Source organism: Marinobacter alkalisoli (assembly GCF_045449855.1).
Lineage (GTDB): Bacteria > Pseudomonadota > Gammaproteobacteria > Pseudomonadales > Oleiphilaceae > Marinobacter.
In genome coordinates, this window is record NZ_JBJJLC010000012.1 from 114,742 (window position 1) to 171,670 (window position 56,929).

Consider the following 56,929-nt stretch of genomic DNA (forward strand, 5'->3'; position numbering starts at 1 on the left):
ATAGACCGCCTGAATTGCCTCTTCCAGGGGCGTTTCCGGCGACAGCACCAGGGCCGCACGCAAGGTATCGACCGCCTCCGAGTAGAAAATCGTGCCTGAATCTACCCCGGCGATGGCGCGGCTGACGGCTTTTTCAAAGGGGTCTGTGTGCCTGGGCGCCGCTTCCCCAGAGAGCAGTGGCGGGAATTGTGGTGATTCATTCATCGGATGGCCTCGGCGTATGCCTCTGAGGCGATAATCTCATCCGCGATACGCTGGAACGCCCTGGACTGGGGGCTGTCCGGCTTTGACACCACAATCGGTACCCCGCCGTCCGACCCGACCCGGATATCCAGATCCAGCGGGATCTCGCCCAGGAAGGGAGCGCCCAGCTTTTCCGCCTCCGCCCGGGCGCCGCCGGAACCAAATGGATGATGTTCCTTGCCACAGCCATCGCAGACAAAGGAAGCCATGTTTTCGATCAGGCCGAATAGCGGTACGCCCATCCGGTTGAACATATCAATGCCCTTGCGCGCATCCATCAGCGCGATGTCCTGGGGGGTCGAGACCACAACCGCGCCGGCCACAAAGAATTTCTGACTCAGGGTCATCTGAACGTCACCGGTGCCCGGGGGCAGGTCCACCAGCATGACGTCGAGCCTGCCCCAGTCCACCTGGTTCATCATCTGTTGCAGGGCGCCCATCAACATGGGGCCACGCCAGACGATGGCCTCGTCATCCGAAGCCATCAGGCCCAGTGACATCAGGGTCACGCCGTGGTTGCGCAGGGGCAGGATGGTGTGCCCATCGGGGCTGGACGGTCGGCCGGACACCCCCAGCATGCGGGGCTGGCTGGGGCCGTAGACGTCGGCATCCAAAAGGCCAACCTTCAGACCTTTCGAGGCCAGCGCCACCGCCAGGTTGGAGGCCACAGTCGATTTGCCAACACCGCCTTTGCCCGAGGCGATGGCGATGATGCGATCAACTCCCTTCGGGTTCTTGTCCTGCGGGCGGGGCGCGTCGGTCCCGATCAGCTTGCTTTTGTCGGCGTCTACGTATTGAACCATGTTGTGTCCTGGTCAGATTTCAGCTTTTCCGGTAGTCGTCAGTGGTACGGACCCGGGGTCGCTCACCCCCGGCCAGGGGCGCATTATCCCCGTGGTACTGGGCCTTGACCCGGCAGTCGTCACACATCTTGATAAGCTGAACATTATCGGAATTGGTGTACATCCAGTGCTGGTTTTCCAGCTTTTCAACAATCCGGTTGATGGTGCTGGCCACGCCAAAGGGTTTGCCGCACTGGATGCATTCAAAAGGCTCTTCGCCGTGCAACGCCCGGGCACTCAGCGCGCCTTTGGACAGATCCAGTTGCGGCTTGAGAACGATAGCCGTCTCGGGGCAGGTGCTTTCACAGATGCCGCACTGAACGCAGGCGTTTTCCGTGAACTGAACCTCCGGCCGGTCGGGATGGTCTCCCAGGGCGCCGGTGGGGCACAGTGACACGCAGGCCAGGCAGAGCGTGCATTTATCGGAATCAATCTCGATAGCGCCATAGGGCGCGCCCTTTGGCAGGGAAATCGGCGCATCAACACGGTCCGCCATCGCCGTGGCGGTGACCCGGGTGATGTCACGGCGACCGCCGACCAGTAACACCGGCTCACTCACCCGCGCGGCGTTTTCGCCGGCGGCGCAGAGTTCGATGGCTTCGATAATCCGAACCCGGTTGGGGGCATTGTGGGTTCCTTTGAGCATGGCCTGGGCCAGTTCAACTTCCGCAGCCACCGCGCGGCGATCGGTCTCGTTGTCCGCCAGGATCAGAACCTCGGCGTAGCCTGCCCCGAATGCCGCCATGATCTCGGCATGGCCGATCCGGTCGACATGCTCCAACCCCAGCGGGATCAGGTCATCCGCCAGGCCATCGTCATAGCGAGCCAGGTAGGCAATGGCTTCGGTACCGGCGCTCAGCGTGTGAAAAACCAGGCGCGGGGATTCGCTGGTCTGTTCGCGATAGATTCTGGCCATAACGTCCATAGCTTTGACCAGTGGTTCGAACGGAGTTTCGTTCATCGTCACCGCTGAGGTGGGACAGACAGCCGCACAAGAGCCGCAGCCGGCGCAGATATCGGAATCGATCTGGATGTGGTCCCCTGCGGAAAAAATGGCCTCGGTGGGGCAGACATCCAGGCAGCGGGTACACCCGGGCTTATTCGCCCGGGAGTGCGCGCACAGGGATTCTTCCAACCTGAAATACACGGTCTTCTCGAACTCACCGACCCGCTCCCGGGCGGTCAGGGCAATGCGCTCTAACTCCCCGGTCTTCTCCGGGTCGGCCCAGAAATAGCCATTCCGTTTCTGGTGGCTGGGAAACGCCGGGGCGCCGCCACGCAGGTCGATGAACACATCGCACTCGCTGCTGGCGGTGGCTTGCACCTCGCCGTAACCCGGCTCGCCGCGACCGGCCGGATTCAACGCCTGCAGCTGGGCAAACTCCATCCTGAAATTGCCCAGCGCGCCATGGGCTGCCGTTAATTGACCTTTGGCCATGTCGTAACCCGCCGAAGGCAGTTGTACAGGGCCCGCATCATTCACGATACAGGTAACGCCGAGCTCGTCCTGGACCAGCTCCGCCATCCTGATGGCCTGCTCGGTGGGGCCGACAATGCAGCACACCCCGTTAGAGCGGATGGTTTTCGCCGGAGCCATCGGAGCCGGTAGCTGGGCTGCGGCGATCAGGGCCGCCTGCTTGGCGTGCAGGCGCCTGGGGTTTGCGCCGGGTGAACTCCAACCGGCGCGATCCCGGATATCGATGGTATGCAGCGGCGCGACATGCCCGGCCTCAGCCTGAACCTCCTCACCCAATCGCTCGAACAGGGCCGCCTGCTGGCCACAGGCAATGAGTACTTCCGCGCCACCCCCCAGATGCTCGGCGGCCGTCTTCAGTTCATGGCCACACAATTGATCCACCGCAATCACCTGCTCGGCTCCCGCGGCCTTCCGCAGCGCCTCCGGATCAAAGGACTGTGTTTTATCGCAGCTGCATAGCAGTAGGGTCTTCGGTGCCTTCATCAGGATTTGACTCTTTTCGTTGTTGTTATGCGTATACGTATACCTATCACTATAGTTCTTCGAGCATGCCACAGTGGTTTGTTTTTGAACAACTGGATCACTGGCTATTTTTATGGGCACTGCTAGCTTGAATAGATAACAAAAGAGAACAGCCGTGAGCGGCAGAGAAAAGCCATGAGCAGTCGCACAGATCATTGGAAACGCGTATTACAAGTTGGCGCCGTCGTTCGCCAGTCACCTGGCGCAACCCGGTGGGCACGTCATATCTGGAAGCCGGTGGCGGTAATACCCGGCGCACCGGAGGCGTTCTGGAAAGAGCTGGTCCGCAAGGGCGAGGTGGTCGATTACCACGCCGGCACAGTAGCGATGGAGCTATTCCGCTCCGATGTGGAGGGCTACCTGGTATCCCTGAATATGAGTACTCCCTCCGTCTGGGTCGTGATGGACAGGGATCAGACCCGACAGTCTCCGTCCGGATGGGCTGTCAGCGCCGTCACTGCCAGTGCCCACGAGGCGCTGGACGCCCTGGACAGTGGCGAGAGTATCGTCGAACCCGTGCCGATCCCCGAGTCCCTGGCGGCCTGGATCAAGGAGTTCGTCGATATGCACTACATCGAAGAGCCCTTCAAGAAGCGGCGGCGTGACGAGATCGAAGTGGATGGTATCGAAGACGCCAAAGGCGATCCGCGTATCCGTCAGGAGAGCGACGTTTTCCGCGCCCCCGCCAACATTAAAAAGCCGAGAATTCAGTGATGACCGAGTCACGATTACAGCGCTGGTCGCGCAAGAAATCGGAAGCCGGCAAACAGGCAGAGCCGGCTCCACCGCCGTCGGTCGAGTCCGGGGGTTCTCCCGAAGAACAGGAACTCGCCATCAATCAGGCCTTGCCGGAACAGGAGGTGCTGGAGAAGTACGGTTTGCCCGATCCTGATGCCATCGAACTGGGTACCGACATTACAGGATTCATGCGCAAAGAGATTCCTGACCTGTTGCGACGCAGGGCCCTGCGCGCGCTCTGGAAATCCAACCCCGTGCTGGCCGTGCTGGACGGGCTTAATGACTACGACGAAGATTTCTCGGACGCCGCGACTGCAACCAGGGCCGTTGAGACCCTGTACAAGGTAGGACAGGGCCTGATCGACAGGAGCGCAAACGTTGGTAAGCAGGTTGATGAGGAAGCCGCGGAACCGGTCACCGAGCAGGCCGAAGTTCCAGGAACGATCGCACCGCCGGAGCTTCCCCGGGCCACCGGGAGACCAGAGCCCGGGATCGCCGATGTCCCGCCAAACGGGACTCACCACGCGGAACCTGCGGTTACCGAAACGGAGGTGGAACCGGCGACGCGCTATCGCCCGCGAATGCGTTTTGACGTTTCCTGAGTACCTGGAATCCTGTTTGCGCCAGAGTCAGATCGGGACTATAAGTAACAAAATAGCGATCAAAAATTAAACAAAATCAAAACAAGAAAAAATAATACAAGAGAGAGAAACGACTTGGTCAACACTGCAGAAGTTCAGTGCCCTCGATCAATCAGCGATGAAGATCGGGCTCGCGCTCAAATATACCAGTTACTGGGCGCCCTGCTGGCCAACCCGCCTTCGAATGAATTACTCCGGGGGCTGGCAACCTTGCAGGGTGACGACACCCCTATCGGATCCGCCTCCAGAAACCTTGCAGCCCTGGCGCAACGCACCACGTCCGTTGATGCCGAACGGGAATTCAACAGCCTGTTCGTTGGCATCGGTCGTGGTGAACTCCTGCCCTACGCCAGTTATTACCTGACCGGGTTTCTGAACGAGAAACCTCTTGCGGACCTGCGCAGCGATCTGATGGCCAGGGGCATCAAGACCAGAGACAACGTTAAAGAACCTGAAGATCATATCGGCACGCTGTGTGAAATCATGGCCGGCATTATTGCAGGCGAGTTCCGATGCGACAGCGATCTGCCTTCTCAAAAAGCTTTTTTTGACGCGCACCTGGCTAAGTGGGCGGCGCTGTTTTTTATCGACTTGGAAGAAGCGCAAACCGCGGTCCTTTACGCGCCCGTGGGCTCGCTGGGTCGGGCTTTCATGGCGGTGGAAGCTGACGCGTTTGCGATTCAGTAACCGGGATCAATCCGGTCCCTAAACTCAGGTGGAGGTGTCCAATGGACAAGCCGAAGCGTGACAACAGCCGTCGTCGTTTCCTGAAAATGGCAGCGGCTGCAGCCCCGGCGGCGGTCGCAATGGCGGTCGCACCCAACGCCGCGGCCGAGGTGGTGAAAGAGGCTCCGAAAAGCAGCGGTCTGCGTGACACGGAGCACACACGTAAATATTTCGAATCGGCTCGCTTTTGAGGAAGTGTGACTCATTCAAGGTTGCGTGATGCTCTTGGATGATCACTCCTCCGGTAAAACGAGAATAAAAAAGAGAGAGGTATTTGACATGTTAAGAAAGAAAACCAACGGGGTAGCGAAAGGCCCCCGTGCTGGTTCTTTACTTTCATCCCTCGCTGCCAGGACCATGGATCGTCGTGGTTTTCTGGCTGCCTCCGGTGTCACCGTGGGTGGTCTGGCGGCATTGTCACTGACGTCTGGCCGCGTTGAGGCTGCAACCCCGTCGACGGATGGCGGGAAAGTCGTTCGCAAAAAGTCCGTGTGTACCCACTGCTCGGTTGGCTGCACTGTGGTAGCGGAAGTCCAGAATGGCACCTGGATCGGGCAGGAGCCGGGTTGGGACAGCCCCTTCAACCTCGGCTCACATTGCGCCAAAGGCGCTTCGGTGCGCGAGCATGCCCATGGCGAGCGCCGTCTCAAGTACCCTATGAAAATGGTCGACGGCCAGTGGAAGAAGATCTCCTGGGACGAAGCGATCAATGAAATCGGCGACAAGATGCTGCAAATCCGCGAGGAAAGCGGTCCGGACTCGGTTTACTGGCTGGGTAGCGCGAAGTTCTCCAACGAGGGCGCCTACCTGTTCCGCAAGTTTGCCGCCTACTGGGGCAGCAACAATGTCGATCACCAGGCGCGGATCTGTCACTCGACCACGGTTGCCGGCGTAGCCAACACCTGGGGCTACGGCGCGATGACCAATTCGTACAACGACATCCACAACTCGAAAGCGATCTTCCTGATCGGCGGTAACCCCGCGGAAGCGCACCCGGTGTCGCTACTGCATCTTCTGAAAGCCAAGGAAGAAAACAACGCGCCGCTCATCGTCTGTGACCCGCGTTTCACGCGCACCGCCGCCCATGCGGACGAGTATGTGCGTCTCCGGCCAGGTTCCGACGTCGCGCTGATCTGGGGCCTGTTGTGGCATATCTTTGAAAACGGCTGGGAAGACAAGGAGTTCATCCGCACCCGGGTGTACGGCATGGACGATATCCGGGAAGAGGTGAAGAAATGGAACCCCGAGGAGGTCGAGCGGGTAACCGGCGTCCCGGGCGGGCAACTTGAGCGCGTCGCCCGCACCCTGGTCAACAACCGCCCGGGTACCGTCATCTGGTGCATGGGTGGCACCCAGCACACCAATGGCAACAACAACACACGTGCCTACTGCGTGCTGCAACTGGCCCTGGGCAATATGGGCATTCCTGGCGGCGGCACCAACATCTTCCGGGGCCACGACAACGTTCAGGGCGCCACGGACCTGGGCGTACTGGCCGACACCCTGCCCGGCTACTATGGCCTGGCCGCCGGCTCCTGGGCCCATTGGGCGCGCGTCTGGGAGGAGGACCTGGATTGGCTGAAAGGCCGGTTTGCCGTGTGGGATAAAAACGGCAAATCCAAAGCCATGATGAACGAGAAAGGCATTCCCGTATCCCGCTGGATCGACGGTGTACTGGAGGCCAAGGAAAACCTGGATCAGCCAGACAACACACGGGCCATGGTGCTGTGGGGCCATGCGCCCAACTCGCAGACCCGGATGCTGGAAATGAAGGAGGCCATGGAAAAGCTCGATCTGCTGGTCGTAGTGGACCCCTTCCCCACCGTGTCAGCGGTGCTGCACGACCGCAAGGACGGCGCCTATCTGCTGCCCGCCACCACCCAGTTCGAAACCTCGGGCTCGGTGACCGCCTCCAACCGTTCGCTGCAGTGGCGTGAAAAAGTCATTGAGCCCTTGTTCGAGTCGAAAGTCGATCACGAAATCATGAAGTTGTTTGCCGACAAGTTCGGTTTCACCGATCGCATGTTCCGCAATATTGCCATTGAAGGCGACGAGCCAGTGGTCGAGGACATCACCCGTGAATTCAACCGCGGTATGTGGACGATCGGCTACACCGGTCAGTCGCCCGAGCGCCTGAAAAAACACATGGCGAACCAGCACCACTTCGACAAGACCACCCTGCGCGCGGTCGGCGGGCCCTGCGATGGCGATACCTACGGTATGCCCTGGCCCTGCTGGGGTACCCCCGAAATGAACCACCCCGGGACACACGTGCTGTACGACATGTCGACGCCGGTGTCCAAGGGCGGCCTGACCTTCCGCGCCCGCTTTGGCGTTGAACGCGACGGCGAAAGCCTGCTGGCGGATGGCGTTTACTCCAAAGACTCCGAGATCACGGACGGCTACCCGGAGTTCACCATGCAGATGCTGATGGACCTGGGCTGGGATGGCGACCTCACAGCCGAAGAGCGTGCCAGTATTGATGGCGTTGCAGGTGCCGAGACCAACTGGAAGACCGACCTGTCAGGCGGTATACAGCGTGTTGCGATCAAGCACGAGTGCGCACCCTTTGGTAACGCCAAGGCGCGCGCTATTGTCTGGAACTTCCCGGACCCCGTGCCGCTTCACCGCGAACCGCTCTACACCAACCGCCGTGACCTGGTGGAGGACTACCCGACGTACGCGGACAAGACCTTCTGGCGCGTCCCGACGCTGTACGAATCCATTCAGAAGAAGGACTTCAGCAAGGACTTCCCCATCATTCTGACTTCGGGCCGACTGGTCGAGTACGAGGGTGGAGGTGACGAAACCCGTTCGAACCCCTGGCTGGCGGAGCTGCAGCAGGACATGTTCATCGAGGTGAATCCGCGCGATGCCAACAACATGAACATCCGTGATGGTCACGACGTCTGGGTGTCCGGCCCGGAAGGTGCGCGCATCAAAGTCAAGGCCATGGTGACCGAAAGGGTCGGCGAAGGCGTGGCCTTCATGCCGTTCCACTTCGGCGGACACCTGGAGGGCAAGGACCTGAGGGACAAGTATCCCAAGGGCGCCGATCCGATCGTTCTGGGCGAATCCACCAATACTGTTCAAACATACGGGTACGACTCGGTCACGCAGATGCAAGAGACCAAGTGCACCCTGTGTGCGATTGAGCCGGCATAACAAGAGGTGTAGATCATGGCCATTGAAGGACAAGCAAGAGCGAAATTCCTTTGCGATGCCGAGCGCTGCATCGAATGTAATGCCTGCGTAACGGCCTGCAAGAATGAGCATGAAGTCCCCTGGGGCATCAACCGTCGGCGCGTAGTGACCATTGAAGATGGCAAGCCCGGAGAGCGTTCGATCTCGGTAGCCTGCATGCACTGCTCAGACGCGCCCTGTATGGCCGTCTGCCCGGTGGATTGTTTCTACCAGACCGAAGACGGCGTGGTGTTGCACTCCAAGGATCTCTGTATTGGTTGTGGCTATTGTTTCTATGCCTGCCCCTTCGGCGCACCCCAGTTCCCGCAAGCGGGTAACTTTGGCAGCCGGGGCAAGATGGACAAATGCACCTTCTGTGCAGGCGGTCCCGAGGAAGACAACTCCTCGGCCGAGTTCTCCAAGTACGGGCGCAACCGTATTGCGGAGGGCAAGTTGCCGCTGTGTGCGGAAATGTGCTCGACCAAAGCCCTGTTGGCCGGTGATGGCAACGAGGTGGCAGACATCTATCGCCAGCGCGTGGTGAACCGTGGTTTCGGCTCCGGCGCCTGGGGATGGGGCACAGCGTACGAGAAGAAGGGCGCTTAAGCCCGCCTGACGATTCCGGGGCTCCAGGCCCCGGAATTCATCAAGGCAAAGAGATCTTTTTGTTGATTCCGCTGGAGTGCTCTCATGAACTTTAAACTTTTCAGTGCCGCCTTCTTCGTGCTGGCGACACTGGCCTTTAACCCTGTCTGGGCGCAGGACCTCCCCGAGACTGATCGAGCGGACAACGGGGGAGGCCAAACCCTCGAAGACATCATGGCTCGTCAGGAGAAGCTGAAAGCTGATGGCGGGTCCCGCTCCAGAGAAACAGGCGATCCCGCCAATGCGGCAGCCATCAGTGAGGAACTGGGCACCCGTGGCGGTCGCTCCGACGCCGACACTTGGCGAGGCATTCGCTTCGACGACATCGACACCAAAACTCAGGTTCGCAACCCGGCTGCCGATGTTCTGATCCAGGATGGCGGGATGCCCTGGTACAAGCTTCGCGAAGGCCCTGTCATCAGCTACGGCGGTGGAGCTATCCTGGGTATCATCGTGTTGCTGGTGGTGTTTTACTTCGTTCGGGGCAGAATAAAGATTGAGGGTGGCCCTGCAGGTACCACCATAGAACGCTTCAAAGCCGTAGAACGTTTTGGCCATTGGCTGTTGGCCGGTTCGTTTATCGCATTGGGGCTGACGGGGCTGATCACTCTGATGGGGCGCAGTTTCCTGATCCCCGTCATAGGGCCAGATGCCTTTGCCCCTCTGGCTGCAGGCTCCAAGTGGATTCACAACAATGTGGCCTGGGCCTTCATGCTGGGGCTGGTGATGACGTTTGTGATGTGGGTGGCCCACAACATTCCCAACAAACTGGACTGGCAATGGCTCAAGGCCGGCGGCGGTATCTTCACCAGGTCCCACCCCTCGGCAAAGAAGTTCAACGCCGGCCAGAAAATCGTTTTCTGGACCGTGATGCTGCTGGGCGTCTCAGTCTCCCTTTCCGGACTGTCGCTGCTGTTCCCATTCCAGATGCCCATGTTTGCCGATACCTTCGGCATCATGAACAGTATTCTGGGAACCAGCTTCCCGACCGATCTGGCGCCGCATGAGGAGATGCAGTACGCCAATCTCTGGCACTCGATTGTCGCGTTCGTGATGATGGTGGCCATCATTGCCCACATCTATATCGGTTCGGTCGGTATGGAAGGCGCGTTCGATGCCATGGGTAACGGCAAGGTTGATGTAGAGTGGGCGCGCCAACACCACGATCTGTGGGTGGCCGAGGTCGAAGCCGAGCAGAGTAAAGGAGGATCATCGTGAAGGTTATGATTTCTGCATTTGTTGCGGCCCTGGTGATTGCCTTTGCAGCCCCGGTCGTTCTGAACCAGTTCGGGTGGTCCTCAGCGGCTCAAACCAGCAGTGAGAGCGTGCGGCTTGACTGACCCATCGGAAAAGCAGCAAACAGAGGTATACCAGATCGATGCCATCGGTCTGGTATGCCCCCTGCCCATTCTGCGTTTTAAAAAACGCATCCGGGGGTTGCCCAGCGGCACGCAGGTCGAGTTTCTGGCCGATGACCCCAGTGGCCGTCGGGATTTGCAGACGCTGTGTGAGCTGACCGGTCACCGGATAGAGTGGGTCCGCGAAGAGGCGGCTGGCGTTCTCCGTTATCGTATCTGTCTGGCATAGTCGGCATAAAACTGGCCCAGAATCACCTTCAGAAATATCCCCGCTTCCCACACCCTCCTTATTGCGTTAAATCTGTCCCCCTCCCTCCAAAACAAGAATTTCAAAGGTGATCGGCAATGCAAACAGTGGATTATGTGATTGTAGGCGGTGGCTCCAGCGGTTGTGCCCTGGCGGGTCGGCTGAGCGAGGATGCCAATTCCACCGTTGCCTTGATTGAGGCCGGATCACGCAAGGGCGCCAGCTGGCTGATCCAGACCCCCGCAGCCGTGGTCGCGATGGTGCCGAAAAACATCAACAACTGGGCGTTTGAGACCGTGCCGCAACCGGGGCTGAACGGTCGGCGGGGTTACCAGCCGAGGGGCAAAGTGCTGGGAGGCTCGTCCGCCATCAATGCCATGGCGTACATTCGTGGCCACGCCAGTGATTACGATCATTGGGCCGCCCAGGGCAATACCGGATGGGCGTTCAAGAATGTGCTGCCCTACTTCCTCAAATCCGAAGGCAATCAAACGCTCAATAATGAATGGCACGGTACCGACGGGCCGCTGAAAGTCAGTAATCTGCAGAGCGACAATCCGTTCCAGCAGCATTATCTGGAGGCGGCCCGCCAGGTCGGCTACCCCCTGACTGACGACTTTAACGGCCCGCAGCAGGAGGGGATTGGCCTGTACCAGGTCACTCAGCTCAACGGCGAGCGCTGGAGCACCTACCGGGGATACCTGGCGCCCTACCTCGACAGTCGCTCCAATCTGATTATAGAGTCCGATGCGCTGGCCCAACGCATTCTGTTCGAAGGTAAACGCGCGGTCGGTATCGAATTCCTGCAGAATGGCCAGTTGCGACAGATTCGTGCACGCAAGGAAGTGGTACTGAGCGCCGGTGCATTCCAGTCTCCCCAACTGCTGATGTTGTCCGGCGTGGGGGATGCCGACGAACTCAAGGCGGTCAACGTGCCTGTGGTCCATCATCTCCCCGGCGTGGGCAAGAACCTTCAGGACCACCCGGACTTCATCTTTGGCTACAAATCCAAAGACAGCAATCTGCTGGGCCTGTCGCTGAAAGGCGGCCTGCACGGCATCCGCCAGTTCCTGCGGTATCGCAAAGAACGACGTGGCCTGCTGGCCTCGAATTTTGCGGAGGGCGGCGGCTTCCTCAAAACCGATCCGCAGCAGGCGGCGCCCGATATCCAGCTGCATTTCGTGATTGCCCTGGTGGATGATCATGCCCGTACCCTGCACGGGGGACATGGCTTCTCCTGCCACGTCTGCCTGCTGCGCCCGAAAAGCCGAGGCACTGTATCCCTCAAAGACCGCTCGGCACAAACCCCTCCGGTGATTGACCCGAAATTCTTTGACCACCCGGACGATCTGGAGGCCATGGTCAACGGCTATAAAATGACCGATCGACTGATGAAAGCGCCGGCACTCGCCCGCTTCATCACCAAAGACCCCTTTACCGCGAACGTCACTACCGACGATGACATCCGCGACGTGCTCCGGTCACGTACCGACACCGTGTATCACCCTGTGGGCACCTGCAAAATGGGGGTCGATGACATGGCGGTTGTCGATCCCCAGTTGCGGGTTCACGGGCTGGAGGGGCTGCGGGTGGTGGATGCGTCCATCATGCCCAGCATCATTGGCGGTAACACCAATGCGCCGGCGGTGATGATCGCGGAGAAAGCGGCAGACCTGATGCGGGAGAGCGGCTAACCCCTCAAGTCACCAAATGCTTCCTTCACATGACCTGCCAACGCATCCTGCACCGGATTGCCACCGTGCCGAACCAGCGCAATCTGGTAATCGGAAAGGGCGGGCAATCCTTCTCTGTCCAGCTTTCGCAATGGCGGGCGAACGAGGCTGAGCGGGAAAGGTGCAACCGCCAGATCTGCAAACATCGCCGCTTCCTGCCCGGAGCAATTGTCGCAGGTATAGGCAACGCGATAGGACATACCGGCTTCATCCAGTGCCCTCAGGGCCGCCCGGCGCCAGACACACCCATGGCTGGCCAGGGCCACCGGCAGGGGCGAACGGTTGGCGGCAATTCCTCCTTCACGGCCGGCCCACACCAGCGGTTCCGTATGGACCACCTCTCCCCGCATTTCCTGGCCCTGATTTCCTATGGTGATCAGGGCCATATCCAGTTCTCCGGCGTCCAGGCGCTCCAGGTGCTGTTTACTTGAGCCCACCACCACATCCACCTGAACGGCAGGGTAAGACCGTGCAAACTGGGCAAGCACCCCGGGCAGAATACGGCTACCAACGTCGTCTGAGGTACCGAGACTGACCCGGCCTTCCAGGGTAGGCGTCAGAAATTGCTGTATTGCCTCCTCATTCAGCCGCAACAACCGCCGACCATAGCCCAGCAGGACCTCCCCTTCCGGAGTCAGCCGGACATGGCGGGCCTCACGCACAAACAGAACGTGCCCAAGAATCTCTTCCAGACGCTTTATCTGCATACTCAGCGCCGAGGGTGTGCGAAAAACCTGTTTCGCGGCCCGGGTAAAACTGCCGCACTCGGCAATCGCCACGAAGGTTCTCAGGACATCGGTATCCAGCAGTGGAACGGTCTCACGACTGATCCCGGGATTGGAACTGTTCATAACCCACACCTTTCAATTTTCCTTAACTCAGATGTTAAATCTTTTCGTTTGTTTGATCAAAGATGAAATTGCATGCTTATACAACGCGCCCTGGCCTGTACCCAGGATTTCGCAGAAAGCGTTCATGACTGATCAAGGAGACATTCAAGATGGGTACTTATAAGGAACTTCCCCGCACCGCTCTCAGCCCTGATGAACCCAGGCAGCCGCCCAGCCTGGACATCTATATGCCGGCAACGCCGCCACTGGCCTTAATTGCAAAGCTTGAGTTCTGGGTAGGAATCTATCGGCGCAGGTATCACTTCCGACGCCTGTTTGTGCCGCTACTGAAGGAAAACGATCAGATGCTTGAAGACATCGGTTTTGAGCGGGCGGATATCAAATGGGCACTGAAGCTACCGCTGAAAATCGACGCACTGAAGGCCCTGGCTGATTGCCGCAGGGTCCGTTGAAAGACTATTTTTTGATATCCACCAGGGGTGAAATTCTGATCGGTGCAACAAGAGCCCGGCCGTTCATGGCCGGGCGTTACGAATCATCTGCTTCGCGATCACCAGCTGCTGGATCTGCGACGTTCCCTCATACAGGCGGAACAGGCGAACGTCGCGATAGAAGCGTTCGACACAATATTCGCTGACATACCCCGCGCCACCGTGAATCTGGACGGCGCGATCCGCAACCCGGCCAACCATCTCGGTACAGTAAAGCTTGCAACTCGCCGCATTCATGGACGCCGGCTCCCCGGCATCGTAGGAGCGCGCGGTCTCTTCAACCATGCATTTGCCGGCATAATATTCCGTCTGACTGTCGGCAAGCATGGCCTGCACCAGCTGGAAGTTGGCTATTTCCGTTCCAAACTGCTTGCGCTGCGAGGCGTATGTCACGCTCTCATCGATCAGACGTTTGGCGGTCCCGACACTCAAGGCACTGATATGAAGTCGGCCACGATCCAGCACCTTCATTGCGGTCTTGAATCCCTGTCCTTCCACGCCGCCAATCAACGCATCGGCCGGTACCCGGACATTCTCGAAAATCACGTCACAGGTATGGGCCCCTTTCTGGCCCATCTTCTTGTCTGGTTTACCAAGGGAGATACCCGGAAGGTTGGCGTCCACCAGAAATGCCGACACCCCACGGCCGCCTTCTTCACGGGTGCCCGTACGGGCCATCACCGTGAACACGCCGGCACGGGGGGCGTTGGTGATGTAACGCTTGTTACCATTGATGATGTAATGGCCACCATCAAGACGAGCGGTGGTCGCCACCGAGCCGGCATCGGACCCGGCATCCGGCTCCGTCAGGGCAAACGAACCAATCAGCTCTCCACTGGCCATCAACGGCAGATATCTTGCTTTTTGCTCCGGGGTACCATCAATAACAATGCCCTGGGAACCAATGCCGACATTGGTGCCAAACATCGAACGGAACACCGGCGACGTATACCCCATTTCCTGAATCACCGCGACTTCTTCGCTCATGGTCAGCCCAAGGCCGCCGAATTCCTCCGGTATGGAAAGCCCGAACAATCCCATGTCCTTCATTTCGTCGATGACGTCTTCGGGGATCCGGTCTTCTTCCGCAACCTGCATTTCCAGCGGAATCAGGCGGTCACGAACGTATCGCCGCACGCTGTCTACAAACTGATTGAGAGTATCGCGATCAAGTGCCATGACGGCCTCCACATACTGTGCGTGTCATAAAGTGTTTGCCGGCAACGGCCGGTGTTCTAGTCCGCCCGATACCAGCACACACCCTGGGAATCCACAGAGCAAGTCAGCTCACTGGATTCCCAGAGGTAATTCAGGCAGGCCTGGGCCTCTCCCGTGGCCAGGCTGAAAATCAGCGGATCATCCTCGCGTATGGGTCTGGAGAACAATATATCAAACAGATCCACCACCCGCCTTGGCCCCTCCCGAAGGGACTGACGCAACAGCGCGAAAGCGCGCTCCTGCCCGGCGATCAGGGCATCAATGCGTTCATGCAGGCCCACAAAACATTCCTGGTGTGCGGGCAGGACCAGGACATCATTGGGAACCTCGGCCTTCAGGCGACGCAGGGAATCCAGCCAATCGGCCATGGGGTTGGCCAACGGCTCCATCGGGGTCACGGACACATTGGAAGATATCCTGGGTAACACCTGGTCGCCGGAGACCAGCAGTTTCAACGGTTCACAATAAAAACAGGCATGTTCCGGTGAGTGCCCGCTGCCCACGATAATCCGCCAGTTGTGGCCGCCAATCACATGGTTCTGACCATGCTCCAGGCGATGGTAAGCCCTGGGTAACGGATAAACCCGCTTACCAAAATTGCCGTAATGACGGCTGTAACTCCGGATCGCGGCCGCAGGCCACCCAGCGCTGCGATGAAAGCTGGTGAAACAGTCCGGCACCCTGTCATCATGGGACTGCGCTTCCAGAATCCGGCAGGTCATATACTCCTGGCGGGTCATCCAGAATTGCGCGGGGTGGCATTCTGTTAGCCAGCCTGCCAGGCCAACATGATCCGGATGCATGTGCGTGACAAACACCCTCTGGATCGCCCCGTACTCCTGAATTTGTCTGATCAGCGACCTCCAGGCATCTTCCGCCTCAGAGGTACGCATGCCAGTATCAACCACCGACACGCCATCCTCATCTACGAACAGCCAGACATTGATGTGATCCAGTTTTCCGGGCATGGGAATCCGGCTCCAGAAAACATCGGGGGCCACTTCCACCAGCTCTCCGGTACCGGGCACCCTGCCCAGTGGATGGGAAATTCCGCCACCGCCTGCGACACACGCGGACTCCGCGTCATAACACCGGGCCATCTCAGGACACCTCTTTCCGCGCCGCTTCCTGAAGCTGGCGCCAGTTGATCTTGCCGGTACCGGACTTGGGCAGCTCATCGATAATCTCTACGGCGGTCGGTACCTTGTAGGCCGCCATGTTCTGTTTGCACCAGGCGATGATGTCGTCACCGGTCAGGGCGGCGCTGGCGCTCGGTTTCAGGACCACCATGGCTTTGGCCGTTTCTCCCCGCTTGGTGTCGGGTACGCCGATGACGCAGGCTTCATGGATGTCGGGGTGGCCATACATGATGCTTTCCACCTCGGCCGGCCAGACCTTGAAGCCAGAGGCATTGATCATCCGTTTGAGACGATCCACCATGAAGAAATAACCTTCTTCATCCATATAGCCCAGATCTCCGGTGCGCAGGAAGCGTTTGCCAGCTCGCTCCAGAAACGTCTTCTCTGTGGCTTCGGGGTTGCGCCAGTACTCCCGCATAACCTGGGGACCGTACAGAATAATCTCCCCGGTCTCCCCCTGGGGCAATTCTTCCAGCGTGCCCGGATTGACGATGCGGGCATCGACACCAAAACTGGCGATCCCCAGGCACTGCCGCTTGCCTCGTTCAATCGGGTTGCCCAGGATGAATGCGGCGGTTTCTGTCAGGCCATAGGCCTCGTTGTAGCTGATGTCGAACTCTTCTTTCAGGCGCTTTGAAATGGCCTCGGGCATTGCGGCACCACCGCCCATCAGCCGGAACAGGCTGGAAATGTCATGGTTGGCCAGGTCTGGATTGGAGAAGAAGTCGACGATCATGGAGGGCGGAGCACTCCACATATTAACGCTGTAACGCTCGATCAGTTTCAGTGCGGCATCCCGATCCCAGCGCTGCATGATAACCGCCGTCGAGCCGTTATAGATGGGGCCATTCATGCCACCCTGCATGCCGAGAAAGTGGAACAGGGGGGCAATCGCCAAAGAGGAAAACGCCGGAGATCCGCCACGCCATACCGCCGATCCAGCCACCGAAGCCAACACAGAACCATGTGTATGGACACACCCCTTGGGCTTGCCGGTGGTGCCAGAGGTATACCCAATCACGCACAGGTCATCGTGTTTACCCTCAAAAGGCGCCGGGGCCATCTCACGAGCCAGGGCGTCCCGCCAGAGGGTGACTCCCGGCACAGCCAGCTCCTGCCTTGGTATCGACACTGCATCCGGAACAATCAAGTCCGTTGGCTCCGTCAGGTAATCCGAGTAGGCATGCACAATCAGATGTTCAATGGCGCCTGAGCTCAACAATGGGCGGGCGTGTTCCCAGAGCTCCTGGGCTGCCAACACTATTCTCGCGCCACTGTTGGTCACACAATAGTGTAATTCTTCCGCCAGGTTCATCGGGTTGACTGGCACAACCACAGCCTGTGCCCGCAGGATGGCATAATAGGCAACCACGTACTGGGGGCAATTCTGTGAGTACAAGGCCACCCGGTCACCAGGCTTTACCTCACAGTCACGCTGAAGATATCCGGCCAGATGCTCCACCTGCTTCAGCAGCTCGCCGTAGGACAGTGTCGAATCATAGAATACGGTTCCCGGCTTTTCCGGATACCGTGTCGCCGCGACCTCCAGGTTGTAATAAAGGCTGGTTTTCGGCACGTCGAGCGAGCGTGGGAGGCCCTTGGGCCAGTATCGATTCTGTTCCGGCTTCATTCTATCTATTCCCCTTATACCTACCCGGTTCCCGGATGATTGGCTGCACATTTCAGTGGGCCCGTTCCAATATGGTTTTTGCCATGGCGATCACGGGCGCATCCACCATCTGCCCGTCCACCTTGAATGCTCCGCCACCGGATTTTGCTGCTTCCATTACCTTGTTTGCCCACTCAACCTGCTGGGCATCCGGCGCAAAGCCGGACTGAACCGCGGCAATCTGCCTGGGGTGAATGCACAGCATTCCGGCAAACCCCATGTTGCGGGCCCTGCGTGCCCGTGCTGTCACCGCCTGTTCGTCGTCGAATACCGGGAATACCGTGTCAATCGGAGGCAGCAAGCCAGCAGCCCGGGAGCACACCAGTATCTGGTAACGACACTGATCCAGGATTCTCTCCGCGCCGTCGGTATTACCTTCAATGCCCAGATCATCACTCAGATCCAATCCGCCATAGCTCAAGCGCTCGACGGCCGGTGTCGCAGCAATGACACTCAATGCCAGCAGACCCCTGGCGGATTCAATCAGCGGAATCACCGGCTTTCCGGTGTGTGCTACAGCCGCAATATCTTCCGCTGATTCCGCTTTTGGCAGCATGATGCCAATCACCTTGTCATGGCGGGCACACAGAGCAACGTCACCCTCAAAGCAGTCGGTCCCCCGGCCATTGATTCGGACGTAGATCCCCGGCCCGTTGTGGTGTATGAGGAAATTCTCGAGAGACTCCCTCGCCACTTCCTTGGAATCGGGAGGGACAGCGTCTTCCAGGTCCACGATCACCGCGCCGGCATCGCTGGCCAGCGCTTTTTCAATTCGTTCCGGCCTGGTTGCCGGCACAAAAAGCATGGTTTTCAATTTACGGTCTGTCATTATCAGGTACCTGTTGTTGTGTTGCTGCCAGCGCTCAGATCACGCCGCGCTGTGCCAGCTGCCCCATCTGTTCCTCGCTGTATCCCAGTTCCGACAGAATGGAACGGTTATGCTCACCTACCGCAGGTACGGCGGACACCGCACCTTCAAACCAGAGACCAGGCGACTTCAACGCCGGCACATCGCCCACCGGTGTTTTCACACGGGTCCAGCGGTCCCGCGCACGCAGTTGTGGATGCTTCCAGACCCCTTGCATATCATTCACTGAGGCATTGGCGATGCCGGCGACATCCAGACGCTTCACCACTTCCGCCAGTGAAAGCTCGGAGAACACCTCCCGTATCAAACCACCCAACTCATCGCGATGGACGGACCTCTGGGGATTGGTGGCAAACCGGGGTTGCTCCGCCAGCTCTGGCTTTTGCAAAACCTGCGTGCAGAACTCCCGCCATTCCCGGTCATTCTGCAACCCCAGCATCACAGTCTCGCCATCACCGACCGGAAAAGGGCCATAGGGAAAAATCGTGGAATGGGATGAACCCGCCCGGGGCGGCGGCATTGCGTCATCAAAGCTGTAGTACATGGGATACCCCATCCATTCCACCAGGCTCTCCAGCATCGACACATCAATGTGGCTGCCTTTACCCGTCCTGCCCCGCAAAATCAGGGCCGACAGGATGTTGCTCTGGGCATACATGCCTGCGGCGATATCGGCCACCGAGCAACCGGCCTTAACCATGCCCTCAGGGTCCGGTGTGCCTGTCACCGAGAGGAACCCGCTCTCGCTCTGGATCAGCAAGTCATAGGCTTTCTTGTCCTGCAGGGGACCGCCGTGGCCATAGCCGGAGATGTCACAGACAATCAGCCGGGGATAACGCAGGTGAAGCTTCTCGAATGAAAGCCCCATCCTGGCCGCTGCCCCCGGAGCCAGGTTCTGAACCAGTACATCCGCATCTGCCAGCAACTGGAACAAGATTTCCAGCCCCTCGGACGATTTCAGGTCCAGGCTCAGGCTCTCCTTGGAACGGTTGACCCACACAAAGTGCGACGACATCCCCTTGACCCGGTCATCGTACTGGCGCGCGAAATCCCCTGAACCCGGGCGTTCAACCTTGATCACCCGTGCCCCCTGCTCGGCAAGGTGACGGGTACACAGCGGAGCAGCGACCGCCTGCTCCAGAGATACAACGTTGATGCCCTCCAGGGGAAGGACTCCGCTATTGTTATGGCTCACTTTCACTTCCCGAATTTCAGGTGTATCACTGTGGGGATCAGAACGATCGCGGCAGTCCCAACAGGTGCTCGGCAACGTAGGAAAAAATCATGTTGGTGGATATCGGCGCCACCTGATACAGGCGAGTCTCCCGGAACTTGCGCTCGACATCGTATTCGTTGGCGAAACCAAAACCGCCGTGGGTCTGCAGACACACATTAGCCGCCTCCCAGGAGGCTTCCGCTGCCAGGTATTTGGCCATATTGGCGCTGGCACCGGCGGGGAGGCCATTGTCATATTCCTCACAGGCACGCCAGCGCATCAGGTCAGCCGCTTCCACATTGATATGAGCCTTGGCAATCGGGAACTGGACACCCTGATTCTGCCCGATGGGGCGGCCGAACACTTCGCGGTCACTGGCATACTGCCGGGCCTTGTCGATAAACCAGCGGCCATCGCCAATACACTCCGCAGCGATCAGGGTGCGCTCGGCATTGAGGCCATCAAGGATGTAACGGAAACCCTTGCCCTCTTCCCCAATCAGGTTTTCAGCGGGAATTTCCAGGTTGTCGAAGAAAAGCTCATTGGTTTCGTGATTCACCATATTGGCAATCGGCTGTACCGTCAGACCATTCCCTATCGCATGATGCAGGTCCACGATAAAGATCGACATGCCCTCGGATTTGCGACGGACTTCTTCCAGCGGGGTGGTACGGGCCAGCAGAATCATCAGGTCGGAATGCTGAACCCTGGAGATCCATACCTTTTGGCCATTCACCACATATTTGTCACCCCGGCGAACGGCGGTTGTCTTGATCTTGGTGGTGTCTGTACCGGTCGTAGGCTCGGTCACCCCCATGGATTGCAGCCGCAACTCACCCGCGGCGATTTTCGGCAGGTATGTCTGTTTCTGCTCCTCACTGCCATTACGCAACAACGTGAACATGTTGTACATCTGGCCATGCACGGTACCTGAATTGCCGCCAGCCCGGTTCACCTCTTCCAGAATCACGGAGGCTTCTGCCAGGCCCAGGCCCGAACCGCCATATTCCTCGGGAATCATCGCCGCCAGCCAGCCGGCTTCCGTCATCGCATTCACAAATTCTTCGGGGAACGCTTTGCGCTCGTCGATGCCTCGCCAATAGGCCGCATCAAAGTTCCCGCACAGTCCGCGCACGCCTTCTCGGATATCTTCGTACTTCTGCAGGGCAGGGTTGATCATTGGTTTTTCTCCTTGAATTCAATTTCACCTTGATGGGCTGGCCCGTCCTCATTCGTGGCCCACAACTGGGCCTTGCCCTGGTCGACAATCCGACCTTCCACATTGAAGGATTTGTTGACTGTCAGGGGGCGCAAACCACGATACGACAACCGCACAGGTGTCAGACCGGGATTGGCATCGGTAAACGCCTGCACCATAAGTGTGGCAATCAGCGGCCCCTGGACTACCAGATCGGGGTAGCCTTCTTCTTGAGTGGTATAGGGCTTGTCGTAATGGATCCGGTGGCCGTTAAAGGTCACCGCCGAGTAACGGAACAGCAATAAGGGAGAAGGATCTATCCGGTTGCTCCACTGGGCATCGGGAACGGGCTGGTCCAGAGACAGTCTCGGGGTTGCCGGGGCCTTGTAGACGATGTCCTGCTCTTCACTCAGGCACAGCTCACCGTTCTGGTGGTACTCATGCCGGACAGTGACGAACAGCAACTTCCCGGAACGCCCGTGTTTTTCATTCACCGAGTGGATAGTCGATGAACGTTCGGCGGAGCGACCAATCACCAGGGGTTTGTGAAATTCGACACGACCACCGGCCCACATGCGGGTATTGCCATCGGATTTTGGCAAGAACCCACCCGGCGCAATGTGGCCATCGTGGCCAGTACCCGAAGGCGGAACGGGAATCTGAAAGAACGCCCAATGCCACAGCGGAGACAATTCGTCTCCAGCCCCTGGCATGGGCCGATCCAGCATCGCGGCAATTCGGGCTGCCAGGGCTGAATCCAGGGCATCCACGCAGGTTTCCCGCTTACCAATCCAGTTTTCCGGAGCGTCTGACATCACACTTCCTCTATCAATACGTCTTCTAGTTTTTGGATATTGGTAATAATGCCGATATACGACAGAGGAGAGAATTCGATTTTGCACAAGGGTGCGTTTGGTTTCCATGAACACCCCGGTGGTTTAGACTGGGAATCCCTTTGTTAGCTTGCTGTCGAAACCTCATCATGCACTTTGATATTCCCGATTTACGCCTGTTTATCCACGTTGCAGAAGCCAACAGTCTGACAAGCGGGGCCAAGCGTGCCAGCCTGTCAACGGCGGCGGCCAGCATGCGCATCAAATCCCTTGAGGGGCAGTTGGGAAGCCGGCTGTTCTACCGCGACAGCCAGGGTGTGGAGCTCACGCCGGCAGGCCATGACCTGCTGGTTCATGCCAGGGCTATCATGCGGCAGGTTGACTACATCAAGGACGAGTTTTCCCAATACGCGGAAGGCGAGTCGGGGCATTTGCGGATTTTTGCCAACACCACGGCAGTGAGCGACTTCATGCCCGACGTCCTGGCGCGTTTTCTGGTGACCCGTCCGGGGGTCACTGTGGATCTTCAGGAGCGTCTGACGCACGATATCATTCGGGGCGTGATCGATGGCTCGACCGATCTGGGAGTAGTTGCCGGCCCGGTGAATGCAAACAAGAAGCTTGAGATCATCCCCTTCAGCGTCGACCGGCTGGTGGTTGTCACCCCTAAAGATCACGAACTGGCAGCACGCCGGACCATTTCGTTTCGGGAAACCCTCGACTACCCCCACATCGGTTTGCGTGAGGGCAGCACCCTGTTCAATTTTCTCAAGGAACAGGCCGGCGAAACCGGCTCACCCCTTCAGATGCGCATCCAGGTCTTCGGCTTCGAGTCTGCCTGCCGGATGGTCAGCCGCGGCGTGGGCATCGGCATCCTGCCCCGCTCCATCGCACACCGCTATGCCGCTTTCCTCGACATCTCCACCATTGACCTGGAGGACGACTGGGCGGAGCGGGAGCGCAGCCTGATTGTGAGAGAACTGGATGCCTTACCGACATGCGGCAAGGAATTGGTGGAAGAAATTCGCTCTCAAGCCAGCCTCACATAGGCGCCTCGGTAGCCGTATTATTTATTCCTTCCACCAGAATATTCGATTGGCTCGTGCGCCTCTGTCAGCGCCTGTTACACAGTTTGGCATACGCCTCGTCGTATTCTGTTTTCATGCGCGCCACGATCTCCTCCGCTGGCGGGAAGTCGTTTATCATGGCCACACCCTGCCCTGCGCCCCAGATATCTTTCCAGGCCTTGGCCTTGGAACGACCATCCTTGAAACTCATCTTGCTCTTGTTGCCAACAGGAAGGTCATCCGGGTCCAGGCCAGTACGGCGAATACTCTCTTTCAGATAGTTGCCGTGTACTCCAGAAAAATAGTTGCTGTAGACAACATCGGATGTGCCAGACTGAACGATGCATTCCTTATAGTCTTCCCGCGCATTAGCTTCCTGAGAGGCAATGAAACGGGTACCTACGTAAGCAAAATCAGCGCCCATGACCTCGGCTGCTAGCACCGAATTTCCGGTAGCAATAGACCCTGCTAGGACCAGCGGGCCATCAAAGTGTCTGCGAACTTCCCCTAACAGAGCGAAAGGCGACAGAGTGCCTGCGTGGCCACCAGCTCCGGCCGCCACCAGAATCAGGCCGTCAACGCCAGCTTCCAATGCTTTCATCGCGTGACGCAAATTGATGACGTCATGCAGTATGATGCCGCCGTAGCTATGCACCTCGTCCACGATTTCCTTAACCGGCGCTCGCAGGGAGGAAATAATAATGGGCACCTTGTGTTTGACACAGGTTTCCACATCCTGCTCCAGACGCACGTTGGATGAATGGGAGATCTGGTTGACTGCAATGGGGCCGACCCGCTTGTCAGGATTGGCAGCTTTGAAGCTGTCCAGCTCCTCATTCATCATCGTCAGCCATTCATCCAGAAATTCTGGCTGTCGGGCGTTCAGCGCCGGAAAAGAGCCGACAATACCAGCCTTGCACTCCGCCATGACCAACTCCGGGTAGCTGACGGTAAACATGGGAGACGAAATGACTGGCAGCGTCAGGTTTTGCAAAGCTTCTGGAATTCTATTACTCATGGTATCTCCAAACTAATGGCAGGTGAGGCGAACCGGAATCAGGCCAACTTTTTCAGAATCAACATATCGGATTCGCCACTCTGAACGACTTCATCATTCTGGTTAATCAGCTCCAGTCGGCGGTTAACCCGACCAACCCGCTTGCTCTCCCCGGCTTCGGCCTCCAAGATGGTGAGTCGTAGCCGCAGGGTCGTACCGATGGTAATAGGCTTCAGAAACGACCAGTCGCTGATGGACATCATTGCCACGGCGGACTTCTCGAAAATACCCAGGGCGTGCATCATGCCGGTGGCGATAGCGATGCCAAAGGCGCCGTGAACCAGTCGCTCGCCAAACCGGGTATTGCCAGCAAACTCCTGATCGCAGTGGATGGGGTTCCAGTCACCGGAAAGCATGGAGAAAAAGGTCATGTCTGTTTCGGTGATGGTTCGGGCGGTACTTTCAAAGTGTTGCCCGACCACCAAGTCTTCAAAATACAGGGAATGGTCCATCGTCACTCTCCTCCCGCCAGGTTTTCTTCGGCTAAGGCCCTAAGTTTGCCACGCTGCACCTTCAGCCCATTCGCACTCTGTGTAACCGGATAATCATCCACAAACCAAACCTTGTAAGGCACCTTAAAGGCGGCCAGGTGCTGTTTCGCAATGTCGATGATCTGCTGTTCACTGAGCGTTGCCCGGCCATCATCCCGAACGAAAGCGACCACACGGGATTTACCGTCAATTTCGATGCCAACGATGTAGGCATCCTCAACTGCGGGAATATCCTTTAACACCGCCTCGATTTCTGACGGGCTGATCAGAAAACCACCCAAGCGAATGGCATCTCCCATGCGTGCCTCGTACACCAGGGAGCCATCTTCTCGCAGGTATCCCAGGTCACCGGTGCGGTAGAAACCGTCGTCCGTGAGCGCCTTTTCTGTTGCTTCCGGGTTGTTCAGGTAGCCGATAAAATTGGTGGGCCCCTTGATTTCGATTTCTCCGATTTCTCCGGAAGGCAGCAACCCGTCAGATCCGATATCCCTGATGCGCAGCTGCACTCGATCCAATGCTGCAGGGACACCTCCGCCGCGGATTTTCTCCCGCACTGGCCTGTCACCTGTCTGTGCGGAAAAAATCGCCAGGACTTCGCTGGAACCATAAAGGCCACAGAGTGGAATGCCTCTCTCCCAGGCCGCCAATGCGTATTCGTTGAAGCTGGAAGTAAAGGCCCCGAAGCCGAACAGGCGGGCCGCAGGGAAGGGTTTATCGCCGTCGGCAGCATCGATCAGCTTCCGGTACAACTCGTCACTGCCGTACACGTGGCTGATGTTGTATTGTTGCATCAGTGACGCAGCCTCAGGACCGTCAAATGCAGCCATCATCACCGTCGGGCAGCCTGCCGCCATGGCTGCTAACACCGCATTAAGACCGAAGGCACCACAGAACGGCAACACAGACAGCAGGGCAGACGCAGGCTCCGTCATACCATAGCTTTGCGCACAGTAATGAGCATGGCGAACCAGGTTAGCCTGGGTTTGCATGACCAGTTTTGGACCGCTAGTGGTACCAGAGGTGGCAAACAGGATGGAGACCCCATTCGCATCAGGCGACTCTTCCGGGGAAGACGGATTGCCGGTGATTGCCGTACTTGTGACGGGTATACCGTGCAAGGTTTCTGGTCGAGTTTCGCCTGTGTCCAGATACGCTATGGCTTCGAGAGAACTTACTTCATCCCGATCTACCTGTAGGAGAATGTCGGTAAAATCGATCTTGCGGAACCGGTCTTGCATGATGAGCAGCCGCGGCCGGGACTTGTTGATCATGTAGCCGATTTCGTGGCTTTTATAGCGGGTGTTCAGGGGCGCCAGAGTCGCCCCGATACGGGCCAGGGCGAAGTAAATTGCCAGCCAGTGGCGGCTGTTCACCAACCACATGGCGACGGTATCCCCTTTGCCAATACCCTGACTGCGGAGCCACCGCTCCTTTTGCTGACACAGTTGGTCAAATTGCCTGAAGCTAGTTTGCTGATCATCCTCCACAAAGACCACCGATTCTGGGTTACTGCGGAGATTGTCTTCTACCAGGCTGTACAGATGCTCGCTACTGTTCATGGGCTGACTCCCTTAAGAGGCCGGCTTCAAGACCGTTCGAAGATGGCGGCTACACCCTGACCGCCCCCAACGCACATGGTTTCCAGGCCATAGCGGCTACCTCTACGTTTCATTTCGTGAAGCAAACTGGTCATGATGCGAACGCCGGTCGCGCCGATAGGATGGCCGAGGGAAATGCCGGAGCCATTGACGTTAAGCTTGTCGTAATCGTCCCAGCCCCATTCCTTGAGCACAGACAGTACCTGGCAGGCAAAGGCTTCGTTGATTTCCACCAGGTCCATATCGTCGAGGCTGAGGCCGGTTTTCCGGAACAGTTTATCCACTGCACCCACCGGCCCGATGCCCATAGTAGCCGGGTTGCAGCCAACGGCGGCCCATCCCACCATAAAGCCCATCGGGGTCAGGTTAAGCTCCTCAAGCTTATCTTCCGAAACGATCAAGCAGGCAGCCGCCGCATCGCTTTGCTGGCTGGCGTTGCCTGCGGTGACGGTGCCGCCAGGAATAATAGGCTTGAGTTTTCCGAGGGTTTCCATGGTCGTCTCACCCCGAATGCCTTCATCCTGCTTGAAGGTGATGGGGTCACCCTTGCGCTGGGGTATGGACAGTGGCACAACTTCCTCGTCAAACTTACCCTCTCTCCAGGCGGCGGCTGCCCTTTGCTGGCTCTGCACGGCATACTGGTCAGCCTCTTCCCTGGAAATGTTGTATTTTTTTGCCAGGTTTTCAGCGGTCTCGATCATTCCCGAGATGTAGCCAAACCGGTCCTCTGGCTGGGAACGCTCCCGCCCACGGTCCAGGCGGTCGTGCATCGTGAACGACCCGGCTTTCTTGCCCCAGCGCATATCGGTGGAGTAATACTCAATATTACTCATACTTTCGACACCGCCGGCAATGACCACGTCGCATGCCCCGGACTCCACCATCATGACAGCGTTAATAACGGCCTGAAGACCACCACCGCAACGGCGGTCCAGTTGTAATCCAGGCACTTCTTCCGGCAAGCCAGCCTGCAAAGCTGCCCAACGACCGACACAGGGTACCTCGCTGTTGGCGTATGACTGAGCTATGACCACATCCTCGATTTTTTTGGGATCAATGCCAGAGCGATCCACGGTCTCCTTCACCACCGTGCCAATCAAGTGCTCTACGGAAACCGGGCGAAGACTGCGTCCGAACCCGCCAACGCCAGTGCGAACCGGTGCGATAATAGCTGCTCTGCGCTTGTTCATGTTAGATCCTCGTGTTGTAGTATGTTGGGATAGCCCCCCAGCCATCAGATTGGTGACAGAAGAGGTCAGGCTGCCATGTAGCCCCAAATGAGTGCGGTTGAGCCGAAGACCACACCCAGGTAGCCCAGTATCAGTACCAGATAGCCCATAATCTCACGAAGCTTGAGTCCGGAGATCGCCAACGCTGGTAGCAGCCAAAACGGCTGGACCATATTGGTCCATTGATCGCCAATCTGTACTGCTACCGCTGTCGCTCCATAGGAAGCCCCGAGCTCTTTGGCAGCCTCAATCATCACTGGCCCCTGAACAGCCCATTGGCCACCACCTGAAGGCGCCAGAATGTTAATCAGACCACCACTGAGAAAAGACCAAAAAGGCAATGTTGCCGCTGATGCAGAGCCAACGAATACATCAGAAAAAGAAATCATCAGGCCAGAGCCTACAAGAATACCCATGATGCCTGCGTAGAAGGGGTACTGGATGATAACGCCGGAGACGGTTCTGATACCGTCATTAAGTGCTTCAAGAAACGCCGATGCCCGGGCGAACAAAAGAATGGCCAGGAACAGGAAAGCAAAGTTCAGACTGTTCAAGTTCAGTGAACCGCCATCCTCCACATACAGAAATAGGTAAAACATCCCCAGAAGACCGATGGCAATACCAAAGAAACGGCTGTCATTCATTTTTTGGGAAAAAGTCTTGTCCCCGTGAGCAGGCTTACCTGCTTCCCTTGCGTGTGCCTCTGCATCCCTGCGAGCAACTTCGTCCCGATCAATCTCACGAATGTGCTCAGGATCAGACGGATGCATCATGGCATTAAAGATGGGTAGCGTAATCAGCACAAAAAGGGATGTACCCAACAGCAACGGCGAGAAAATGGTTTCCGTCAAAGGGATAATACCCATGGTGCTTTCCAGAAAGTGACCGTCAGTCGCAATCAGTAGAGGAACTGTGCCAGACATGCCTATGCCGTAGACGGACAAACCGGAATAGGCCGCAGCAATGGCCAATGGGAAGTGCAGCCCCTTGACATTAATGGCCAGTTTGCGAGCCACCACACTACCCACAATCAAACCGAATCCCCAGTTGAACCAGCAACCTAAAACACCTGCCAAGGTAGCTATAACTACGGCTTTACGAGGCGACGTCACTTTGCTCGTCACTCTATCCAGCAGACCATCCACCAGCGGGGTCTTCGCCAACATATATCCGGATATCAATATGATAGCCATCTGCATGGCGAAGGATAGCAGTGACCAGAATCCATCACCCCAGAGCGTGGCAGCTTCTGCCACTGAGGCGCCCTCCGCGACGACCGCCAGCCCCGCAGTCACTAAGGTCAGAGCAATGGCAATAACAAATGCATCCGGCATATACCTGTGCATAAGCTGGGTGAAAAAGGTAACCAGTGTGTTCATTCTGTGCCCCTTGGTTTTTGTATTAGCCGCTTTGGTGAGTGATCACAGCCCACGGGTTCTTTGATCGCAATACTCGCGTCTAGGACGTTCCGTTAGAATTCATTTTTTGTTAAGGGATCTTTCAGTTACCCAGAACACTTATTCGATTAGTCAGGAGTTGCAGTGCGACCTTGCGACCGCCCTACTGATAGCTGTCAACTATCGGAGAGGGGCTTGGTGTGCTCAAAATTCCGATGCGGGTAAGCCGTTATGAGTTACCCGCAAGTCATGAGCAAGAAGCAATATAACCGAATTACCTATACGTATTAGTCGCTCAGTGCGCTTGGATGGGCATTCAGAGGGGTGATGCTCACGTCCATAAAGGGAAAGAGCGGCAGAGACGTCAACAGATCATGAAGCTCCTGGTTCGAGTCCACATCAAATACACTTACGTTGGAATATTTGCCGGTCACCCGCCACAGGTGGGGCCACTTCCCCTGGCGCTGGATATCCAAAGCGCGCTGCTTCTCTTCTTCCTTAATCCGCGCAAACTCGTCCGGAGCCAGGTGGGTCGGTGGGTTCACTTTCATCTGAACAAGAAATAGCATGGTTACTCTCCATGGGTTTTGTTGAGGGAGAAATCGATCTCCACCCCGGTCTGCCGCTGAACTTGCTCCTGGGTCAGCCCCGGAGCGATGTACAGAGCCTTCACTTTGCTTCCGTCCGGACTGGTTTCAAACGTTCCAATGTTGGTGTAGATGCGGGTCACGCAGCCCAGCCCCGTCGGTGGATAGGTCAGCTCAGGTACGATCTTGGGGTTACCCTCCCGATCCATGTGATCCATCATCACGAAAGTCTGTCGGGCTCCGATGGCCAGATCCATGGCGCCACCAACCGCCGGCACTGCCTGGGGGTCACCGGTATGCCAGTTGGCCAGATCGCCTCTGGCAGAAACCTGAAATGCTCCAAGTACACAAATATCGAGATGACCACCACGCATCATCGAGAAGGAGTCTGCATGGTGAAAAAAGGCCGCCCCGGGCAATAATTTGATGGGCACCTTGCCCGCATTAATCAAATCCGGATCCTGCTCACCTTCCGGTGCGTCTGTCCAGCGGCCCAGCACACCATTTTCTGTGTGCAGTATGACCTCCTTCTCCTCGCCACCCAGGTGGTTGGCCACCAATGTGGGCAAACCGATCCCCAGGTTCAGATAAGCACCTTCCGGTACGTCCGCAGCCACTCGCCCAGCCAGCGCCATTTTCTCTTCTGTATTCATTATTCACACCTTATACCGCTAACATGAAAGCGGGCTCAGACTTTGAAGAAATGATCCACATAGATACCCGGGGTCACGACAGCTTCCGGGTCCAGTTCGCCGGCCGCCACCACATCACTGACTTCAACAATGGTGATATCCGCAGCCATAGCCATAACCGGTCCGAAGTTGCGAGCGGTCTTGTTGTAGGTGAGGTTTCCGAATCGATCTGCGGCCTTGGCCTTGATCAAGGCCACATCGACCTTTATCGGATGTTCCAGCACATAGTGAACACCCTCAATCTCGCGGGTTTCCTTTCCTTCGGCCAGGACTGTCCCATAACCGGTCGGAGTGAAAAATGCACCGATACCCGCACCTCTGGCGCGCAGCCGTTCTGCCAGATTACCCTGGGGAACCAGTTCCAGTTCCAGCTCGCCTTTACGATAGAGTTCCTCGAAAACCCAGGCATTCTTCATGCGGGGAAACGAGCAGACAATTTTGCTTACCTTGCCTGCCTTCAGCAGCGCAGCAATGCCCTCTTCATTCTGACCCGCATTGTTGCTGACTATCGTGAGGTTTTTTGCTTCACTGCGGGTAATCAGCGTATCGATCAGTACATTCGGAGAACCGGCCCCACCAAAGCCCCCGATGGCTATGGTATCGCCATCCTTGATCCGGGAAATCGCTTCCCCAGGATCACTAATCTGTTTATTGATCATTGGTTGTCCTTTTCATTTCAAATAACAAATATTCAAATCAGAAGATTTATTTACTCAATTGACACTTAATTAACGATGTCAAAATGGTGCGCAATCAACTCAGGGGCAGTTCAGGTATTTTACCGGGCCGCGAATATTGGCAAACGCACCCAAAGTGGTGGCCTTATCCTGTTGTTCAGGTCGGGTAATCCAGCGAGCGACTACCAGGTCGCCGGCTCAAACAGGAAGCCGTCACCCTGGCGGCGTGCATATCCGCAATACGGCGCGCCAAAGTGAACCGGCAGTAGCAGTGCGGCTTGGTCAGCCGCTTCATTCAGCATTTTCAGACGGACTTCCCGTGCCTTTTCCGGCCAGATGCAATAACCAGAATTGAATTCGGGCCGCATGATCTGCAGTGGGCTATGAAAAATATCACCACAAAAGATTCCTACTTCACCCTTGGATTCCAAGCGGAAGGTTACCTGGCCCGGGCTATGACCTTCGGCAGAGTGCACTGTCAGACAGTCGGCGATTTCTTCGCCTGGACGCATCATTTTTGCCAGCCCCGCATCCACAATTGGCATCACGCTATCGAAAAAGGAGTCACCAAATACGTCAATAACGCCTGGCTCTTTGTTCTTGCCTTCCTTGCAAAAGTTGAAATCATCCAGGGGGAAGTGATAGGTCGCGTTGGGGAATGTGGGTACCCAGCGACCGTCCTGCCAGGTAGTGTTCCAGCCCACATGATCTGCATGCAGGTGGGTAATCACCACATGAGTGACATCTTCAGGCGCTGCGTCTGCGGCAACCAGCCATTCACGAACGAGGCTGTTAAGCATGTGCATGCGGGGGATACTTTCCCGGGGCTTGAAGTTACCCACGCCGGTATCGATTACGATAATGCTTGTGCCGGTCTGAACGATCCAGAATTGGATGGTGACGATCAGCTTACCCATGTGGGGCACCCAATGGTTGGGCGCCATTTCACTCTCCAGCCGGTCGATATCGGCACGCTCTGCTTCAGGAAACAGAAAGGCTGGATCGTGGGTGGGACCTGAATACTCGATAACGTTGGTAACCTTGGCATCACCGATCTTTCGGGTCTGAATCATAACTGTCACCTTTAATATCACTTGTAATAGTTATTTCAGTCGCTCAATTGAAATAACCACGAACATTCAATTAATGCTCAATATCTTTCAGCGACAACAATTATGTCAATGCAAAAAAACCAAACCCACCTTTAACAATCCCTTAAAACGCCACCATTGTGCCTGCCACATAATGCTATTAACCAAACATTAAAACTCACTGAACATATTATAAATAGACCACACCAGAAACTCTGATATTTTTAATTTCGATACCCCTATACGAGGCCCGAACCTGAGCATCGGCAGCTTCAACCCAGGGCCACGGGAACATCTTATGGCCAAACCCATCGAAATCCTCTAGCTTAACAATTGTGATTTCCGATAACCGGGGTAAAAATGGCTATCAAGTATGACCTGACGGATTTTCGGCTGTTCATCAAGATCGCCGAGTCTGAGAGCCTCTCCAGGGGCGCCGAGCAATGCCACATGTCTGTCCCCGCAGCCAGTAACCGCATCCGTAATCTGGAAGACCATCTCGGACTGAAGCTGCTACAACGAAATCCCCAGGGAGTGAAGCTTACCAACGAGGGTAAGGTCTACCTGCATCATGCGCGCAAAATCACCTCACAACTGGAAGTACTCAGTGGGGATCTTCAGGAATTTGCCCACGGCATCACCGGGCAGCTCAGACTTCTCGCCAACACCACGGCCATCACCGAGCTGCTACCCAATATCCTGGGCGAGTACCTGCAGTCGCATCCCAACGTGCATGTTGAAATGAAAGAAAAGCTCAGCGAAGAGATCGTTCGTACGGTCAGGGAAGGTGGCGCAGATCTTGGCATCGTCTCAGGTAATGTTATAACCGCCGGTTTGCAAACCTTGCCTTTCGCCAGGAGCCGTCTGGTGGTGATCTGCCCAATGGACCATCCCATTGCCAAGTTCGACAACATTTGTTTTGAAGAATGCCTGCCCTATCCTCTGATCTCGCTACTGGAAGGCTCAGCCATTCACCAATTTCTGATGAAAGAAGCAGAAAAACTGCATGCAACGCTAAACATTCGTGTTCAGGTAGCGAGCTACGACGCCATCTATCGCATGGTGGCCGCCAACGTGGGTGTCGCCATTATTCCTGAGCTGGGATTTGCCCGCCACAAGGGCACCCGCAATATCAAGCAGATCAAATTAACCGACAATTGGGCAGAGCGTAATTTCCAGCTCTGCGCGGAAAATTTCGAAGCCCTTCCAACTTTCGCCCGTGAATTCTGTGAAATCCTGCAGTCGCGATATCTGTAGACTGACGTTCAACATCAGATTAAATGTTCACACTCCGATCACGCCGGGCAGCCATTTCTCTCAGCTTCGCCCGTTGAATCTTGACGCCGTTGGCACTTTCAGTGACAGGGAAGGCGTCCAGAAACCAGATTCGTGCTGGCACCTTGAACGGGGCGATGATGTTCTTGAGCCAGGCAAGGACACCGTCAGCATCCACATCGCTATCCGGTTCAGCAATCACAAACGCCACACAGGACTGCACGCCGTCCACGTCCGCCCCAATTACCTGAGCTTCGACAACACCCGGGCAGCCCCTCAACACATCTTCGATTTCTGACGGGTTTACCAGAAATCCACTCAGGCGGATCGCATCTCCCTGTCGGGTCTGGTAGACAAATGAACCATCCGTTCGCAGGTAGCCAATATCTCCGGTAGAGAAGAAACCATCCTGGTCGATGACCCCGGAGGTGGCACCCGGATCATTGAAATACCCCGAGAAGTTACCCGTGGCGAGAATTTCCAGAATGCCGCTCTGTTCCGATGCCAGTAACTCACTGGATTCGGTATCGCGAACCCTTAACTGTGCGTTCGGGTCGGCAGGAAATCCTCCCCCCCTGCACCGCTCCTGCGCGCTCTCTTGCCAAGTCTGTATCGAAAACAGGGCCTGCACCTCACTGGAGCCGTAGACACCTGCCAACGGGATGCCCCGGGCGTCTGCCAATCTGACAAGATCCTCTGCACCCGTCTGGAACGCAGCAAAGCCACACACCCGGAGACTGTCCAGCCTGGAGTCTTCAGGCATGGCATCAAGAATGCGCCGATACACCTCATCACTGCCAAACAGGTGGGTCAGCTGGTGTTTTCGGATCAGTTCAACGGCAGGTTTCGCATCAAAGGTCTCCATTACCGCGACGGGTGTGCCTGCCGCCAGTGCGGTAATCACCGGTACCAGCCCGAAGGTTCCGCAGAATGGCAGGGGAGCAAGCAGGCCGGCGCCGGGCTGATCGAATCGGAATGCCCGGGCCACGCAGTCAGCGTGGCTGGCAAGGGAATGCTGGGTGTGCATCACCAGTTTTGGCAGTTTTGTGGTGCCCGAGGTGGTGAACAGCATGGCCAGGTCGTTCTCGCTGGAGTGGTCAGCCATGTCGGGCGCATTGGAAGTGTCCAGGTCCGGGAACGGCAGCGTTGAACACCCGGCCAACTGCGGCATCTCCGCGGCTGGTTCAAGGACCGCAATGGCTTCGAGATCCGGCACTGTGCCCGACTCAACATCTTCCAGTAGCGCCTGAAAATCGATCTTCCGGAAGCGGGGCTGCATGATCAGCATACGGGCTCCGGAAGCGGACAGGATATGCTGCAGTTCCGCCGTGCGGTAACGGGTATTCACCGCCACCAGTACTGCGCCGATGCGGGATAACCCCAGCATCAGCGCCAACCACTCCGGTCGGTTGACGAGCCATACTGCCACCCGGTCGCCTTGGCCAATACCCTGCCCACGCAGCCAGGCAGCCGCTGAGCGCGCCATCCGATCCAGCTCGGCATAGCTGATGTGACGATCACCCATCACCAGGGCACAAGAGTCCGGCGCCTGCTCCAGATGCGTTGTCATCAACGCGGTCAATGTCAGCTTCTTCGACATCAGTAGAGTTCCATCAGTTTCTTGTTGTCGCTCAGTTCATCCGGTTGGCCTTCCCACGTCATCTGCCCGGACTTCATCACCACTACCCGGTCGGAAATCTTCAGGGCTTCCTTGACGTTCTGCTCCACCAGCAGGATCGACATCCCGGTTTTCTGCTGCAGTTCGCGGATCGGACCGCAGAGATCCTGGAACAGCTTTGGCGCCAGGCCGATGGAAGGCTCGTCCATCAACAAGCAGCGAGGGCGGCTCAGCAGCGCCCGGCCAATAGAGACCATCTGCTGCTGACCACCCGACAGATTGCCGGCCCGGGTCTGGTAGAACTTTTTCATCACCGGCAAAATCGACAGCACCCAATCAACTCTGTCCGCCCGCTCTTTTTCCGGAACCCCGGCTGCCCACATGCCCAGGCTCATGGTTTCCTCCACGGTCATTCCGGGGAACACACCACGGCCTTCCGGCACCAGGGACATACCGGCCATGGTCATGGCCCGGGGCTCCGTGACTGCCGCCTTACCATTGAACACAATGCGGCCACCTTCGTGAGGCACCAGACCAAAGATGGATTTGAGCAGCGTGGATTTGCCCGCGCCGTTGTGACCGATCAGGCACAGCACTTCGTTGTCGTTGACGTCAATATTGATGTCCGTCAGAACGGGGCGGCCACCATAACCGACCACCAGATTCTCAACCTCGAGTATTTTGTCTGTCATGGTTATCTCTCCCCGAAGTAAATGGCGGCCAGAGCCGGGTCGTTCAGGATAGTTTCCGGCTCACCGTCAGCCAGCAATTTGCCCTGGTCGAGGAAAGCAATGCGGTCCGAAATGTTCACCACAATGTCCAGGTTGTGCTCGATGATGCAGACGGTAATACCCTCTTTGACTTCTTCGCGAAGCAACCTCAGGAACAGGTTATAGGAGTTGGGATCAAGCCCGGATGCCGGCTCGTCCAGCAGCCACAAACGGGAGTCCGTCGCCATGATGCGGGCAAGGCTCAGGAACTTGCGCTCCGCGTAGGCCAGATCAAGCGCACGGGTGTGGCGCTTGTCGGTCAGCCCGGTTCTCTCGAGAATCTGGCTGACTTTGTCGTATCGACTGGCCTTGCGGGATTTTCCGCCAGGCTGCCAGAGCCAGGAACCCGGCTCCATCATGGTCAGGATGTTTTCTTCCACCGTCATGTGGGTAAACAGCCGAAGATCCTGAAAGGTCCTGGCAATCCCTTGTCTGGCAATTTTCCAGGGCGCCTTGCCAATGACCGATTCGCCCTGCCAGCGCACATCACCTTCGGTGGGAGAGATGTGCCCGGTAATCATATTGAACAAGGTGGTTTTACCGGCTCCGTTTGGGCCGACCAGGGTGGTGATGATGCCCGCCCGCAGATTCAGGGAAACATCATCAATTGCTTGCAGACCACCAAAGTTCTTACTCAGGTTACTGATCTCCAGCAACACATCCTGGTCATCCGTAGACCCTGTAAAGCCGGAACCGGGAACAGGCTTTGCGGTCTCCTGAGCTATATTTAACTGCGTGCTCATTTGCTACCTCCCGGGTGTGAACTCACAATGCCGCCAGGGCGGAAAATCATCAGCAACACCATGGCCATGCCGTAAACCATCTGCTGAATGGAACCGATTTCAGTCTGGGGCAGGAATGACAAGTAAGTCAGGGCGCTGGGAATGAGCATCAACAATGCCGCGCCCAACAGCGGACCCAATATAGTGGCGGTGCCTCCAATAATGACCATAGCCATCACCAGCACCGAGGTATCCAGCATGAAGCTCTCGACATTGATAAAGCTCATGTAAAAGGCATAGAGTGCACCGGCAGCCGCTGCCAGCGACGAAGACAGTACAACGGAGAGAGTCTTGATCACCGTTATGTTCTTGCCGGACGCTAATGCGGCCGATTCACTGTCCCGCAATGCTTTGAGACTGCGGCCGAAGCTGGTGTGCACCAGAGTTCGGGTAATAACGATAATAGTTACCAGGCAAATCATGGACATCAGCAGGAACTGCCAGGGTTTGTAAACCGGATAACCAAACAGCTCTACAGTGGGAATCCCGATCACGCCTCCAATACCGCCGGTAAAACTCTTCCACTCAGAGAACACAGTTACCGCCAGCACCTGTAGCCCCAGGGAGGCCGCCACAAAGTATTCGCCCCGTACCCGTAGCGCGGGCAGCGCCAGCAGCAGGGACGTTATAGCAGCAGCACCCATGGCAACGGGTATGGCCACAAAAAACTCCGGGGTCACATTCATTGCCACCAGGGCTGCGGTATAGCCACCAATTCCGAAGAACACCGCATGCGCCAGAGAGAAGATACCGGCGTAGCCGATAATGAAATTCAGTGTGGTCGAGAGGATCGCGTAAACCGAGATCAGGACCAGCAAGTTCAGTATATAAGCCGTCATGTCAGCGCCTCACGAAACCGCAGCCCGCCCAAAGAAACCGGACGGTTTGAAAATGATGAAGAAGAACAGGATCGCGAAGGTCATGGCTTCGCTCCACTGGGTGCCCAGCTTCCACAACGCCAGGTTCTCTGCCACACCGATCAGCAGGCCGGCACAGGCAGCGCCACGGAGGCTGCCAATACCGCCTACAATGGTCGCGGCCAGGCTGATCAACATGACGTGGTGGCCAACAGCCGGATTGATACCGGTACCAGCGGCCGTGAAGATGGCACCAGGCACCACCAGCAGGGAACCAAGGGCAAAGGCGTAAGTGGACAGCCGACGAGGACTGAGCCCGAACATACGCACCAGTTCCGGATTCTCGCTCAGGGCTCGCAACCCCTTGCCCACAAAGGTGCGGGTCAGGAAGAAGTGCAGCGCCACGAAGCAGACAATGGCGCACACAATGGCCAGCCCGTTCAGTGGCGACAGGTAAAGCCCCGGCATGACCTCCACAGAGTTGCTCAGGGGTGTGGCAACAGACATGAAGCCCCGCCCGAACACACTACCGAGCAGGTTTTGCACCACAATACCGATACCAAAGGAGGCCACGAACACGGTGAAGAATGAACCTTCGTGGCGCTGAATCGGCGCGTACATCAAGCGATCCAGCAGCACACCGAACAGCACCGCACTGAATGCTGCCACCGCGACCGCAAAGGTCCAGTGCAAACCCAGCCCGGCCAACGCGAAGTGGAACAGGTAGGCGGCAATAGCGAAGGTAGCACCGTGGGCAAAATGGAATATCTTGGTAGAACCAAAGATCAGCGAAAAGCCGGCCGCCGTGAGGGCGTAGATCGCCCCCACCTGCAAACCGTTGGCAAGAAGTTGTAGAAACAACATGACAGCCCCTTACTCCGCAGCCTTGACAGAGACCACCTTGCCACTGCCGGAACCGTCTACCTCGAGTACCTGGATCGGCGCCAACAGGGTGCCATTCTCCTGGAAGGAAACCTCGCCACCGACCAGCTCAAAGGTCTCTGTCGCCTTACGCTGGGCCAGCAGATTGGCGCCCGTAATCTCTTTACCCTGATCCTCCAGAGCCTGGGCAAGAAGAGCAAACACCCTTACGGCGTTGTAGTAGTTGGCAATGTAGGAAGTCGGGTTCTCGTCATGCTCCGCCCGGTAATCGTCTACAAAACGTTTGGTGACCGGGTCTTCAGAGTCCCAGTCAATGCTCTGGGTCGTAAACAACGCCCCCTGGGCTTCTTCCTGCTCTTGCAGCTCAGGAACCGAGAACGCTGAGTAACTGGCGATCCGCGCCTTTACACCATTATCCCGCAACTGTTTAACGATCTGCAGTTGCTGGGACCCGTAGGAGGCCACATAGACCACATCCGGATTGCTGCTGCGAACCCGTGCCGCCACCCCGCTAAACTGTTGAGCTGAAGCAGCAATGGAATGAGACTCCACTAGCTCGGCACCCAGTGGGGGCAAGGTTTTTTCCAATTCGTTAAGAATCGACTCCCCAAGCGGATCATCGACATACACCAGGGTGAACCGTTTATGGCCCAGGTCGTTCACGGCATACCTGGCCAATGCTCCTACTTCATTGTTCGCCAGAGGGATAACGTTCCAGAAATAGTCGCCCAACTCCGCCAGATCAGGGCCAACACCACCGCCATTTACCGCCACCGTCTGGCTGCGCTGAGCCAGCGTGGAAATTGCCTTGGAGACCCCGGTGAAAGCCGAAAGCACATAGGGAACGCCCTCAACATTGACCAGCTTGTTCATCGCGACAACGCCCTGTTGGGGCAAGGCCTGGCTGTCCTCGTACAGAATGTTCAGATCACCTGACAACATCCCGTCTTCGGTGGCATGCCTGGCCGCCAGGTCTGCGCCCGACATGAAAATGTCGCCGTAGGTGGCATTAGGTCCACTGAGCGGAAAGACTGCACCAATTTCGATGCCATCCGCCTGTACTGACACAGCGGAAGCAAGCCCTATAGCGAAAGTAATGGAAGAAAGTGTCTTGCGTAACATAAGCTGTCCTCGGAATTGTTGTTGTCCTGATCAAACCTACCACTGATTCAGCAACGCACAATTCGCCATTTATTAAGACCCCGTTAACACAATATGAATAAAAGCCAGGCCCAAGTAACGGTCCTTTCATCTACTCTTGTTTGAGTCATATATAAAGGAGCAGAACCATGAACTACCGCCGCCTTGGAACCACCGGCATGAACGTCTCCGCACTGTGTCTCGGCACCATGACCTACGGCTCGCCGCAGTGGCGGGAGTGGGTGTTGGACGAACAGGCCAGCCGGCCGTTTATAAAGCAGGCGCTGGATGCTGGCATCAACTTTTTTGATACCGCTGACATGTATTCCTTGGGGGAATCGGAGCGTGTTGTAGGCAAGGCATTACTGGATTACGCGCCACGCGAGGACGTGGTCATTGCCACCAAAGTATTCAATCCCACGGGGGAAGGCCCTAACAACCGGGGCCTGTCGAGAAAACACATCATGGCTGCCATCGACAGCTCACTGCGGCGACTGGGTACCGATCACGTTGACCTTTATCAGATCCACCGCTGGGACTACCACACCCCCATCGAGGAAACCATGGAGGCGCTTCACGATATTGTGAAGGCTGGCAAGGCACGTTACATCGGCGCATCGTCTATGTTTGCCTGGCAATTTGCCAAAGCGCAGTTCACTGCCGAAAAGCATGGCTGGACCCGCTTCGTGACCATGCAGCCGATGTACAACCTGATCTATCGGGAAGAAGAGCGGGAAATGTTACCCCAGTGTGCAGACCAGGGCATCGGCGTGATTCCGTGGAGTCCGCTGGCCCGGGGGATCCTGGCCGGAAAAACTGTCCAGGGAGAGGGCGGTGAGACCGCCCGGGCACGCACGGACGAGAATACCCGCAAATGGCGCCTCGGCAGTGATATTGACCAGCCTGTGATCGCGGCCCTCCGTGAAGTGGCCGACAACCGCGGCACGTCCATGGCGCGGGTGGCACTGGCGTGGGTATTGTCCAACCCTGTCGTCACTGCTCCCATCATCGGAGCCAGCAAGCCGGGCCATCTCGAAGAGGCGCTTGCCGCGCTGGAACTGAACCTGAGCGAGGACGAAAAGGCCTCGCTGGAGGCCCACTATGTGCCCCACAAGGTGGCCGGGCACATCTGAAATAACGGCAAAAGACGGGAAATTCGGTTCCCGTCGTCAGGTCCTCACAATGGCAGGGTCAAAACCGCGCATACCAGGCTGCTGGTAACCAGCGCCACCAGCGAGAACCTCAGGCTCCAGCCGTAGGACGCAGTGTGAGCGTTGTAGCCCGTACAACGCTCCAACAACAGTGAGTTGGCGGAATATGGGGTACCGGCAATGGTAATTCCCCATCCGGTGACCATGCCCAGACCTAACCCCAACAACCCGTACACAGGCCAGATAGGCCCGAGAATGCTCCCTGACAGCGTTCCGGAAATAATGGGGTTCACACCCATCGCACCACCGATGAAAAACAGCCAGGGCACGGCCATGGCCACCAGTGGATAGGCCCAGACGGGCAGGCTGAAGTCCGCGCCCAACCAGTTGAGGGCAAACGTCCCGATAATCCCACCGAGAAAAGACGAGCCCCCCATAATCACCAGCTCGTTATTCATGCTCGCCAGTGAGGGCAATGACACCACGCCATCGGCAACCCGGCGATAAAACAGACCAATGATAACCGCTGCCAGACAACTCAGAGTCACTGACTGGGAGTAGACCAACCCCACCTTCGCGCTGAGCACAAACGCTCCCGCGCATATCAGAGCAATAATGGCTACGAATCTGAGCCAGGAAAACAACGCGGATTGCTCTGCCGCCGGGGCTATCGCAACGTCCGACCGGGGCGGTTCCTTATCCCTCGCCAGGGCCCCGGTCACCAGAAACAATAGGGCGAATGGCAACCCCGCAGCGATCAGCTTCCAGCTCGACAGGTCCGGTAAAAAGGTCACAGCCATGACAATGGATATCGACAGCGGCGAGGCCATGGGCGACGCACCGAAACCGCGCACCACCGCTCGCGCAGCATTGCGTGCCAGGGCACTGTCGCCCTGCTCCTTAACTTGAACACCGACCATGGTTGCCACCACCCCAACCGCCCCGAAGTTCAGTGGAACCGACAGCAATGCCGTACCGAAGGTCATGCCCAGATAGCGAAAAAGTGATCTACCGGCAAACAGACTGCGGGAGATAACTTTCAGGTCACTGGACTGCCCCAGAACGGCGGACAACAGCATCACCGTAATAATCAGGGCACCGATTCGCGCCATGTTGCCTGTGGCCCTGGGCAGAGCATCTGGCTCATAGGCCAGCGCCACCAGGGTAAAAAGAATGATCAGAGTGAAAAGCACCCGCCCTACCGACCTCAGATTGCCCCAACCCAGCGCAATGGCAAGGCAGGCAAAAATGGTTGCAGCAACCGTATTGCCGGGAACAAATGTGGCTATCCCGGAAAAGAGGGCCAGGTAGGCTAGAATGGAACGGGACGGGGTGTAACTGTCTGGACGCAGGGAAAGCTTCAGGCTACCCGCATTCCGAAACACCCCACTCCGCTTGCTTGATGATTCCGGACTATCCATCACAGGGTTTCAGACCGGAGGTAACAAACGGGTACCGGTGAGCGCCTGCACATCCGCAAAGGAGTTGTCTCCAAACAGCTCAACCACCTGCAGCCCGTGCGTTGTCACATCGATAACCGCCAGGTCCGTGAAAATCCGGCGCACAACACCTGCCCCAGTCAACGGGTAGGTACACTCATCCAGTAGCTTTGGCTGGTTGTCACGGGTGGTATGGCGCATCACGACAAACAGCTTTCTGGCGCCAACCGCAAGATCCATGGCGCCACCAACCGCAGGCGGGAACTTGTCATTGTCCGTCGCCCAGTTGGCGATATCCCCGCTTGAGGAGACCTGAAACGCACCCAGTACGGCAATATCCAGGTGGCCGCCGCGCATCATCCCAAACGATTCGGCATTATCGAAATAACAGCCACCGGGCAACAGCGTGACGTATTGCTTGCCCGCGTTAATCAGGTTGGGATTTTCCTCACCCGGGGCCGGTGCCGGGCCGACGCCGAGAATACCGTTCTCACTGTGGTATATGACCTGTTTATCCGCAGAAACATAATTCGCGACCTTTGTGGGCATCCCGATTCCGAGATTGACGTAGGCGCCGTCCGGAATATCCTGGGCGACACGCTGTGCCATTTCATCTGGATTAAGCCGCAGCATCACACTTCTCCTCTGCCACCACCCGGTCCACATAGATGCCGGGCGTCACCACGTGTTCCGGGTGCAATTCACCAACATTTACGATACTCCCGACCTCGGCAATGGTTGTCTTCGCGGCCGCCGCCATCATCGGATTAAAGTTCCTGCCCGCCGTGTTATAGGTCAGGTTCCCCCACGGATCCGCATATTCTGCCCGCACCAGTGCAAAGTCAGCGTGCAACGGCATTTCAAGAACATAGCCCTTGCCATCAATAACCCGGGTTTCCTTTCCCTCCGCCAGACCTGTGCCGTAACCGGTCGGCGTCAGGAACCCGCCAATCCCGGCGCCAGCAATCCGGATACGCTCACTCAGGGTTCCTTGCGGCACCAGTTCCAGCTCCACTGAGCCTTCCTCAAAACGTTTCTCGAACCATATCGAGCCGGCAGAACGGGGGAAAGAACAGACAATTTTCCGCACCAGGCCATCCCGAAGCAGTGAAGCAATTCCCTCCTCTGCCACCCCGGCGTTGTTGGAGATGACCGTCAGACCCCTCGCGCCATGCTGGCGCAATGCCTCAATCAGCTGCAGCGGGATTCCCGAACTCCCGAAACCACCGATCATAATCCGGGCACCGTCGGGAATATCGGCAACGGCCTCTCTGGCCGATTTCACTTGCTTATCAATCACAGCGCATCACCTTTGTTCCGGAATCCATATCAGTTACCTGACTATCGCCACGGAGCGGGGATTAAGAAACCGCTTTCCGGCATACATCAGCGCGATGACAGCCAGGCCGATGCCGTCTGAAACCAGGTCCGGATAGATCATCAGCCCGCCTGCGACCAGGGCCAGAACCCGGAGTGGAATACCGATGATGCCGACACGGTACAGGTACCCTTCCATCGCCGAGGCCATCAGCCAGATAGCGGTAATAGCTGTCACTGCCGACAACAGGATGTTGGAAAGCTCACCCTGCAGGATCAAAGACGGGTTCAACACAAACAGGAACGGCAGGAGGAACAGGATGCCACCCAATCGCATCGCGTAGAGCCCGGTTTTTGTAGCATTGGAGCCGGCGACACCCGCGGCTGTAATAGCCGCCAACGACACAGGGGGCGTGATGTAGGACAGCATCCCCCAGTACAGAATAAACAGGTGACTGGCCAGGGGATTCAGGCCGGCATTAACCAGGGCCGGAGCCAGCAGGATAGACAGGAAGATGTAGCAGGCACTGACAGTCATGCCCATGCCAAGAATAAAGCTGGTCACCGCACCGGCCGCCAGCATCAGCGGGATACTGCCATCGGCATACAACAGCAACTCGCGGGAGAAGGCACCGGCCACACCGGTGTAGGACAACCCGCCGACCACCAGACCGATACCCGCCAGGATCGCCACCAGATTCGACACATTGGTCGTCAGGTCCGCGATAAATGCCCGCGCCCGCCGCAGGTTCAGGCGGTACTCGCGCTTGAACAACGCCACAACGAGCAATACCACCGACGCATAATACGGCGCATAGGCTTCCAGCCGCATGACCAGCAACATGTAGATCAACATGACCAGCGCCAGCAGATATGGCCAACCTTCTTTCAGGGTTTCCTTGAGAGGGGGAATCTCCGAATCCGGCAGCCCTTTAAGACCACGACGGGCAGCATAGTTATCAACCTGGAACAACAGCGCCAGGTAGAAAAGCAGTGCTGGCAGGAACGCCGCGATCATGATCTCCGCGTAGGCCACCCCCAGGAACGACGCCATGATAAAAGCAACGGCGCCCATCACCGGCGGCATCAGGGTGCCACCCGTGGAAGCACAAGCCTCCACGGCAGCCGCGTAATGGGCGGGATAGCCGGTCTTTTTCATGGTTGGAATGGTAATCGGCCCGGTAGTCAGGATGTTGGAAATAACGCTGCCCGAAAGACTGCCCATAATACCGCTGGACATCACGGACACTTTCGCGGGCCCACCCCGGCTTCGCCCCATCAGGGCAGTCGCGAACTTCATGAAGAAATCACCGCCACCGGTAATTGTCAGGGCAGCCCCAAACACCACAAAACCGATGACCAGTTGTGCCACCACCTGCATGGGGATACCAATAATGCTTTCGACACCAATGACGTGCGCCCGGATCAACTCCGGCAGCTCGTATTGGTTACCCCACAGGAACCCGGGCATGCTGTCGGCATAGAGCGGGTAGCTGCCAAAAAACAGTGAGACAAAAAGCAGCGGCCAGCCACCGCAACGGCGCACGCCCTCCAGCACCAGAACCAGCAGAATTCCGGAGAAAACCGTTGCTTCGGTGGGCGCCTCGAACTCCCACCCCATGTTGATCATTACCAGACCGTAGTAACCCAGGTAGCCACAGGACACCAGCGCCAGCGCTGCCAGCACCCAGTCGTACCAGGAGATCCGGTTCCTTGCACCTGACCAGGCAGGGAAGCACAAAAAAGCAGCCGCCAGAAAAATGCCGATGAGGTAATACAGGTACGAGTTCCCCAACGGTTCAAAGCCGAGGATTTTCAGGTTAAACGTCTGATTGATGGCCATCAGCAAGCCCAGCCCGCCAAGGGCCAGGGCTATCCAGTAACCGACTCCCGAGAGCCGGCCCTTACCGGATGCTGCATTTTTTTCGGACGGAGTTTGAGCGTCAGAGCCCTTCAGGGAAGTCATGGTACGGAACTCTCCGGAGATAAACGTAGGGGCGGCGCCAGGTTAACAACACGCCGCCCGCATCAACATTGGAAGTCAATGCTTTCAGAGGGATTCAAGTGCCTTCTGGCGATGGCTTTCCCAAATCTCGGCAAAGGCTTCATCGCTCTTACCCTCACCTTCAGCCACGGCTTTTGGCCAGGCTTCCAGCAGCGCATTCAGGCGAGCAGTACGGGCATCGTTCCAGGCCTGGTGCTCCTCCGTCCAGATGCCCTTCTCCTTCAGGTAACGAATCGCACCCTCGTGGAAGGGTACATCGATGGAAGGAACGCCCGACAGGTTGATATCCCAGCGAGGCATTGCCGCAGTGGCATCCTTGTACATCGGATAAGTCTCATCCACCGCCTTGAGCATGTTATACGCCTCGTCGGCGGTAGCGTCGGCCCGAACGGCGAGAACCGGATAACGGTAGGCCACGATGTTCACCGGGTTCTCCTTGCTAATGCCCGCACCGATGGTCTCGGTATAGGAGGCCATGAAGGGCGCCACTTCGCTGATTTTTTCCCAGGCTTCCTTGTCGTTCGGGTCCATGTTCAGCCAGCGAATGCCCCGGGGCGACTCGGCCAGCTCATAGACATGGCTCGGCGTGGTGGTGGTGCAGGAGGCGTCGGCCTCGTTTCGCGCCAGGGAGCTCATGGCGCTGGCGTAGGTGGGGAACATCACCGCGTCCACATCGTCTCGGGTCAGGCCGGCAAACGCGAGAATGGCATCGCACTTCACGTTGATGGAGGGGTTACCCGCCACATAGGCGAAACGGTGGCCCTTCAGGTCAGCCAGCGATTCGATATTGGCATCCTCGGCGGTAAAAATACCGATGGACGATGGCCGTCCGGCGATTGCCCGAAGGTCCTGCGGCCCCCAGCGGCGAGTCGAGAAATCATGCACCCCTTCCGCCGCAAAGAAGGTTTCAGTCGCAAGAAAACCAACATCAGCTCGACCACCGAGCAAAGGCTGCAAGCGCCCTATCGCCGAACCGGAAGGCTGGATACGAATACGGGTGCCATACTCTTTGCCAAACGCATCCGCAATCGCAGAGGCTTCGGCATAACCGGCGGACCCGACATCGTATGAGGACCAGGTCATGGTATCCGGAAGCTGGGGATCAGCCGCGTGTACAGAGGCACTCACTCCCAGTGCGAGGGCAGCGGAACACAGAGAAGCTGTCAGGGGCCGCACGAGACTTGCTGGACGAAAAATCATAGATGTCTCCCGATGTTATTGTTGTTTCGACGTTGACCTGCCAACACAAAAAAGCATCGACAGATGAGCTGCTATAAAAAAATACATGCAGTTCGCATCAACCTAAACCTTCATCCAGAACAGGTCAACGGTTTTCCTATTCACCAGTAAACCATTATTTTATCGGTCTAATGCTTTTATTTTATATCTCGCCAAAACATTCGATTTTGCATGAAATTTATAAAAGCAATATAAACATTAGTCGTACGCAGCTCCGTCTCTTAACGAATATTCCAGCCAGAAATTACAACCACTCAAGGACGTTCTCTCCGGCACTCCTCATCGATCAGTACATCAGTGAGGGCAGAAACAAAGAGATTTCCGGGAAGAACATCAACAAGGCCAGCACAACCGCTTCTGCCGCCAGGAACCACAGTGTCCCCCGGACAATGCTTCCAAACGGAACAGAATTCCCGACCCCCGCGCTCACCACAAAAAGATTCAACCCGATAGGCGGAGTCAACAAGCCAATTTCAATAAACTTCACGACCAGCACGCCAAACCAGATTACGTTGATATCAAAGGCAATGATGAAAGGAGCAAGAACGGGCAGCGTAACCAGCATCAGCCCGATCGGATCAAGGAACATCCCCAGAATTATATAAAATACAGTAACAATAATAAGGAAAATCCATAACGCTACAGCATAATCCTCCACCCAAATACCGATACTCATTGGTATCTGACTTAATGTCAGCATGCGGCTGAACAACACGGCGCCTATTGCGATTAAAAAAATGGATGCGGTGCTTTGTACGGTTTCAGCGACCGCTTCCTTCATGGCCTGCCAACTAAAAGATCCCTGGAAAACAGCCGCAATCACAGCAATAAACGCGCCGAAGGCGCCTGCCTCCGTGGCTGTGACCGTGCCGGTGTAAAGCCCCCCGACCACCCCGGTCACAATGACCGGTAACGGCCATGATTTCACCAGCAAACAGAATTTCTCACGGGTCTCGTATACATCATCAGTGCGGGGAGCAAGACTGGGATTGAGCCGGACCCGGATAATTATCAGGGTGGCGTAAGCCACCATGGTCAACAAACCCGGAATTATTCCTGCCATCAGCAACTGGCCAACAGAAGCCTCCATGAATACTGCATAAAGTACGAATGGAATGCTCGGCGGTATAAACGCCCCCAAGGTTCCGGAAGCCGCAACCACGCCAGTCGCCAGCCCCGGATCGTATTTCGCACGCAACATTTCGGGGACCGCCAGGCGAGACATTGCCCCTGCCATTGCGACACTTGAACCGCTGGCAGCAGCGAAACCAGCGCTGGAAACATTGGTGGCAATCGCCAGGCCGCCAGGTAAAAAGCTCAGCCAGGCTCGGCCAGCATCGTAGAGTGTGCGAGTCAGCCCCGTGTGGAACGCTATTGCCCCCATGAGAATAAACATCGGAATCGCAGTGAGTGACCAGTGGGCAATAAACTGAAATGTCGTAGACCCCATCAGCGAGAACGCTGCCCCCTGCCCGCGAAGCCACCAGATTCCGGTAAAGGCAACCAGACCCAGAGCGACTCCAATAGGTAGCCTCAGAGCTAACAGGAGCAACAGCAAACCAACACAGAACAAGCCAATTTCAACTGGACTCACAACGGCCCCTCCCGCTTCTTGAGCAAGGTAGCCGCAAACTGATACAACCAGTACAAAGAAGCCAGCATGGCAAAGAATATTCCTGCAAATGCGAGCCAGCGTGACGGCCAGATAGATAACTCCACCACGATTGCGTCAACCGTCTCGCTCCGGTTCCAGCTGCGAACTGCCTGCAAATACAACCCGTAGGAAAAAATGGAGAAGTAGACGGTGATGGCTAACAGCCCAATACCATCAACAAACTGTCGAGCCCGCCCCGTAAGGAACTGTGCAATCACATCGACACGAACATGGACATCATCGGCGGTGCAGGAAAAAATTCCGACAAAAACGCCGGCCACCATGTAGTAGTACGTCACCACTTCCATCGTCCCGGGAATGTGCAATCCGAAACAAACCCTGAGCAACACTTCAGCGGCCACGTGCAACATCATCAACACAGTCAGGACTCCAGCAACAACTGCAGCACTATGACTGATCTTCTTTAGCCAGATACCCATACACGCCTCCGTCACTGGACTTTGAGAATCACTTTGCCCACCGCCCGGCGATTAACCACACAGCCAATGGCCTGCCTGACTTCCTCAAGCTCAAATTGCTGGGGTTCCATAAGGTTGAGCTTGCCCTCTGCGGCGCCGTTGAAAAGCCAGGTCATTAGGGAACGTATTCGGGAAGAAAACTCATGACGACGATCCTTTGCGCCCCAGCCAATATATTCGGAAAAGTTCACACCATGCAGACTGATGTTCTTTACCAGGAGCAGATTTACCGGAGCCTGAGGAATTGTTCCGCTAGCAAAGCCCAGGGATAAGATGCTGCCTCCAACCGCAGTGCAGCGAATCAGACGTTCGAATGCATCACCGCCCACCGGATCAAATACCAGATCAACCCCACGCCCTTCCGTTTCAGATCTGACGACATCCAGTAAATCCTGTTCGGCATAATTAATAAGCACATCAGCACCTGCCTGCCGCGCAGCATCTAATTTGGAATCGGAGCTTGCGGCTGCAAAAACGACAGCCCCGCTCAGTTTCGCTACTTGAACAGCGGCAAGGCCCAAGGCCCCTCCGGCGCCACAAACAAGTACGACCTGGCCCTCACACAAACCGCCCCGCTCCAATGCGGTTGCAGCCGTCCCGAAAGACAGAGGAACTCCGACTGCCCGCGACAGCGAAACATTGTCGGGTACGGGGTAGACCGTTGCAGCGTTGACGACCACTTCCTCACCGTAACCACCAGAATCAACAATGGCCGCGACCCGGTCACCTGGCCTGAAGGTTTCTACATCCGCGCCACATTCCACGATTTCTCCTGATACTTCTGTACCGGGAATGAATGGAAGTGACATCTTTCTCTGATAACGGCCGGCCAACATCAATGAAATGGCATAGCTCACACTGGCGTAATGGACCTTGATTCTTACGCTATCAGAGGTCATACGCGGTGGCTCAACGTCTGCCAGCACCAGATCTTCAAACCCCGTTAACGTCTCACACACCACCGCTTTCATTTTGCCTCCCCCTGCGCATCTGCATTGGTCGTTACCCCCTGAAAACAGGCATTTGAGCGGATTAGCGAAGCGATTACTGACTCCTCATACCCCGCTTCACGCAGGACATCCGCAGTGTGCTCACCCAAAGCAGGCGCCGGTTCAAGATTGTCTGCATCAAGTTCTGCTCCTGGAAATTTCGGGAACGGAATCTGGCCAAAGGCTCTGTGGCTGATGTGCGGCACAAGGTCCAGAAAATTAACCTGGGGGTCATTGAGGAACTCAACGTAACTATTTAAAGGCCCACAGAGGACCCCTGCTTCATTAAGGCGATCGATCCAGTAAGCCCTGGGACGGGTTACAAAAACCTCCTCCAGAAGACGATGAATCTCCGCTGCGTGACGTTGCCGGGATTCATTTTCAACAAATCGCGGATCCTGTTGCCATTCCGGATGCCCCAACACTTTGGCCAGGGAATAAAACATCTCATTGCGCAAGCACACGACAGAAATCGCACCGTCACCGGTTTCAAAGGTCCCGGAAGGCACTGTGACATGAGCATTGCGTTGCCCCTCTTGAAGGAAGGACTCCATCATTGGCATTGCCTGGAACGCTGCAGCACCTGCCAGCAGGGAAAGATCCAGATGTCGCCCCTCACCGGTGAGCTTCTGCTGATACAAGGCAGAAGCTAGCGCAAACCCGGCATAAAGCCCCGTGATCATATCGATAGCAAGCATTCCCACACGCTGTGGGTCGCCTTCTGCATTCGAGTTCATTACCGACATTCCGGAAACTGCCTGCAAAATGCTGTCTGAGCCGGGGCGCGCTGAGTAAGGCCCGCACCTCCCGAAGCCACTGATCGAACCCAGTATTATTCCCGGGCGCAGATTTCTGAGCACCTCATAACCCAACCCGATCTTGTCGATCACACCCGGTCGAAAACTCTCCATGACCACATCTGACTGGCTGGCAAGTCGCCTGAGGACCTCAGCCCCCTCATCCGTTCGGGCATCCACACAAATTGAACGCTTATTCCAGTTTGCCGAGACACTCAAAGTGCTATGACCATCTTTCCGGAGCCCCATCAATCGTCCCCAGTCGCCTTGCGGTGGCTCTACTTTCAGCACTTTGGCACCCATCATTGCAAGCATCTGGGTTGCGTATGGACCTGCCAGTCCCTGGCTGATATCCAGAACGCGGATTCCCCGGAACGGCAGCAATTCAGGAGTTTTTTTATTCATCGATTGTTACACCTTGAGAAACGGGCCATTGGTCATAAGACGATTGGGCCAATGGCCGTGGGAGTCAGGATCAGAATGCTTTATCGTAAATTTCACTTTTCAACAGGGCCGCATATTGCTGCTCTGTGATATCACGGTCGGCCAATAGCTTTTCCCATTTCTGTAAGTTAGAGACGAAATTTTCGACAATCTGCTCTGCATCCCGAACGCCACGGTCAGACGCCGTTGCCGCAGCTCTTTCTATTTGTGCTTCCATGAATGCCTGACGCTTCTGTTTCATGTCATCAGATACCTCGATAAACCGGATACCCTGACTACCGGCGACCTTGCGTACCTCAGCCTCCTCTTGTTGATACTCAAAGATCGTTTTTGCGACCCCCAAAGGTGCGGCCTCTACAATCGCCTTCTGTTCCTCATTCGTCAGTTCCTCCCAAACAGAATCACGCACATTCAGCAACGAACCACCGAGAAACGCTCCCATGGGCAGCTCCACCACACTGCTGGCGACCTCACTGAGCGACAACGATTTCATCCAACTGGTGGCGCCAATCACACAATCAAGCTGGCTCCGTTCCATCGCCTCGTATGACTCGCTGTTTGGTATGTTGACGGGAATACCACCTATCTGGCTGACCCAGCGACCGATTTCCTCACCGGCAACCCGCATTCGCAGTCCGCTCGGATCGAAACCCGATGCAAATTCACTCTTGCACATAGCCTGGTATGGGGGAGTGGCATAACTCGCCAGGAAGCGCACATCATGCTCTTCAAATTCTTCAAGACACTGGGGGCAGCCGGTCAGAACAGTATCGATACTGGCTGCAGTGGCTACGAGCGAGTTCTGATTCCAGAACGACATGTCACTGATTGTTGTATTTGCCGGAATTGACGTCGGGTAATAAACCGTAACCAGAAACCCTCCATCGATCATGCCATCCCGGACTGCCGCCAGCATTTCCTTGCCGGAGGCAGCAGCTCCGGAAGGGAAGAACTTGAACGCAAGACTTCCCCCAGTGCGCTCTCCAATTTGGTCGAGGTAGGTCGCAATACCAGTACTTGTGGGGTGCTGGGGAGGAAGGTAGCTGCCGTAGGTCAGATCGCGCGCTGACACACTGGTCGCGGCACCCATGCCGGCCAGCAGTACACAACCGGCACTCAAGGATATAAGACGGTTTGGGCGTTTTATTAGCATTGTATTTTGTCTCCGAATGCTGGGAAGTACGACGTAGTTATTTTGACTTTTGTTCGCTTTGCGCACACACTGTTCTCAATAAGAACAAGAGGGAGGAAAGGCTAAAATTTACACAGTGTCAAAATATTTTTTTAGGGACTGCGCAATGACATCGACACCAGACAATGAAAAAAACCTTATGGTTCACTCTTTTAGCCGGGGGTTAAAAGTCATAAAAACTTTTGGGGAGGGAGCCTCAACACTGACCTTGTCAGATGTTGCTAACAGGGCCGCAATATCACGAGCCAGCGCGCGGCGATTACTACACACACTCTGCGACCAGGGTTACGCACGCACCAACGGCAAACAGTTCTGGCTGACCCCCCGTATTCTCGAACTGGGATTTTCATACCTGTCATCGATGGAGATATGGTCGTTTGCCCAAGCTCACATGGAGGACCTGGTACAACTGGTCCACGAGTCCTGCTCAATTGCCGTTCTTGATGGATACGATATTTATTACGTCATGCGCGTCCCTACGCGAAAGCTACTGAAGAGCACTCTGAATGTCGGATCGTCACTTCCGGCTCACGTGGTTTCGCTGGGACGAATACAGCTCGCGGATCTACCGGACGAAGAACTGGACCATTTCCTGGACACCGCCAGCATTGAGAAGTACACCAGATTTACAGTCACGGACAGGGCTGAATTGCGAAGGACTATTCGTGAGGACGGTGCCAAGGGCTGGTCCGTCGTCGACCGCGAACTTGAGGAAGGGATGTGCGGGATCTCCGTCCCTATCCGGGATCGTTCAGGCAAAAGCATTGCCGCAATCAACATCACCCTTCCGCCTAGCAAGGCTACGGAAGCAGGCATGCTGGAATACATGCTTGATCAGCTTCAGGCAACCGCAAACCGCATTCACGATGACTTGATCCGGCAGCCCTGACGACTGACTTCGCACCCAAGACATACCGAAAAAGCATAGATTCAATAGAAAATATGCTTTTCCATATTAGGCACGAAATTGTTAACGTGAGCTTTCTACAGATCGAGCGTTTTCCGGAGAACACTATGGTCCCTGCAAAGCCTTCCATGCCGTTGATCGACGCCGTCACCGCACGACGCTCTATCAGGGGCTTTCTGCCTGAGCCAGTGCCCAGGGAAATCCTTGAACACGTTTTCGAGATAGCCCAGCAGGCTCCCTCGAACTGCAATACGCAACCCTGGAAGGCGTTTGTGGCTTCCGGCGAAACGAAAGAGAAGCTCCGCCAGAAGTTTCTTGAACGTCAGAAAGACGCCGTTCCCGGCAACCCCGATTTTAATTACGTTTCCCGCTTTGAAGGCGAGTACCGTACACGCCAGGTTGAATGCGCCGTTGCCCTGTACAACGAAATGGGCATCGCCAGGGACGACAAGGCGGGCCGGTTGCGTGCCGTCAGGCGCAACTTCGAGTTCTTTGACGCCCCCCATATCGTCTTTCTCGGCATGGACCGGCAATTTGGCTCAACCATCGCACTGGATGTTGGCATTTACGCCCAGACCCTGATGCTCACCATGCAGGCGTTCGGGATCAGCTCCTGCGCCATGGGCAGCATGCGCGCCTACCCTGACCTGGTGCGCGAAGCCTTTGAGCTCGATGACCAGACGGGCATTCTGCTTGGCATCAGCTTCGGCTACGAGGACCCTGAGGTAAACGCCAACCGGACACGCACGACGCGGGAACTGATGGAAAACACCGTCACTTTTCGCGAGTAATCCGGAAGGATAACCGTGAGCACCATCGCGCTGAGTCGCCCCAGAACCACTGACATCACCCTGGTGGGCCGGAATCTGGCCACTGTGAGCCTGCTGACCATTTCGGCGTGCGCGATCATCAGGGAGCTGTCTCCGGTTCAGTGGTCCAGCCCGGTGGCGGGTACCGCATTACTGTTGTTCGTGGTGCTGCAGTGGCCCCGGATCAACCTCACCTATCGGATATTTGCAATTCTCGCCCCGGCGCTCGCCACCAGTCTCTGGCTCGCAGAGATGATTGATGGCGCGACCGTGGCGGCAGGTTTGGACCGTGCGGCCTTTTTCACCTTCTTCCTGACCTCCCTGGCGGTCTTGCGTGAATCAGCCAAGTCATCGTCCCTGGTTCGTCGTTGTGGCAGGGTACTGGTCAATCAGCCTCCGGGGCGCCGATACCTGCTGATGTCCTTCGGCTCCCATCTGTTCAGTGTCATGTTGAACATCGGTGCCCTGAATGTGCTGGGCACGATGATTCGCCGTGCAATACGTCCGTCGTCCGACCCGGAAACCCAGCGGATCGGAGGCATTCGCCGCCGACGAATGCTTACGGCTACCCTGAGAGGTTTCTGCGGTGTTCCCTTGTGGGCTCCAACCTCTGTCACCATGTTGCTGGTCCTTTCTGGCATCCCCGACCTGACCTGGGAACAATACGCTCCGCTGGGGTTACTCTGGACCCTGTTGTTCATCCTCTGGGGAGCCATTCTTGACCGTTTCTCTTACCCCAAACCAAAGACTCACAGGGTCAGTGGCGGGGGGCTGGGTCAGTTGATCCCCCTGGTGTTCCTGGTGGCGCTGATTCCCGGGCTGGCCTATGTGCTGGCACAAATCACCGGCCTGCAGCTTTTCTCGGCTCTGCTCATGTGCGCACCGGTTATCGGCCTTATCTGGATCTGGGTCCAGTACCGGGGGCTCAGGACCAGGGTGAAAGGCGGGTTACTTCTGCGGAGGGTACGACGCTCCTTCCCGGAAACGTTTACCAACCAGCGCAATGAGGTTGTGCTGTTCACCTCCTCCGGTTTTATCGGGGTGATTCTGATTCCGTTAATTGATCCGGAAGCTGCCAGCGCTTTCCTCATTCAGGCAGACATCAGCAACGCCACACTAATGGTCTGCATATCCCTGATTATGCTTACATTTTCGTTTATCGGCATCAATGCGATCATCACCGTTACGCTGATGCTCGGGGCACTCCAGCAGATCCCCAATCTGGATATTTCCCCTTTGGTACAGGCATCCGTTATCGCCATTACCTGGGCCATTTTTGCGGGCGCCTCACCGTTTACCGCGTCACTGCGTTTCATTTCCAGTTTCTCGGATGTCTCACCGATACGGTTTGGCATCGAATGGAATGGATGGTTCAGCGCCAGCGCGCTGGCCATCATGTATATCACCCTATACGCCCTGCTATAAACCGGCGTGGACACAACATTCAGGAGCAATCGCCCATGAGCCTTCCGGACAACATCAAAGATAAGCTGGCACTGCCAGTCCTGTGCTCTCCCATGTTCATCATCTCCAACCCCAAAATGGTGATCGAACAGTGCAAAAGCGGCGTTATCGGTTCCTTTCCGGCACTGAATGCCCGTCCGGCGGAAAAGCTGGACGAGTGGCTAACGCAGATTGATGAGGAGCTGGCCGCGTACAAGGCCGCCAATCCCGACGCCAGGGTGGCGCCCTATGCGGTCAATCAGATTGCCCACCCCACCAATGACCGCCTCGAGCACGACACTCAGGTCTGCGTGAAACACAAGGTACCCATTATCATCACCAGCCTGCAGGCCAACCCGATGGTAATAGAAGCCGCTCATAGCTATGGCGGCCTGGTGTTCCATGATGTCACCAATATCCGTCACGCGAAAAAGGCCCTGAGCCTCGGCGTCGATGGCCTGATCCTGGTCACTGCCGGGGCCGGCGGGCACGCCGGCACCCTCAGTCCGTTCGCGCTGCTCTCGGAAATCCGCACCTTCTTCGACGGTCCGGTGATACTCGGCGGCGCCATTACCAAAGGCAACCATGTCCTCAGTGCCGAGGTCATGGGAGCGGATATGGCCTATATGGGGACTCGTTTCATCGCCACCGAAGAAGCCAATGCCGATCAGTCGTACAAAGACATGATCCTGGAGTCATCCGCCTCCGACATCGTCTACACCAATCTCTTTACCGGGGTTCATGGCAACTACCTGCGCGGCAGTATAAAAAAGGCGGGACTGGACCCTGACAACTTGCCCTCCTCAGACAAAAGCAAGATGAGCTTTGGCTCGGGAAGCAGCAGCAAGAGCAAGGCCTGGAAGGATATTTGGGGTGCGGGTCAGGGTGTCGGCGGGATTACCCAGTTGATGTCCGTGGCGGACACAGTCGGCAGGTTGCGTGATGAATACGAATCAGCCAAGGCACGGGTGACCGGAGAACAGTAAGCAGTTGGTTTGTCGGATTACGGCTTCGCCTAATCCGACCTACGTAGGGTGGCGGACCAGCACCCGTGGGTCGGATTAATTGGTTTGTCGGATTACGCCTGCGGCTAATCCGACCTACGTAAGGTGGCGGACCAGAGCCCGTAGGTCGGATTAGGCGAAGCCGTAATCCGACACCTAAAGCAAAAGGGGGCCATCCACAGCCCCCTTTTGCCATAACTCAGGACCGCGTGAAGTTGCCCTCGCGGCGCTCTGTGACCGCCGCCATCCCTTCTTTATGATCGTTGGTCCTGGCTAACCAGACCTGCTCGGCAAACTCGTGCTCCAGCCGGCTCTTGAGTTGCTCCACCAGCCCCTGCCGCAGTGTTGCCCGGGTTGACTCCACCGCAAGGGGAGCACACTGTGCGATTTCTGTGGCCAGTGCGATGGCCTCCTCCCGCACCTGGTCCGCCGGTACCAGCAGATCGGCCAGGCCGTACTCCAGCGCCTCTTCACCTTTGATCCGGCGACCGGTCAGCAGCATCAGATTGGCCCGTTGCTGGCCAATCAACCGGGGCAACACCAGGCTGATACCAAAACCCGGGTGAATACCGAGTTTGACGAAGTTGGCTGCAAACCGTGTTTCCGGGCAAACCACACGAAAATCCGGCACCAGTGAAAGCCCCAGACCACCGCCGATCGCGGCACCATGGATGGCCCCCACCACCGGCTTTTTGCAAGCGTACAGCCGCGCTGCGGCCTTATACAAAGTGATCGCACTGTTATCCGAATCCGCCTTGAACAGATCACTGCCGTTCGACGAAAAATCGGCGCCTGCGCAGAACGCTTTCCCCTGGGCAGCCAACACGATCGCCCGGCATTGGCTGTCCTGCTCCAGGGACTCGAAGCATTCCGCAATGTGCTCTATCAGGCGGACATCAAAAAAATTCAAAGGTGGCCGGCGAATTTCCACCACGGCGACGTGGTCGTGCCACTCAATCGCAACATCATCAAACGATTTCATCGGTTCTCCCTGTCGTTTCTAACGGGACAC

At 56.6% G+C, this 56,929-nt stretch carries 56 protein-coding genes (2 of these 56 running past the window's edge); 18 read left to right on the forward strand and 38 right to left on the reverse strand.

The features are described from left to right. The 3 genes in view from ACJO5Y_RS06250 to ACJO5Y_RS06260 are tightly spaced (at most 19 nt apart) and all read right to left on the reverse strand, a layout consistent with a single transcriptional unit that may run on beyond the window. Positions 1-204, reverse strand: the start of a protein-coding gene (locus tag ACJO5Y_RS06250; protein ID WP_406985564.1) for a biotin/lipoate--protein ligase family protein. It extends 501 nt beyond the left edge of the window; the window shows 204 of its 705 coding nt (coding positions 1-204); its start codon is at positions 202-204; its stop codon lies beyond the left edge, outside the window. Next, a complete protein-coding gene (locus tag ACJO5Y_RS06255; RefSeq protein ID WP_406985565.1) occupies positions 201-1,046 on the reverse strand; it encodes an Mrp/NBP35 family ATP-binding protein in 846 nt (281 codons plus the stop codon). The genes ACJO5Y_RS06250 and ACJO5Y_RS06255 overlap by 4 nt, the downstream gene beginning before the upstream one ends. Before the next feature lie 19 nt (positions 1,047-1,065). After that, positions 1,066-3,045 (reverse strand): 4Fe-4S binding protein, encoded by a 1,980-nt coding sequence (locus ACJO5Y_RS06260; RefSeq protein WP_406985566.1) that lies wholly within the window; start codon positions 3,043-3,045, stop codon positions 1,066-1,068. 174 nt (positions 3,046-3,219) lie between these two features. On the opposite strand from ACJO5Y_RS06260, the gene ACJO5Y_RS06265 reads away from it, so the two are divergent. The 10 genes from ACJO5Y_RS06265 (at position 3,220) to ACJO5Y_RS06310 (ending at position 12,316) form a co-directional block, all read left to right on the forward strand. Next, on the forward strand, positions 3,220-3,798 hold the full coding sequence (locus ACJO5Y_RS06265) for a DUF3305 domain-containing protein (protein WP_406985567.1): 579 nt from the start codon (positions 3,220-3,222) through the stop codon (positions 3,796-3,798). Continuing rightward, positions 3,798-4,424, forward strand: a complete 627-nt coding sequence (locus ACJO5Y_RS06270; RefSeq protein ID WP_406985568.1) for a DUF3306 domain-containing protein — start codon at positions 3,798-3,800, stop codon at positions 4,422-4,424. Before ACJO5Y_RS06265 ends, ACJO5Y_RS06270 begins: the two co-directional genes overlap by 1 nt. A gap of 114 nt (positions 4,425-4,538) precedes the next feature. Next, complete coding sequence (locus ACJO5Y_RS06275; RefSeq protein ID WP_406985569.1) at positions 4,539-5,150, forward strand: TorD/DmsD family molecular chaperone; 612 nt, start codon at positions 4,539-4,541, stop codon at positions 5,148-5,150. Positions 5,151-5,191: 41 nt separating this feature from the next. Then, entirely contained in the window at positions 5,192-5,380 is a 189-nt protein-coding gene (locus tag ACJO5Y_RS06280; protein ID WP_406985570.1) for a twin-arginine translocation signal domain-containing protein, read from the forward strand. An 88-nt stretch (positions 5,381-5,468) separates the two neighbouring features. Then, positions 5,469-8,354, forward strand: coding sequence for a formate dehydrogenase subunit alpha (locus tag ACJO5Y_RS06285; protein WP_406985571.1), 2,886 nt, complete (start codon positions 5,469-5,471; stop codon positions 8,352-8,354). Between the two features lie 15 nt (positions 8,355-8,369). Continuing rightward, positions 8,370-8,978: a formate dehydrogenase FDH3 subunit beta gene (gene fdh3B / locus ACJO5Y_RS06290; RefSeq protein WP_406985572.1), complete on the forward strand. Its 609-nt coding sequence runs from the start codon at positions 8,370-8,372 to the stop codon at positions 8,976-8,978. 84 nt (positions 8,979-9,062) lie between these two features. Beyond that, positions 9,063-10,235: a formate dehydrogenase subunit gamma gene (locus ACJO5Y_RS06295; RefSeq protein ID WP_406985573.1), complete on the forward strand. Its 1,173-nt coding sequence runs from the start codon at positions 9,063-9,065 to the stop codon at positions 10,233-10,235. After that, positions 10,232-10,357, forward strand: coding sequence for a hypothetical protein (locus ACJO5Y_RS06300; protein ID WP_406985835.1), 126 nt, complete (start codon positions 10,232-10,234; stop codon positions 10,355-10,357). Before ACJO5Y_RS06295 ends, ACJO5Y_RS06300 begins: the two co-directional genes overlap by 4 nt. Next, a complete protein-coding gene (locus ACJO5Y_RS06305; RefSeq protein ID WP_406985574.1) occupies positions 10,350-10,604 on the forward strand; it encodes a sulfurtransferase TusA family protein in 255 nt (84 codons plus the stop codon). The genes ACJO5Y_RS06300 and ACJO5Y_RS06305 overlap by 8 nt, the downstream gene beginning before the upstream one ends. A gap of 116 nt (positions 10,605-10,720) precedes the next feature. Then, positions 10,721-12,316 (forward strand): GMC family oxidoreductase, encoded by a 1,596-nt coding sequence (locus ACJO5Y_RS06310; protein ID WP_406985575.1) that lies wholly within the window; start codon positions 10,721-10,723, stop codon positions 12,314-12,316. Here the strand turns inward: ACJO5Y_RS06310 and ACJO5Y_RS06315 are convergent. Then, positions 12,313-13,206, reverse strand: a complete 894-nt coding sequence (locus tag ACJO5Y_RS06315) for a LysR substrate-binding domain-containing protein (RefSeq protein WP_406985576.1) — start codon at positions 13,204-13,206, stop codon at positions 12,313-12,315. The two genes, ACJO5Y_RS06310 and ACJO5Y_RS06315, sit on opposite strands and share 4 nt — an antisense overlap. Positions 13,207-13,355: 149 nt before the next feature. Here ACJO5Y_RS06315 and ACJO5Y_RS06320 point away from each other — a divergent pair, with 149 nt between their 5' ends. Then, complete coding sequence (locus ACJO5Y_RS06320) at positions 13,356-13,658, forward strand: hypothetical protein (RefSeq protein WP_406985577.1); 303 nt, start codon at positions 13,356-13,358, stop codon at positions 13,656-13,658. 63 nt (positions 13,659-13,721) lie between these two features. Here ACJO5Y_RS06320 and ACJO5Y_RS06325 read toward each other — a convergent pair whose 3' ends face one another. The 7 genes from ACJO5Y_RS06325 to ACJO5Y_RS06355 are packed head-to-tail and all read right to left on the reverse strand — an operon-like array spanning position 13,722 to position 21,820. Beyond that, positions 13,722-14,876, reverse strand: coding sequence for an acyl-CoA dehydrogenase family protein (locus ACJO5Y_RS06325; protein WP_406985578.1), 1,155 nt, complete (start codon positions 14,874-14,876; stop codon positions 13,722-13,724). Between the two features lie 56 nt (positions 14,877-14,932). Beyond that, on the reverse strand, positions 14,933-16,015 hold the full coding sequence (locus tag ACJO5Y_RS06330) for an MBL fold metallo-hydrolase (RefSeq protein ID WP_406985579.1): 1,083 nt from the start codon (positions 16,013-16,015) through the stop codon (positions 14,933-14,935). A gap of 1 nt (position 16,016) precedes the next feature. Beyond that, a complete protein-coding gene (locus ACJO5Y_RS06335) occupies positions 16,017-17,684 on the reverse strand; it encodes a long-chain fatty acid--CoA ligase (RefSeq protein ID WP_406985580.1) in 1,668 nt (555 codons plus the stop codon). 52 nt (positions 17,685-17,736) lie between these two features. Then, a complete protein-coding gene (locus ACJO5Y_RS06340; RefSeq protein WP_406985581.1) occupies positions 17,737-18,552 on the reverse strand; it encodes an HpcH/HpaI aldolase/citrate lyase family protein in 816 nt (271 codons plus the stop codon). Between the two features lie 34 nt (positions 18,553-18,586). Continuing rightward, positions 18,587-19,786: a CaiB/BaiF CoA transferase family protein gene (locus ACJO5Y_RS06345; RefSeq protein WP_406985582.1), complete on the reverse strand. Its 1,200-nt coding sequence runs from the start codon at positions 19,784-19,786 to the stop codon at positions 18,587-18,589. A 37-nt stretch (positions 19,787-19,823) separates the two neighbouring features. Further along, positions 19,824-20,987: an acyl-CoA dehydrogenase family protein gene (locus ACJO5Y_RS06350; protein WP_406985583.1), complete on the reverse strand. Its 1,164-nt coding sequence runs from the start codon at positions 20,985-20,987 to the stop codon at positions 19,824-19,826. After that, positions 20,984-21,820 (reverse strand): HTD2 family dehydratase, encoded by an 837-nt coding sequence (locus ACJO5Y_RS06355; protein ID WP_406985584.1) that lies wholly within the window; start codon positions 21,818-21,820, stop codon positions 20,984-20,986. Before ACJO5Y_RS06355 ends, ACJO5Y_RS06350 begins: the two co-directional genes overlap by 4 nt. Before the next feature lie 167 nt (positions 21,821-21,987). On the opposite strand from ACJO5Y_RS06355, the gene ACJO5Y_RS06360 reads away from it, so the two are divergent. Continuing rightward, positions 21,988-22,887, forward strand: a complete 900-nt coding sequence (locus ACJO5Y_RS06360; protein WP_406985585.1) for a LysR family transcriptional regulator — start codon at positions 21,988-21,990, stop codon at positions 22,885-22,887. Between the two features lie 64 nt (positions 22,888-22,951). Here ACJO5Y_RS06360 and ACJO5Y_RS06365 read toward each other — a convergent pair whose 3' ends face one another. From ACJO5Y_RS06365 to ACJO5Y_RS06405, 9 genes are all read right to left on the reverse strand, one after another. After that, positions 22,952-23,923 carry an NAD(P)H-dependent flavin oxidoreductase gene (locus ACJO5Y_RS06365; protein ID WP_406985586.1) on the reverse strand — a complete coding sequence of 324 codons (972 nt, stop codon included), beginning with the start codon at positions 23,921-23,923 and terminating at the stop codon, positions 22,952-22,954. Positions 23,924-23,961: 38 nt separating this feature from the next. Next, entirely contained in the window at positions 23,962-24,414 is a 453-nt protein-coding gene (locus ACJO5Y_RS06370; RefSeq protein WP_406985587.1) for a MaoC/PaaZ C-terminal domain-containing protein, read from the reverse strand. A gap of 2 nt (positions 24,415-24,416) precedes the next feature. Further along, entirely contained in the window at positions 24,417-26,012 is a 1,596-nt protein-coding gene (locus ACJO5Y_RS06375; RefSeq protein WP_406985588.1) for an AMP-binding protein, read from the reverse strand. 26 nt (positions 26,013-26,038) lie between these two features. Then, a complete protein-coding gene (locus tag ACJO5Y_RS06380) occupies positions 26,039-27,241 on the reverse strand; it encodes an acetyl-CoA C-acetyltransferase (protein ID WP_406985589.1) in 1,203 nt (400 codons plus the stop codon). A gap of 65 nt (positions 27,242-27,306) precedes the next feature. Continuing rightward, positions 27,307-28,659 carry a short-chain fatty acid transporter gene (locus tag ACJO5Y_RS06385; protein ID WP_406985590.1) on the reverse strand — a complete coding sequence of 451 codons (1,353 nt, stop codon included), beginning with the start codon at positions 28,657-28,659 and terminating at the stop codon, positions 27,307-27,309. A gap of 305 nt (positions 28,660-28,964) precedes the next feature. Continuing rightward, positions 28,965-29,246: a muconolactone Delta-isomerase gene (gene catC / locus ACJO5Y_RS06390; RefSeq protein WP_406985591.1), complete on the reverse strand. Its 282-nt coding sequence runs from the start codon at positions 29,244-29,246 to the stop codon at positions 28,965-28,967. Positions 29,247-29,248: 2 nt separating this feature from the next. Next, positions 29,249-29,917 carry a CoA-transferase gene (locus ACJO5Y_RS06395; RefSeq protein WP_406985592.1) on the reverse strand — a complete coding sequence of 223 codons (669 nt, stop codon included), beginning with the start codon at positions 29,915-29,917 and terminating at the stop codon, positions 29,249-29,251. Positions 29,918-29,952: 35 nt separating this feature from the next. Continuing rightward, positions 29,953-30,615, reverse strand: coding sequence for a 3-oxoacid CoA-transferase subunit A (locus ACJO5Y_RS06400; RefSeq protein WP_406985593.1), 663 nt, complete (start codon positions 30,613-30,615; stop codon positions 29,953-29,955). Positions 30,616-30,815: 200 nt separating this feature from the next. Beyond that, the gene (locus tag ACJO5Y_RS06405) at positions 30,816-31,706 is read right to left on the reverse strand and encodes an MBL fold metallo-hydrolase (RefSeq protein WP_406985594.1); all 891 of its coding nucleotides are present in this window, start codon (positions 31,704-31,706) and stop codon (positions 30,816-30,818) included. A gap of 378 nt (positions 31,707-32,084) precedes the next feature. Here ACJO5Y_RS06405 and ACJO5Y_RS06410 point away from each other — a divergent pair, with 378 nt between their 5' ends. Beyond that, a complete protein-coding gene (locus ACJO5Y_RS06410) occupies positions 32,085-32,981 on the forward strand; it encodes a LysR family transcriptional regulator (protein WP_275705136.1) in 897 nt (298 codons plus the stop codon). Positions 32,982-33,000: 19 nt separating this feature from the next. Here the strand turns inward: ACJO5Y_RS06410 and ACJO5Y_RS06415 are convergent, their stop codons facing one another. Genes ACJO5Y_RS06415 through ACJO5Y_RS06440 form a run of 6 tightly spaced genes read right to left on the reverse strand, consistent with a single transcriptional unit; the run spans position 33,001 to position 39,030 of the window. After that, positions 33,001-34,599 (reverse strand): AMP-binding protein, encoded by a 1,599-nt coding sequence (locus ACJO5Y_RS06415; RefSeq protein ID WP_406985595.1) that lies wholly within the window; start codon positions 34,597-34,599, stop codon positions 33,001-33,003. Continuing rightward, the gene (locus ACJO5Y_RS06420; protein ID WP_406985596.1) at positions 34,599-35,309 is read right to left on the reverse strand and encodes an ABC transporter ATP-binding protein; all 711 of its coding nucleotides are present in this window, start codon (positions 35,307-35,309) and stop codon (positions 34,599-34,601) included. The genes ACJO5Y_RS06415 and ACJO5Y_RS06420 overlap by 1 nt, the downstream gene beginning before the upstream one ends. Before the next feature lie 2 nt (positions 35,310-35,311). Beyond that, positions 35,312-36,130, reverse strand: a complete 819-nt coding sequence (locus tag ACJO5Y_RS06425; protein WP_406985597.1) for an ABC transporter ATP-binding protein — start codon at positions 36,128-36,130, stop codon at positions 35,312-35,314. Next, positions 36,127-37,008, reverse strand: a complete 882-nt coding sequence (locus tag ACJO5Y_RS06430; RefSeq protein WP_406985598.1) for a branched-chain amino acid ABC transporter permease — start codon at positions 37,006-37,008, stop codon at positions 36,127-36,129. The genes ACJO5Y_RS06425 and ACJO5Y_RS06430 overlap by 4 nt, the downstream gene beginning before the upstream one ends. A gap of 9 nt (positions 37,009-37,017) precedes the next feature. Continuing rightward, positions 37,018-37,890, reverse strand: a complete 873-nt coding sequence (locus tag ACJO5Y_RS06435; RefSeq protein ID WP_406985599.1) for a branched-chain amino acid ABC transporter permease — start codon at positions 37,888-37,890, stop codon at positions 37,018-37,020. A 9-nt stretch (positions 37,891-37,899) separates the two neighbouring features. Continuing rightward, positions 37,900-39,030, reverse strand: a complete 1,131-nt coding sequence (locus tag ACJO5Y_RS06440; protein WP_406985600.1) for an ABC transporter substrate-binding protein — start codon at positions 39,028-39,030, stop codon at positions 37,900-37,902. A gap of 167 nt (positions 39,031-39,197) precedes the next feature. Here ACJO5Y_RS06440 and ACJO5Y_RS06445 point away from each other — a divergent pair, with 167 nt between their 5' ends. Then, complete coding sequence (locus ACJO5Y_RS06445) at positions 39,198-40,181, forward strand: aldo/keto reductase (protein WP_406985601.1); 984 nt, start codon at positions 39,198-39,200, stop codon at positions 40,179-40,181. A 44-nt stretch (positions 40,182-40,225) separates the two neighbouring features. Here ACJO5Y_RS06445 and ACJO5Y_RS06450 read toward each other — a convergent pair whose 3' ends face one another. The 10 genes from ACJO5Y_RS06450 to ACJO5Y_RS06495 form a co-directional block, all read right to left on the reverse strand. Continuing rightward, positions 40,226-41,584, reverse strand: a complete 1,359-nt coding sequence (locus ACJO5Y_RS06450; RefSeq protein ID WP_406985602.1) for a hypothetical protein — start codon at positions 41,582-41,584, stop codon at positions 40,226-40,228. A 45-nt stretch (positions 41,585-41,629) separates the two neighbouring features. Next, positions 41,630-42,271: a 3-oxoacid CoA-transferase subunit B gene (locus ACJO5Y_RS06455; protein ID WP_406985603.1), complete on the reverse strand. Its 642-nt coding sequence runs from the start codon at positions 42,269-42,271 to the stop codon at positions 41,630-41,632. Continuing rightward, a complete protein-coding gene (locus ACJO5Y_RS06460; RefSeq protein WP_406985604.1) occupies positions 42,258-42,938 on the reverse strand; it encodes a 3-oxoacid CoA-transferase subunit A in 681 nt (226 codons plus the stop codon). The genes ACJO5Y_RS06455 and ACJO5Y_RS06460 overlap by 14 nt, the downstream gene beginning before the upstream one ends. A 33-nt stretch (positions 42,939-42,971) precedes the next feature. Beyond that, positions 42,972-44,921, reverse strand: coding sequence for a TRAP transporter permease (locus ACJO5Y_RS06465; RefSeq protein WP_406985605.1), 1,950 nt, complete (start codon positions 44,919-44,921; stop codon positions 42,972-42,974). A gap of 84 nt (positions 44,922-45,005) precedes the next feature. Beyond that, positions 45,006-46,160 (reverse strand): TAXI family TRAP transporter solute-binding subunit, encoded by a 1,155-nt coding sequence (locus ACJO5Y_RS06470; RefSeq protein ID WP_406985606.1) that lies wholly within the window; start codon positions 46,158-46,160, stop codon positions 45,006-45,008. A gap of 325 nt (positions 46,161-46,485) precedes the next feature. Next, a complete protein-coding gene (locus tag ACJO5Y_RS06475) occupies positions 46,486-47,793 on the reverse strand; it encodes a TRAP transporter large permease (protein WP_406985607.1) in 1,308 nt (435 codons plus the stop codon). After that, positions 47,790-48,293: a TRAP transporter small permease subunit gene (locus ACJO5Y_RS06480; RefSeq protein ID WP_406985608.1), complete on the reverse strand. Its 504-nt coding sequence runs from the start codon at positions 48,291-48,293 to the stop codon at positions 47,790-47,792. The genes ACJO5Y_RS06475 and ACJO5Y_RS06480 overlap by 4 nt, the downstream gene beginning before the upstream one ends. 11 nt (positions 48,294-48,304) lie before the next feature. Continuing rightward, the gene (locus ACJO5Y_RS06485) at positions 48,305-49,303 is read right to left on the reverse strand and encodes an NADPH:quinone oxidoreductase family protein (RefSeq protein WP_406985609.1); all 999 of its coding nucleotides are present in this window, start codon (positions 49,301-49,303) and stop codon (positions 48,305-48,307) included. Then, positions 49,300-50,523, reverse strand: coding sequence for a CaiB/BaiF CoA transferase family protein (locus tag ACJO5Y_RS06490; protein ID WP_406985610.1), 1,224 nt, complete (start codon positions 50,521-50,523; stop codon positions 49,300-49,302). The genes ACJO5Y_RS06485 and ACJO5Y_RS06490 overlap by 4 nt, the downstream gene beginning before the upstream one ends. A 70-nt stretch (positions 50,524-50,593) precedes the next feature. Next, complete coding sequence (locus tag ACJO5Y_RS06495; protein WP_406985611.1) at positions 50,594-51,715, reverse strand: C4-dicarboxylate TRAP transporter substrate-binding protein; 1,122 nt, start codon at positions 51,713-51,715, stop codon at positions 50,594-50,596. 178 nt (positions 51,716-51,893) lie between these two features. Between ACJO5Y_RS06495 and ACJO5Y_RS06500 the strand changes: the two genes are divergently transcribed. The 4 genes from ACJO5Y_RS06500 to ACJO5Y_RS06515 all read left to right on the forward strand — a co-directional run bounded on the left by ACJO5Y_RS06500 (position 51,894) and on the right by ACJO5Y_RS06515 (position 55,899). Further along, positions 51,894-52,643 (forward strand): IclR family transcriptional regulator domain-containing protein, encoded by a 750-nt coding sequence (locus ACJO5Y_RS06500; RefSeq protein WP_406985828.1) that lies wholly within the window; start codon positions 51,894-51,896, stop codon positions 52,641-52,643. A gap of 125 nt (positions 52,644-52,768) precedes the next feature. After that, positions 52,769-53,452 carry a nitroreductase gene (locus ACJO5Y_RS06505; RefSeq protein ID WP_406985612.1) on the forward strand — a complete coding sequence of 228 codons (684 nt, stop codon included), beginning with the start codon at positions 52,769-52,771 and terminating at the stop codon, positions 53,450-53,452. Between the two features lie 15 nt (positions 53,453-53,467). Then, positions 53,468-54,895, forward strand: a complete 1,428-nt coding sequence (locus tag ACJO5Y_RS06510) for a hypothetical protein (protein ID WP_406985613.1) — start codon at positions 53,468-53,470, stop codon at positions 54,893-54,895. Positions 54,896-54,930: 35 nt separating this feature from the next. Continuing rightward, positions 54,931-55,899, forward strand: coding sequence for an NAD(P)H-dependent flavin oxidoreductase (locus tag ACJO5Y_RS06515; RefSeq protein WP_406985614.1), 969 nt, complete (start codon positions 54,931-54,933; stop codon positions 55,897-55,899). Between the two features lie 217 nt (positions 55,900-56,116). Here ACJO5Y_RS06515 and ACJO5Y_RS06520 read toward each other — a convergent pair whose 3' ends face one another. Together ACJO5Y_RS06520 and ACJO5Y_RS06525 are read right to left on the reverse strand one after the other, a co-directional pair. Beyond that, positions 56,117-56,899 carry an enoyl-CoA hydratase/isomerase family protein gene (locus ACJO5Y_RS06520; protein WP_406985615.1) on the reverse strand — a complete coding sequence of 261 codons (783 nt, stop codon included), beginning with the start codon at positions 56,897-56,899 and terminating at the stop codon, positions 56,117-56,119. An 18-nt stretch (positions 56,900-56,917) separates the two neighbouring features. Continuing rightward, positions 56,918-56,929 carry the final stretch of an acyl-CoA dehydrogenase family protein gene (locus tag ACJO5Y_RS06525; RefSeq protein WP_406985616.1) on the reverse strand. Its footprint extends 1,071 nt past the window's final position, so only the last 12 of its 1,083 coding nucleotides appear in the window; the start codon falls outside the window, past its right edge; its stop codon occupies positions 56,918-56,920.

Excerpts from the sequence above, each read along its gene's own strand:
- ACJO5Y_RS06255 (WP_406985565.1), bottom strand. The coding sequence starts at position 1,046 with ATGGTTCAATACGTAGACGCCGACAAAAGCAAGCTGATCGGGACCGAC.
- ACJO5Y_RS06260 (WP_406985566.1), bottom strand. The coding sequence starts at position 3,045 with ATGAAGGCACCGAAGACCCTACTGCTATGCAGCTGCGATAAAACACAG.
- ACJO5Y_RS06265 (WP_406985567.1), top strand. The coding sequence starts at position 3,220 with ATGAGCAGTCGCACAGATCATTGGAAACGCGTATTACAAGTTGGCGCC.
- ACJO5Y_RS06270 (WP_406985568.1), top strand. The coding sequence starts at position 3,798 with ATGACCGAGTCACGATTACAGCGCTGGTCGCGCAAGAAATCGGAAGCC.
- ACJO5Y_RS06280 (WP_406985570.1), top strand. The coding sequence starts at position 5,192 with ATGGACAAGCCGAAGCGTGACAACAGCCGTCGTCGTTTCCTGAAAATG.
- ACJO5Y_RS06285 (WP_406985571.1), top strand. The coding sequence starts at position 5,469 with ATGTTAAGAAAGAAAACCAACGGGGTAGCGAAAGGCCCCCGTGCTGGT.
- fdh3B (WP_406985572.1), top strand. The coding sequence starts at position 8,370 with ATGGCCATTGAAGGACAAGCAAGAGCGAAATTCCTTTGCGATGCCGAG.
- ACJO5Y_RS06295 (WP_406985573.1), top strand. The coding sequence starts at position 9,063 with ATGAACTTTAAACTTTTCAGTGCCGCCTTCTTCGTGCTGGCGACACTG.
- ACJO5Y_RS06310 (WP_406985575.1), top strand. The coding sequence starts at position 10,721 with ATGCAAACAGTGGATTATGTGATTGTAGGCGGTGGCTCCAGCGGTTGT.
- ACJO5Y_RS06315 (WP_406985576.1), bottom strand. The coding sequence starts at position 13,206 with ATGAACAGTTCCAATCCCGGGATCAGTCGTGAGACCGTTCCACTGCTG.
- ACJO5Y_RS06320 (WP_406985577.1), top strand. The coding sequence starts at position 13,356 with ATGGGTACTTATAAGGAACTTCCCCGCACCGCTCTCAGCCCTGATGAA.
- ACJO5Y_RS06325 (WP_406985578.1), bottom strand. The coding sequence starts at position 14,876 with ATGGCACTTGATCGCGATACTCTCAATCAGTTTGTAGACAGCGTGCGG.
- ACJO5Y_RS06330 (WP_406985579.1), bottom strand. The coding sequence starts at position 16,015 with ATGGCCCGGTGTTATGACGCGGAGTCCGCGTGTGTCGCAGGCGGTGGC.
- ACJO5Y_RS06335 (WP_406985580.1), bottom strand. The coding sequence starts at position 17,684 with ATGAAGCCGGAACAGAATCGATACTGGCCCAAGGGCCTCCCACGCTCG.
- ACJO5Y_RS06340 (WP_406985581.1), bottom strand. The coding sequence starts at position 18,552 with ATGACAGACCGTAAATTGAAAACCATGCTTTTTGTGCCGGCAACCAGG.
- ACJO5Y_RS06350 (WP_406985583.1), bottom strand. The coding sequence starts at position 20,987 with ATGATCAACCCTGCCCTGCAGAAGTACGAAGATATCCGAGAAGGCGTG.
- ACJO5Y_RS06355 (WP_406985584.1), bottom strand. The coding sequence starts at position 21,820 with ATGTCAGACGCTCCGGAAAACTGGATTGGTAAGCGGGAAACCTGCGTG.
- ACJO5Y_RS06360 (WP_406985585.1), top strand. The coding sequence starts at position 21,988 with ATGCACTTTGATATTCCCGATTTACGCCTGTTTATCCACGTTGCAGAA.
- ACJO5Y_RS06365 (WP_406985586.1), bottom strand. The coding sequence starts at position 23,923 with ATGAGTAATAGAATTCCAGAAGCTTTGCAAAACCTGACGCTGCCAGTC.
- ACJO5Y_RS06370 (WP_406985587.1), bottom strand. The coding sequence starts at position 24,414 with ATGGACCATTCCCTGTATTTTGAAGACTTGGTGGTCGGGCAACACTTT.
- ACJO5Y_RS06375 (WP_406985588.1), bottom strand. The coding sequence starts at position 26,012 with ATGAACAGTAGCGAGCATCTGTACAGCCTGGTAGAAGACAATCTCCGC.
- ACJO5Y_RS06380 (WP_406985589.1), bottom strand. The coding sequence starts at position 27,241 with ATGAACAAGCGCAGAGCAGCTATTATCGCACCGGTTCGCACTGGCGTT.
- ACJO5Y_RS06385 (WP_406985590.1), bottom strand. The coding sequence starts at position 28,659 with ATGAACACACTGGTTACCTTTTTCACCCAGCTTATGCACAGGTATATG.
- catC (WP_406985591.1), bottom strand. The coding sequence starts at position 29,246 with ATGCTATTTCTTGTTCAGATGAAAGTGAACCCACCGACCCACCTGGCT.
- ACJO5Y_RS06395 (WP_406985592.1), bottom strand. The coding sequence starts at position 29,917 with ATGAATACAGAAGAGAAAATGGCGCTGGCTGGGCGAGTGGCTGCGGAC.
- ACJO5Y_RS06400 (WP_406985593.1), bottom strand. The coding sequence starts at position 30,615 with ATGATCAATAAACAGATTAGTGATCCTGGGGAAGCGATTTCCCGGATC.
- ACJO5Y_RS06405 (WP_406985594.1), bottom strand. The coding sequence starts at position 31,706 with ATGATTCAGACCCGAAAGATCGGTGATGCCAAGGTTACCAACGTTATC.
- ACJO5Y_RS06410 (WP_275705136.1), top strand. The coding sequence starts at position 32,085 with ATGGCTATCAAGTATGACCTGACGGATTTTCGGCTGTTCATCAAGATC.
- ACJO5Y_RS06415 (WP_406985595.1), bottom strand. The coding sequence starts at position 34,599 with ATGTCGAAGAAGCTGACATTGACCGCGTTGATGACAACGCATCTGGAG.
- ACJO5Y_RS06420 (WP_406985596.1), bottom strand. The coding sequence starts at position 35,309 with ATGACAGACAAAATACTCGAGGTTGAGAATCTGGTGGTCGGTTATGGT.
- ACJO5Y_RS06425 (WP_406985597.1), bottom strand. The coding sequence starts at position 36,130 with ATGAGCACGCAGTTAAATATAGCTCAGGAGACCGCAAAGCCTGTTCCC.
- ACJO5Y_RS06430 (WP_406985598.1), bottom strand. The coding sequence starts at position 37,008 with ATGACGGCTTATATACTGAACTTGCTGGTCCTGATCTCGGTTTACGCG.
- ACJO5Y_RS06435 (WP_406985599.1), bottom strand. The coding sequence starts at position 37,890 with ATGTTGTTTCTACAACTTCTTGCCAACGGTTTGCAGGTGGGGGCGATC.
- ACJO5Y_RS06440 (WP_406985600.1), bottom strand. The coding sequence starts at position 39,030 with ATGTTACGCAAGACACTTTCTTCCATTACTTTCGCTATAGGGCTTGCT.
- ACJO5Y_RS06445 (WP_406985601.1), top strand. The coding sequence starts at position 39,198 with ATGAACTACCGCCGCCTTGGAACCACCGGCATGAACGTCTCCGCACTG.
- ACJO5Y_RS06455 (WP_406985603.1), bottom strand. The coding sequence starts at position 42,271 with ATGCTGCGGCTTAATCCAGATGAAATGGCACAGCGTGTCGCCCAGGAT.
- ACJO5Y_RS06465 (WP_406985605.1), bottom strand. The coding sequence starts at position 44,921 with ATGACTTCCCTGAAGGGCTCTGACGCTCAAACTCCGTCCGAAAAAAAT.
- ACJO5Y_RS06470 (WP_406985606.1), bottom strand. The coding sequence starts at position 46,160 with ATGATTTTTCGTCCAGCAAGTCTCGTGCGGCCCCTGACAGCTTCTCTG.
- ACJO5Y_RS06480 (WP_406985608.1), bottom strand. The coding sequence starts at position 48,293 with ATGGGTATCTGGCTAAAGAAGATCAGTCATAGTGCTGCAGTTGTTGCT.
- ACJO5Y_RS06485 (WP_406985609.1), bottom strand. The coding sequence starts at position 49,303 with ATGAAAGCGGTGGTGTGTGAGACGTTAACGGGGTTTGAAGATCTGGTG.
- ACJO5Y_RS06490 (WP_406985610.1), bottom strand. The coding sequence starts at position 50,523 with ATGAATAAAAAAACTCCTGAATTGCTGCCGTTCCGGGGAATCCGCGTT.
- ACJO5Y_RS06495 (WP_406985611.1), bottom strand. The coding sequence starts at position 51,715 with ATGCTAATAAAACGCCCAAACCGTCTTATATCCTTGAGTGCCGGTTGT.
- ACJO5Y_RS06500 (WP_406985828.1), top strand. The coding sequence starts at position 51,894 with ATGGTTCACTCTTTTAGCCGGGGGTTAAAAGTCATAAAAACTTTTGGG.
- ACJO5Y_RS06505 (WP_406985612.1), top strand. The coding sequence starts at position 52,769 with ATGGTCCCTGCAAAGCCTTCCATGCCGTTGATCGACGCCGTCACCGCA.
- ACJO5Y_RS06515 (WP_406985614.1), top strand. The coding sequence starts at position 54,931 with ATGAGCCTTCCGGACAACATCAAAGATAAGCTGGCACTGCCAGTCCTG.
- ACJO5Y_RS06520 (WP_406985615.1), bottom strand. The coding sequence starts at position 56,899 with ATGAAATCGTTTGATGATGTTGCGATTGAGTGGCACGACCACGTCGCC.